Below are 57,671 nucleotides of genomic sequence, written 5' to 3'. Positions count from 1 at the left end.
GTTATTTTGTATTTAGTTAATCATGCAAAATTAGATAAAACTCGTATGTCACCAACCGCTAAAAAGTTATTTTTTAGACAAATGGCCGAGTTTACGGGGACTGAGCGAGAACGTTATGAAATTAACTGTAATCGTCTTTTGCGTTTAACAGATGTACCTATTCCAGAGTGCAAAACGTTGGTTGCAGCAGGGCAGTACGACAGTTTTACTCTGCCTCATGAAAATGCCAATTTTGCTTTGCAATGTCCAGATATGGAATTTGCGCTTATTGCAAACGCTGATCATGTGCCTCAATTACAGCGCCGTAAAGAAACCATGAGTTTGTTCACTTCATTTTTGAAGGGTGAATCTATCCAAAATCTAGATGGTATTATTCCAATGACGCGTGACCAGATGCAAAAGATGGAGCGCCGTGGTGAAGAGCGAGTTCCAGTTTTGCAACCGAACACTCAACTGAGCCATCGTGAATGTAAAACAGAAGTGCCAGTGACGATTGTTGACGTGACTTTCTTTGGGATATATTTAAAAATGGATGATATTTCGCAGCTTGATTTTGTGAATGATCATCCACGTGATTTGGCACTGCATTTAGAAGATGAAGAAGGTCCTTTCTCGATTGAGTGTTTAATCTTTGAAGCTACTGAACAAGGAATACGTGCTTTATTTAAACATGGCAGTTTTGAGCTTGCTGACCGTTTAAGTCGTTTTATCGCTCGCCAAAAGCTAGCCGTATAAAATTTAATTTTTTCATAAGTGGAAGTCTCAAAAATTATGAGACTTCCATTTATTATTTTATTTGAGCGTGAATAATCCAAACTAAGTCGCCTAAATGCTCTTCATGGCTATCTTGAGAAACTTCCCCAAAAAATATTTGTGGCTGTTCAATAGTAACCTGCTCAAATTCTGTATCTTTAAAAAAGTCATTAACTTCTTGTGGACTTTTGAAATGAAAACTAAATGAACTGCGAGACATGAGTTTAAGTAACTTACTACTATTCCAGATAATACTAGCAAGTTTGTTTTTAACTGGTTCAGGGTAGAGGTCTGTTAAATAGTGAAACTTTTTAAAAGTAACACCATAGTGGCCAATCGATTGGATCAATTGTTTTAATAAATTTTTATCAAAATAATTAATTAAACCTTCACTAATCACAACCAGTGGGCGGTTAGGGTCAAATACTTCAAATGCTTGTGCAAAAGCTTCTGTAAATAAATCAACTGATAAGATTTCAGGTGCATTTTTTTCAATTTGCTGTAACGCATTTTGTTTGGTTTGTGCCATATCGGGCAAATCAAGCTCCCGATAGGTAATAGAAGGGTAATGTTGTCTAAACCACCAGCCACGTGGCGACAAGCCACATGCTATTTCAAGCACCTGTAAATCAGGATTTTCTTGAATGAGTTGTTCTAAATGGTGATCAAGCATGGTGTGGCGTTGTTTGAGCGTCGTGCGCATGCTACCGCCCACATATTTCTCTGCCCATGATTCTATCGGGTGAACTAAATATGCCAATGATTTGCCTTTGGTTGTGGCAAGTGCTTCATGAGAGATTCCCATTTGATACCAGATATAACCCGTATAGTGGGCTGTAAAAGAGATGTGGCGGTGTTTTGAAAGTTGTTGTGTCATTCGTCCTGAACTCGATTTATTGTTTTTGTGTGATCTTCATTATTTATAAAAATGAAGAATTTTTACTGCATTGATGTTGAATGAACCTGCATGACGGAGTCCTGTCAATTAGGTTAGCATTTTGGGATGAACTTTCAGTTGGAGTTACTTTTCTTTCGGGAAAAGTAACCAAAACCATTGTCATACGCAAAACCTGTTCACTTTCTGAATCTATCAAATATATTGAAGCAATCAATATCCTTCAGCAGATGAGTAGGTTGCGTATGACTTAACCGCGTATCAGATAGTGAATAGGTTTTTGTAGCCAATTAAAATTTTTACTAACTTAAATCGAATTTTTAAACTCTTCAATGGCTGTTTTGACAGCTTGCCACTCATTTCCAAGCGATAAGGTTTCACCGATCTGAATTTGTGGAATTTGGCCGCGCATGCGTTCTAAACGCTCTTGGTTTGGTAGTTCTAAGTTTGTAATACCTTCGAGCGCTGTACAGGCTGCACTTCGGTCATTACACACCAGTCCCATGTCACACCCAGCCGCTAGAGCAGCCTGAATACGCGCATCTGCCCCCCCTGCGACACAAGCAGCCTGCATGCTTAAGTCATCAGAGAAAAGTACACCATCAAACTTCAAACGCTTGCGTAGAACTTCTTGAATCCAGAAAGGTGAAAAACCTGCTGGATTTGGATCAACTTGATCATAAATCACATGTGCAGGCATGAGCGCATCAAGCTGAGGCATAAGCTTAATGAAGCTTTGCATATCATGGTTATAAATTTCGTCATAGCTACGGCTGTCGATTGCAGCAGCAACATGAGAGTCGGCTTTCACAGAACCGTGGCCTGGGAAATGTTTGCCCGTATTTGCCATTCCAGCTTTTTTCATGCCTTGCATAAATGCGCCTGCAAGTGGGGCAATATCTTCAATATTTTTAGAGAAGCCACGGTCGCCAATCACGTCACTAATTGCATTAAGATCTAAAACTGGTGCAAAACTAAAATCGATGCCGACTGCAAGAACTTCTGTTGCCATTAACCAACCGCACTGTTCAGCCAGCTCAAGTGCTTTTTGAGGTTGAGTTAAATATAAATCCCCAAAACGGCCCATGGCTGGTAATACGGTAAAACCTGATCTTAGTCGTTGAACTCGGCCACCTTCTTGGTCAACAGCAATCAAAATATCTGGGCGAATTTGACGCATATGGTCGGTTAAAGCACGTACTTGTTGTGGAGATTCAATATTTCGTGCAAATAAAATCATGCCACCGACTTGCGGAGCGCGTAATAGTTCAATATCTTCTTGAGTAAGTTCTGTGCCGGCGATGTCCAGCATCAATGCGCCAATCATATTGGTTCCATTTGAATTTTGATTGAAAAACAATAAGCGAATTTTGCAATGTTTTGCTACATTTTGTCAGTACAGAATATGATAAAACTACACGGTATAAACAATTTAGTTGGTTAAGATTTTGAATCTGCTTAGTTCATATCGAAAACAGAGCGTGTAAGATAGGAACACCCAAGGAAGTATTAAAAATTTATGAAACTTCAAACTATAGCTTGTGCAGTAGCGATCGCGACTGGCGGTTTATTCTTCTCTCATACGATGAATGAAGCGAGAGCGGCAACCAATACTGCTGCGGTTTCTCAATCAATCCAGCCAACGCAAGAACAGGCTTTGGTGGCTCGCCAACTGGCAACTTTAGTTGATCGTCAACATTATTTAAATATGCGTCTGGATGCGAACACATCAAATCGTATTCTGGATATGTATTTAGATAGCCTTGATCCAGATCACTCATTATTTCTAGATTCTGAAGTTCAAAATTATAAAAAACTATATGGTTCAAATTTTGGTGCTTCATTAAAAGCGGGGAATTTAACTGGACCGTTTGCAATTCATCAGCAATATCGTGAACGCTTAAAACAATTTTATGAGTTCATGTTAGCTGAGTTAAAACAACAGCAAAATTTAAAGCAGCCTAATAGTTATATTGAAGTTGATCGTGAAAAAGCACCATATTTTAAAACGACTGCTGAGCAACAGAATCATTGGCGAAAAATGTTGGTTTCACAGTTAATCAACTTAACCATTAGCCGTGAAGAAGAGCAGGCGAAGCAAAAAGCGCTTAAAGAGAATCCTTCACTTGCAAATGGGCAAGACTTAACTGGCCCAGAAGATTTAACGCCAGCCCAAACGTTAACTAAACGTTATACGCGTCAGCTTGAAAGAATTAGTCGTGTGAAAAGCGATGACGTCTTGGATAAAACATTAAATGCAATGTTGGCAACTTATGATCCACATAGTAACTATTACCCGCCAATTGATGCGATAGAACTTAATCGCCAAACTACCTTGCAGCTTGAAGGTATTGGTGTGTCGATTCGTCCAGAACGTGGCAACGAAGATTACACCAAAATTGAAACCATTGTAGAAGGTGGCCCTGCAAGTAAGTCTGGTCAAGTGAAATCAGGAGATCGAATCATTGGTGTCGCTCAAGAAGGCGAGAAAATGATTGATGTGATTGGCTGGACAAGTTCTGAAATTGTTGGGCTTATTCGTGGTAAGCGCGGAACGAAAGTCACGCTAAAACTTCTTGGTGCTGGCGCATCAATGAGTCAGGCTCGTAATGTGACTTTAGTACGCGATGTTATTCAAGAAGAAGATGCTGGTGTTCGTTCACGCACAGTTGAAGTGACACGTGATGGTAAAAAGCATGTGTTGGGCGTAATTGAAATTCCATCGTTCTATTTTGACTATCGTTCACGTCGTGCGGGTAAACAATATCGTTCAGTTTCTGAAGATACTGCAAATGCTTTTGAGGCGCTAAAAGCGAAAAAAGTAGAAGGTATTATTATTGACTTACGTAATGACCCGGGTGGCTCATTAGAAGAAGTTGCACGTATGTTGGGGCAGGTGATTAAGTCTGGCCCGGTAGTACAAATTCGTGATGGGAATGGCAACGTAAGTGTGTTTGAAGATAACGATGGCGGTCAGCAAATTTATACAGGTCCACTCGCGGTATTGGTGAACTTGGCATCTGCATCGGCAAGTGAGATTTACTCTGCTGCAATTCAAGATTATGAGCGCGGTATTATTATTGGTAGTACAACCACTGGTAAGGGTACAGCTCAGGTACAACTTGATACTCTGGCATATGGTCAAGCGACTTTAACTCAGCGTAAGTTCTATCGTATTACAGGTGGTAGTACACAAAATAAAGGTGTAGTGCCAGACATTAAACTCGTCGACATCTATAACGAAGAGTTTGGTGAGCGTAAATCGAAGAATGCGTTGAAGTGGGACACAATTCCTACTGCACCATTTAAACGAGAGGGTTCTGTTCAGCCTTATGTGACAAAGTTGTCCCAATTCTCTGAACAACGTGTTGGCAATGACGCTCAGTTTAAATATCTAAATAAACGTACTGCGATTGCTAAGGTGACGAGTGATCAAAAACAAGTAGTACTTGATATTGATAAGCGCCGTGCTGAATTACTTGGCTTAGAGAAACAAACTTTAGATGCAGAAAATGAACGCCGTGCTGCAACGGGTCAAAAGCCTTTTGCAAACTGGGAAAGCTATCAAGCTTCATTAGATGCTCTAGCTGAATCTCGCGCTAAAATGAAAGCATCGCAACGTCCAGCGTTACCAGAAGAGGAAACTTTTGTGACTGAAGCTGCTAATGTACTCATGGATTATGCAAAATTGCAAAATCGCTAAGAGTTACTAGAATTTAAGAAAAAGCATGCTGTCATCAGTGTGCTTTTTTTATTTTTCATGTCAGTAAACTGTCATGCATTTATCATCAAAATGTCAAAAAAACTGCTTAATCTTTAAGCATGAAAATAAATACATTGATGGATGGCGCTATGCAAAGTTCATATGCGACAGCACTATTAAAACAACAGCAACTTCCTGAAAGCTTCCAATTCTTTTTTAAACAAAAGCAGCAGCTATCTAATGCACATTCATTGCATGATTTGGTGCGCCCACGTTTAAAAATTGCGATTGTAACGGAAACTTGGCCACCCGAAATCAATGGTGTGGCACTTTCATTATTGCAGTTATGCCAAGGTTTACAAAAACAGGGGCATAAGATTTTACTGATTCGCCCAGAGCAAAAAGCGAAATGTCATGACTTTACGCCAGAGCAAGAATGTCTGGTGATGTCGCAGGCGATTCCAAAATATCCAACTTTACAATTTGGTTGGCCACAATATTTAAAAGTATCGAAAGCTTTTGAAAAGTTTGTGCCAGATGTTGTGCACATCGTGACTGAAGGGCCGTTAGGTTTAACCGCCATGCAGGCTGCTAAGGCAAAAGCTATTCCTGTTTCGAGCGGCTTTCATTCGCCATTTCAAGACTTTAGTCGTTTCTTCGATTTGGCTTTTTTAGTCAAACCGATTCAAAAATACCTGTGCTGGTTTCACAATAACACTCAAGTGACCTGTGTGCCGAGTAAAGATACTCAAGAAGCATTACGCGGTTTTGGTATTACTTGTCCACTGGTTGTCGTTGGGCGTGGCGTAGATACGACCAGATTTTCACCGAAGCATCGCTCTGAAAATTTGCGAAAACAATGGGATGCTGATGATAATACTCGCGTTATGCTTTATGTGGGGCGTTTGTCTCCCGAAAAAGAAGTGCAAGTGCTCATTGAAAGTTATGCGAACCTAAAAACCATTCAGCCACATAAAACTAAATTAGTTATTGTGGGAGATGGCCCAGATTTTGCTCGTTTAAAGTCACTACCTGAAGCGAAGGGTGTTATCTTTACCGGAAGTCTAAGAGGTCAGGATTTGGCGGCTGCCTATGCGAGTGCAGATGTATTCGTATTTGCGAGTCAAGTTGAAACGTTTGGTAACGTAGTTTTAGAGGCAATGGCAAGCGGTTTACCAGTTATAGCGTATGATTATGCATGTGCACATCAATACTTAACACATGGTGTGAATGGCTGGTTAAGCCCACTTGGACAAAAAAACCACTTTATACAACAAATTTATCAGCTTCCTTCGGTACAACAACTTAGAGAAATGGGCGTACAAGCCTGTCATAAAGTACAGCAAAGCGGTTGGCAACTTCCGGTTCAGCAATTGGAGCAGGCATTTTATCAGGTAGTGAAGGAGCCCTCGTTGGACTTCACCTAAGTATCCTAAGATAGGAGAATGACCATGAAATTTAAGAATGCAAAAATAAAAATACTCGATTTAGATTTGAGAGGCTGTTTATATCTGAACAATTTCTCTCACTCACAGCGTGTTGCCCTTTTTTTCAAAATTATCAGTCGTGTTGGTGATGGTCCATTTTGGTATCTAATGTTGGCAATCGTGTGGGGCATGCAAGGTATCACCTATAGCTTGCAAATTATCTACTTGTTGCTAGGTGGTTCTGTCGGCACAGCAATTTATAAATTTTTAAAACATAAGACAACGCGACCACGTCCTTATCAGGTGCATCAGGTGATTGTGCTTGGTGAAAGACCGCTTGATCACTTTAGTTTTCCATCAGGCCACACACTTCATGCAGTCATGGTGACAATTGTATTGGGTTACATCCAGCCAGTTTTGCTTGCTGCCATGTTCCCATTTATGGTGCTTGTCGCTTTGTCTCGTATGGTACTGGGTCTTCATTATCCAAGTGATGTGATTGTTGGTGCGCTAATTGGTGCAGCGGTCGCGGCTACGATTATTTTTGTGGCGCCATTATTGAACATCGCTTTATAAGCATCGGTAATTTTTATCAGCTTAAGCTATCGATTAAGTTTGTGGATTTGCTAAAGTACACAGTTCGTGATTTAGCAGATTAAACAGATAGGAGCCGCTATGGGCTTACGTTGGACAGATACCATTGATATTGCCATTGAATTGTCAGAAGCACATCCAGAAGTTGATCCGCAATGGATCCGTTTTACCGATTTACATGCATGGGTGTGCGCATTGCCAGACTTCAGTGATGACCCAAATAAATCGACAGAAGGATTGCTAGAAGGCATTCAGATGGCCTGGATAGACGAAGTTCGCTAAAAATAGTAGAAAAATCGCAACTTTTACACATTCAAAGCTGATTATTGCCTATGACATCGGTATAATGCGGCAAATTTTTTTAAAGTTTAAATCTTAAAATAAAGGAGCCACTCATGGCTATTGAACGTACTTTGTCTATCGTAAAACCTGATGCAGTGTCTAAAAACCACATCGGTGAAATTTTTGCTCGTTTTGAAAAAGCGGGTTTAAAAATTGTTGCGACTAAAATGAAACACCTTTCTCAAGCTGATGCTGAAGGTTTCTATGCTGAGCATAAAGAACGTGGTTTCTTTGGTGACTTAGTTGCATTCATGACTTCTGGTCCAGTTGTAGTATCTGTTCTTGAAGGCGAAAATGCAGTTCTTGCACACCGTGAAATCTTAGGCGCTACAAACCCTAAAGAAGCTGCTCCTGGTACGATTCGTGCTGACTTCGCTGTAAGCATCGACGAAAACGCTGCTCACGGTTCTGACTCAGTTGCTTCTGCAGAGCGTGAAATTGCTTACTTCTTTGCTGACAACGAGATCTGCCCACGCACTCGTTAATCGAAAGCATTCAAACCAGATAAGTGGTATACTACTTATCTGGTTTTTTTATTCTCTTAAGAGAATATTGTTTGATTCTTGAACAATATCTTCAGTTTTTTGACATGGTTTAGGTAAATACACATGAGTTCTGCAGTGGTCGTTTCATCTGAAAATCTTGATGGACAGCAGCAATCTTCGTCCACGCCGGTAATCCCTGCTGCCGAAAATAAAGTGAATTTACTCGGCATGTCTCGTCCTGAGTTAGAAAAATTCTTTGAAGATATTGGCGAGAAAAAGTTTCGTGCCGGACAGGTCATGAAATGGATACATCAATACTTTGTTACTGACTTTGCTGAAATGACCAATATTTCAGGCAAACTACGTGCGAAGCTTGAACAGATTTGTGAAATTAAAGCTCCTGAAGTGGTTCACCGTCATTACTCAAAAGATGGTACACGTAAGTGGGTGTTTCGCGTAGGTGAGGGTGCAGGTTCTTTAGTTGAAACTGTATTAATTCCTGCCGAAGATAAGACTGGATTACGTAAAACGCTTTGTATTTCCTCTCAAGTGGGCTGCGCATTAGATTGCTCATTTTGTTCAACAGGTAAACAAGGTTTCCAACGTGATTTAACGCCAGATGAAATTATTGGGCAACTCTGGATGGCAAATTATTCTTATATGGAAGAAGTGCCTGTTGCTGAGCGCGAACGCTCAGTTACCAATGTTGTGATGATGGGCATGGGTGAGCCATTGCTCAACTATGATGCTGTATTAAGCTCAATGCAGATTATGCTTGATGACTTTGCTTATGGCATGTCAAAACGTCGTGTGACTTTATCGACATCAGGTGTTGTACCAAAAATTGATCAACTTGCAAAAGATATTGATGTGGCTTTAGCCATTTCTTTACATGCGCCAAATGATGAATTACGTAACGAATTGGTACCTATTAATAAAAAATATCCATTGGCTCAGTTAATTGCAGCATGTCAGCGTTATATTGCCAAAGATGGTAATGAAAGTACGCGTAAACATGTGACGATTGAATATGTGATGTTAGAAGGCGTGAATGATCAGCCTGAACATGCACAGCAAATGATTAAATTATTAAAAAATTTACCAAGTAAAATTAACTTGATTCCGTTTAACCCGTTCCCGCATGCGCCATATGGTCGCTCAAGCCGAAATCGTATTATCTCGTTCCAAAAAACTTTGTCTGATGCGGGATTTGTGTGTACGATTCGTCAAACACGTGGTGATGATATTGACGCTGCATGTGGGCAGTTAGTAGGTCAAGTGGCTGACAGAACCCGCCGTGCTGAACAGTGGCAGAAAAAAGTCACACAGCGTCAAGAGATTTTGCGTACACAAGGATAAATTGAGGGCAGGCTTTGAGTATTCCAAAGTTAAAAACGGTCTTATGTATGGGGATTGCAGTTGCATTTCTGGTAAGTGGTTGCCAGACAACGCATACGCAAAAAAAAGACCCAGAGAAAGCGGTAAAGGTGCGTACACAACTTGCTGCTGAACATATCCGTTCGGGTGACTTGGACTCAGCAAAGCGAGCTCTTGATCAAGCTTTAAGTGTAGATAGCCGCGATGCTACTGCAAATATGATGATGGGTATTTTGCTACAGCAAGAAGGTAGCAAACCCAATTTAGAAAAAGCAGAACATTATTTTAAAAGAGCAATTTCATCTGAACCGGATAATGCTCAAGCACATAATAATTATGGTACTTATTTATATCAAATGGAGCGTTATAATGATGCGGTTGAGCAATTTCGTATTGCTGGCGCAACATTAGGTTATGACCAACGCTATCAGGCATTAGAAAATCTGGGGCGTATTTATTTAAAATTGGGTGATGTTGCGAATGCTGAAAAAACATTCAAACAAGCACTCCTTGCTAACCGCGACTCTTATATTTCAATGTTAGAGTTAGCGGAAATTTTTTATTTGCAGCAGCAGATCCCGGCTGCTACACAAATGTATGAGCAATATGTTCGTACAGTGGGGCAGAAAAATCAGGGTGCAAGAGCACTTTGGATTGGTGTAAGAGTGGCTCGAGCCAATGCGGATAAAATGGGAATGCAAGTGTTAGTAAACCAGTTACGTGCTTTGTTCCCGGAAAGTCCAGAATATCAACGTTATTTGCAATTACAGTATAGTACTGAGGCCGTATGGAAATAAATCCTAATTCACAGCAGCCAACTGGCTCAAGCTTACCGACTTCTGCTTTAGGAAATATTCAACGTCCTGGCGAGTATTTACGTCAAATTCGAGTTGCTCAGAATAAAGAGTTAGGGCAAGTTTCTTCAGATTTAAATATGCCGGTTAAGACCTTGACCGCTTTAGAGCAAGATGACTATAAATCATTGCCGGAAGCGACTTTCATTAAGGGTTATTACCGTTCATATGCAAAATATTTAAATACGGACGCGACGGCAATAATTCAGCGTTTCGATGAGATTTATGCAAATGATACTGGGCTGTTACCAAATCATGCCTTAAATAATTCGCCAATTAAAATCATGGGTAAACTCCCGGGTTCTAATAGTGATCGTAATAAGAAATGGTTAAAACGCATATTTCTTGCTGTTGTAATTCTTGCTGTTGTGTCATTGCTTGTTATGGGTGTCCAAAAATGGACTTCAAAGAAAGAAGATGCTGATTTACCTAAAGTAAATCAATCGAATGTTGAAGTTTTACCTATGCAAGGGGCTACCACCTCAACAGTGGGTGACCAATTGGTGTTAAACTTTAACCGACCAACTTCTGTTCATATTGTTGATGCAACAGGTAAAGTTTTGGCGACAGGTCGTCAGTCATCAACTTTAAACTTAAATGGTGAGTCTCCATTCCAGATTCGTCTTGATGATGCAACCGCTGTGTCATTAAGTCTAAACCAAGAACAGATTTCATTGTCTCCATATACGGTAAACGGTAAAGCAGAATTCCGTTTATCCCGCTAATACCATGAGTTGAGCGATACAATGATAGAGAACCCAATTAAACGTCGACCAACACGTAAAATCCGTGTTGGTTCGGTGTATGTCGGTGGCGATGCACCTATTAGTGTGCAAAGTATGACAAATACCGAAACTTGCGATGTCGATGCAACCGTTGCTCAAATCGAGCGTTGCGTTGATGCAGGTGCTGATATTATGCGTGTTTCGGTCCCATCTATGGAAGCTGCTGAGGCATTTGGTGCGATCCGTAAACGTGTTTCAGTTCCATTGGTGGCTGATATTCACTTTGACCATAGAATTGCTCTGGCAGTTGCAGACTATGGTGCAGACTGTTTACGTATTAACCCAGGCAATATTGGCTCAGACCAGAAAGTGCGTGAAGTCGTTGCTGCGGCGCGTCATCATGGCATTTCTATGCGTATTGGCGTCAATGCGGGTTCTTTAGAAAAAGATTTACAAAAGAAATATGGCGAACCTACAGGTGAGGCGCTGCTTGAATCAGCACTACGTCATATTGATATTTTAGATCGTCTCAACTTCCATGAATTTAAAGTCAGCGTAAAAGCATCAAATGTGTTTTTAACCATGGATGCTTATCGTTTACTTTCAAAGCAAATTGATAACCCATTACATCTAGGTGTGACTGAAGCTGGTATTTATCGTACAGGTACTGTGAAGTCGGCGATTGCCCTTGGCGGATTGTTGATGGAAGGTATTGGCGATACGATGCGTATTTCGCTTGCCGCCGAACCGGAAGATGAAATCAAGATTGGTTTTGATATCTTAAAATCACTAGGACTTCGTTCTAACGGTATTAACTTTATTGCTTGCCCAAGTTGCTCTCGCCAAGAATTTAATGTTATTCAGGTAATGCAAGCATTGGAAGAGCGTTTAGAAGATATTCGTACTCCAATGGATGTGTCGGTAATTGGCTGTAAAGTAAACGGCCCAGGTGAAGCAAAAGAAGCCGATATCGGGGTCGTTGGGGCTGCGCCTCGCTCATTGGTTTATCGTAATGGTGAAAAAAGCCATTTAATCGATACCGATCAATTGGTTGATGAAATCGAAACTATGGTTCGTCAACGTGTCCAAGAGCTTGAAGAAGCTAAATCTAAAGAAATTATTCGTAGTTCATCATGAGTTCAATCGTCGCAATCAAAGGTTTTAATGACATCTTGCCAACGCAAACAGTAGCGTGGAGACGTCTCGAGCAACATTTAGCATCTTTAATGGATGCTTATGGATATCAACAAATTCGTTTGCCGATCGTTGAACAAACGGGCTTGTTTAAACGTGCTATTGGTGATGCTACCGATATTGTTGAAAAAGAAATGTATACCTTTTTTGACAAAGGTAATCCACCAGAGTCATTAACCTTACGTCCAGAGGGTACTGCAGGTTGTGTTCGTGCTTTGGTTGAACATAATTTGTTGCGCGGTGCTACGCCACGCGTGTGGTATATGGGACCTATGTTCCGTTATGAAAAACCACAAAAAGGACGTTACCGTCAGTTCCACCAATTTGGTGTGGAAACTTTCGGTGTTGCGACTCCTGATATTGAAGCTGAAGTTATCTTGATGACAGCTCGATTATGGAAACGTATGGGCGTTGATCACATGGTTCAACTTGAGTTGAATACTTTGGGTGAAAAAGATGAGCGTACAGAGTATCGTAATGCTTTGGTTGCGTTTTTAAATGAGCATAAAGATGCGTTGGATGAAGATTCACAGCGCCGTTTAACAACGAATCCACTACGTATTTTGGATTCTAAAATTGAATCGACTCAGAAAATTCTGGAAAATGCGCCGAAATTATATGACTTTTTGAAAGAAGATAGTTTAAGTCACTTCCAACAATTACAAGACTATTTGACTGCTGCGGGTGTTAAATTTGTCATTAATCAAAAATTGGTGCGTGGTCTGGATTACTACAATAAAACCGTTTTTGAATGGACAACAACTGCACTTGGTTCGCAAGGTACGGTGTGTGGCGGTGGTCGTTATGATGGTCTTGTTGGTCAGCTAAAAGGTAAGCCAGATCAATCTGTACCTGCTGTTGGCTTTGGTATGGGGATGGAGCGTTTATTGCTTCTGGTTGAGCAAGTTGAACAGGCTCAAGTTATTCGTGATTGTGAAGTCTTCTTGGTTGCAGAACCTGCTTATCAAACTAAGGCTTTGATTTTAGCGGAACAATTACGTGACCAGTTAGAAGCTGAAAATAGCAGTATTCGAATCAAAACAGGTTCACAAGGCAGTATGAAGAGTCAGATGAAAAAAGCTGATCAGGCTGGGGCTGTTTACGCCATGATTTTAGGTGAGCGTGAATGGGAAGCACAGCAACTTGCTATCAAAGAGTTAGCAACAGCTGAGCAGTCTCAAGTTGCGCTGGCTGAGCTTGTACCATTCTTAATCGAAAAATTTACAAAATAAACTGAAACATCTGGAAAAGGACAATCACATGAGTGTAAGTGATGAAGAACAATTCGACAGCTTAAAGTCGTTCGCCAAAAAATATGGTTCTGCCATGATTAGCGGGATTCTCATTGCATTGATTGCCTTTTTTGGGTGGGAATATTGGCAAAAAAGAAATCTTGCGAGCAGCCAGACAGAAACTGCAAAAGTACAGCAGTTAATGGATGAGGCAAATGCAAGTGCTGATAATCCTAATGCTTTAACTTCGGTCACTGCATCGGCAGATAAAATCGTAAAAGATGATATCAATTCTGTTCAGGCGATACAGACTCAGTTTGTATTAGCAAAATTAGCCTATGAAAAACAGGATTATGCTGCTGCTGAAAAAGCATTGAAGAAAGTTGAAAATTCAAAAGTAAAAGATGAAGGTTTGATTCAGGTTGTAAAATTGCGTTTAGCAGATGCACAATTGGCGCAAAACAAATATGATGAAGCACTAAAAACCTTGTCTGGTAACGTCGATCCTGCATTTAAAGCAACAGTAGAAGAGTTACGTGGTGATATCTTTGTTGCTAAGAAAGATGTTGATTCTGCTAAAAAAGCGTATCAGGCAGCATGGGATTCGTTACTGGAACGTAAACAAGAACGACAAATTTTACAAATTAAACTCGAAAGTGTTGGCGTTTTAGTTGAAGATCCACAGATTGAGCGCCCAATTTTGGAAACACAGGTGGAAGAGTCTTAATGAATCAGAAATTCAAACTGCCTTTGGCAATTGCAATCGCATCAGCTGTACTGGTGGGATGTTCTAGCAACAAAGTAAAAGAAGCAAAACCAAATCCACTACCGAAATTGACTGAGTCGAAAAAGACTCTAGTACCCGTGTTTTCGCGCAGTGTTTCTTCTACTGATAAGGCAGATCCATTACGTTTGCAGCTTGACGCAAGTGAGGGCGTGGTCTTTACGCTTGACCCAAAAGGTGAGGTCGCTGCATATCGTGGCAAGGAACGCATTTGGGAGAAAAAAGTCAGCAAATTAGGCTTGAGCTCTGGTGTTGAAGCTGCTGAAGGAATTGTTGTTGTTGGTAATAGTAAAGGTCAACTTTTTGCTTTAGATCAGGCAACAGGTGAACAAAAGTGGACTGCACAGTTATCTGGTGCACTATTAAGTCCTTCTTTAGTTCAGTCTGGACGCGTTATTACCATTGCTAATGATGGTACTGTATTTGCGCATGATGCTGGTTCAGGCCAACAAGTTTGGGCTTATAAATTACCAAATGTCCAATTTAGTTTACGTGGTCAGGCCTCACCGGTGAGTCTTGACCCGCGTACCGTATTAATCGCATCTGCGAATGCGTATGTTTATGCAATTGATACGATTAGTGGTATTCCACGTTTCCAACGCCGTGTTGCAGTAAGTGAAGGCCGTTCTGATATTCAACGTTTGATTGATATCGATGGTGATCCTGCAGTTGCTGGACAGTTTATGGTAACGACTAGTTTCCAAGGACAAGTGACCGTAACTGATCTAGCTTCTCAACGTGTAGTTTGGAGTGAAGACTCAAGTAGCACGAAGCGTCCAGAAGTTTATGACAATAAAGTATTTGTTTCATCAACTGATGGTAAGTTAACTGCTTATGATTTAACGACAGGCGAACAAGTTTGGCAAAATGATAGTTTATTAAACCGTCATTTAAGTAACCCTGTTGTGTTGGGATCGGATCTTATTGTTGGTGATTTAGATGGCGTATTACATCTTGTTGATCCTGCAACAGGTAAGTTGATTGGTCGTTCAAAAACAAGTGGTGAGGTCAATACATTACGTGTTATTGAGAACCAACTTTACGTTTCGACCAGAAAAGGCGATTTAAGTATTTGGCAGAATCGTTAATTTCGTTTGCTTGTGCTAAAATAGCCGCTTAACAAATTACGCTGTTAAAAAAATATCGGGGTGTTTGAATTAAATCAGTTCAAAGCCCCGTCTTTTATTATGGTCATATCTGACCTTAAAATATATCTCCTGTATTGTTTCTAATGCTCATGCCATGAGATATGGCTGGTCTTGAATTAAGGTTATTGTATGAAACCCGTTATTGCGCTCATTGGTCGTCCGAATGTCGGAAAATCAACGTTATTTAACCAGATTACCAAGAGTCGTGATGCACTTGTAGCCGACTTCGCGGGTCTGACTCGTGACCGTAAATATGGTGATGCGACTTATCAAAATAAGTCTTTCATTGTTGTTGATACTGGTGGTATCGGTGAGAGCGAAGGCGGTATCGATAACTACATGGCCGAGCAGTCAAAAACAGCAATCAATGAAGCAGATATTATTATTTTTGTGGTTGATGCTCGTGCCGGATTATTAGCTTCTGATGAGCAAATTGCTCGTGAACTACGTACTTTAGGCAAGAAAATTTATCTTGTTGCGAACAAGGTAGATGGTGTTCATGCTGAAGCAGCTTTAGTTGAGTTCTATAAACTTGGTATGGGTGAACCATTACAAGTTGCCGCTAGCCATGGTCGTGGCGTACAGCAAATGCTGGAAGATGTACTTGCAGAAGTTCCAGAAGATGAAAACCCTGAAGAACATGACAAAGATACTGGCTTACGTTTAGCAATTATTGGTCGTCCTAACGTTGGTAAGTCAACACTGGTCAACCGTCTGCTTGGTGAAGACCGTGTGGTGGCATTTGACCAACCAGGTACAACTCGTGACTCTATTTACATTCCTTTTGAGCGTGAAGGCCGTAAATACACCTTAATTGATACAGCAGGTGTGCGTCGTAAAGGTAAGGTTGATGAAATGATTGAGAAGTTCTCAATTGTTAAAACTTTGCAAGCCATGAAAGATGCACATGTTGTCGTAGTTGTAGTCGATGCGCGTGAAGGTATTGTTGAGCAAGACTTGCATTTAATTGGCTATGCGCTTGAAGCTGGTCGTGCCATGGTTATTGCCATCAACAAATGGGATAACATGTCTGAATATGACCGCAAGCAATGTAAGCTTGATGTTGAGCGTCGTTTTGACTTTATTCCATGGGCAAAAATCCATTTAATTTCTGCTTTACATGGAACTGGGGTAGGTGATTTATATCCTTCTATCCACCGTGCTTATGAGTCTGCGAACTTAAAAGTATCACCAGCTAAATTGACTCAAATTTTGAGTGATGCGACAGAAGCCCATCAACCACCAATGATTAGCGGTCGTCGTATTAAAATGCGTTATGCACATATGGGTGGTCAGAATCCACCGACTATTGTGATTCATGGTAATAAGGTTGATAAGACACCTGCCGATTATCGCCGTTATTTAGAAAACGTGTTCCGTAAAGTGTATAAACTCGAAGGTACACCAGTTCGTATTGACTTTAAAACTTCTGAAAACCCGTTTGAAGGTCGTAAGAGTCAGGTTGATGAACGTACTGCTGCACGTCGCCGTCGTTATATTCAGAAATTTAAGAAAGCAGAGAAAAAATTTAACCGTTAAGTTTTTTATTGTTCAAAAACCCAAAGTTTTCTTTGGGTTTTTTATTACATGGTTTAATAAGTTATTGGTATTTTTTATATTAGCTTTAGTCCCTCATGGGATGGATTTAGAAAGATGAATGATAGGAAAATTGAAGTTTATATAGGAAAGCTCAATGAGTTTTTAAAACAAGAACAACAAAACTTTCCAGACTTCCGTTCATTTAATCATTATAAAAAACAACAAATACAGAGTGTCAGAAATCGACTGATTGCAGAGAAACTCCAACTCACGTCAATGGAATTGGAGTTTGCCAAGCATGAACATGGTAAACCTTATTTATTGAATCACACTTTGCATTTTAATCACTCACATAGCCAACAATACTACGCTTTAGCCATGAGCGAACAAGTTAAAGATATTGGGGTAGATGCTGAGGAACTGGATCGAAATGTACGCTTAGATGCTTTAGCAAAACATGCCTTTCATCCCGATGAATATGAAACATGGCTAAGCTTAGAACAAGATAGAGAATATTGGTTCAAAGTCTGGACCACAAAAGAAGCCGTTTTAAAAGCTTCAGGATTAGGTATACGTTTAGATTTAAATACGTTAAATACTCAGGCACATTCTACCGATCATGGTGGAGTCTGTTCTCACCCACTTAATGGGACATTTGCTTATCAGAATTTTATTGTTGGCAATATGATATTAACCGTGGCATGGCGTTCAGAGTTATCTTGCCGTGGTTTTCAGTTTCCATCTATTCAGCTTCACTCACTTGATCTTTAATAATTTTAATAGCACACATAAAAAAACCGCGTATTACGCGGTTTTTTTATTAAAGGGGAAAGCTAAAATATTAAGCTTGACCTTCAACAGCAGCAGCTTGAGCACGTTGCATATTCGCTTCGAACTCTGCATCAAAGTTGATTGGAGTAAGAAGTAACTGTGGGAAGCTACCTTTAGTTACTAAATCATTTACAGCTTCACGTAAGAACGGGAACAAAATATTTGGGCAGTATGCGCCTAAAATATAAGGTAAACGCTCTTCTTCAATGTTGTCGATCAAGAAAATACCTGATTGAGTTACATCTACAATGAACGCTGTTTCGTTGTCGTTATCGGCTTGTACCACAACTTTTAAAGAAACTTCAAAGTGAGTCGGGTCAATCTTTTCTGCAGCAGAAGAAAGATTGATATTAAGTTCAGGTTGCCATTGTTTAGTAAAAACCTGCGCCCCTGGAACCTCAAAAGAAATATCTTTTGTATAAATACGCTCTAAAGCTAATTGTGGTTGAACTTGTTGTTCTTCGCTCATTGTTTTTTCCTTAATATGGATGCGATGTTAAGCCAATAATTCGTCGAGTTTACCTTCACGCTCTAAAGCATAAAGTTGGTCAAAACCACCGATAAACTGATCGTTAATGAAAATTTGTGGGACAGTACGATGATTTGTGCGTTGCATTAATTCAACACGTACTTCTGGTGCTTCAACAGAAAGATTTACTTCTTTATAAGCAACACCTTTACGCTCAAGTAACTGTTTAGCACGAACACAATACGGGCATACAGAAGTTGAGTAAACAATGACATTTGCAGCCATGATAATTCTCCTTAAGCTTTTGGTTTGCTTTTAACAAGAGGTAAGCCTTGTGCTTTCCAGTTACTGATACCACCATCAAGACGATAGCTATCGTGGTGAGCAACTTTTTGCAAAGCACTTCCAGCAACTTGCCCCAAGTTGCAAATAAATACCAATGGACGGTCACTTGCTTTTAATTCGTCAGCATGACTTGCGATTTGGCTATATGGAATATTGCGACTGCCACTAATGTGACCTTCGCGGAAATCTTTGCTATCGCGTAAGTCAATCAAAAGAGCATTTTTCGCTTTCACTAAAATACCAAGCGACTGTGGAGAAATTTTACGACCATTACGTTGACCTTCAAAAATGAAGAACAACACGATCAAGACTCCGAGCGTACCAAACAAAATGGGGTGATTCCCCATAAACTCTAACCAGCGTTCCACAAGTCACCTAAAAAAATTAAAAAACAAAATTGACCTAGAGTATAGCGTATATAGATGGTGATCAAAATCACCACTTCAAGGGCAAATAGGGCAGAAAATCAGTTTTTTTGCTGCGCTTCTTGAATCTCATCGATTAAACGCAAAAAGCTATCTAGTCGTCGTGGCAAAATTTCACCCGCTTCAACGGCCTGTTTAAGCCCACAATTCTTTTCATGAGTATGTGTGCAATTACGGAATTGGCAAGATCCTAGATGTGCTGCAATGTCAGGAAAGCCCATACGAATTTTTTCTAAATCGAGATGCCAAAGCCCAAACTCACGAATTCCCGGAGAATCAATTAAGGCACCATTTTTCCCGAAGTTGATTAAGCGCGTAGAGGTTGTCGTATGTTGTCCAAGTGCAGAGTTTTCAGAAATAACATTAGTTTTTTGCTCTGCATCTGGAATGAGCACATTAATTAAAGAGCTTTTTCCTACGCCGGATTGCCCTACAAATGCTACGGTTTCACCATCTAAACGCTCAGATAAAGCAGAGATATCTCCCCTTTTAGACTGACAAATCATCACCTCATAACCCAAGGTTTTATATTCTTCTAGTAGAGTAAGAATTGGGTCATTTTCAGTGAGTAAATCAGACTTGTTGAGGACCAAAAGAGCAGGAATGTTTGCATCTGCACAAGCAACTAAATATCGATCGATTAACGTTGGAGCGGGTTCAGGAAGTGGTGAAAATACAATCACAATCAAACTGATATTTGCGGCCACTGGTTTAACTTTGTGATAGCGGTCAGGGCGGGTAAGTAAAGATGTACGTGGGTGAATGGCTGTAATAATGCCTAAACCCGTATTTGGGTCTGCCTGCCATTTAACACGATCACCAGTTACAAGTAACTCAAGATTAGTTCGAGTATGGCAACGCCAAACACTATCGAGCTCGATCGGCTTCCAGAATGGTTCTGGTTCTCCTTCGGCAACTTGTGGTTTTTCTGGGTGATGTTCAGGCACAGAGAGGGCTTGTACTTCAAGTTGACGGCCATAATGTTGTACAACGAGTCCGTCTAGATCCTGTGAAGTATCGATCTCTTCTTGGCGAGTTTTATGCTGTTTTTCAATACGACGTTGCTGTTGTTCAGTTAAACGACGCTTACGAATTAAAGCCATTCATATCCCAAAAAAACCATTGTTTGAAGACCGCAAAAATAGCATGAAGCAGCTATAGAATTACAGCGCGGAAGCAAGAAATTTGCTACTATTGATGTTTTTACGGCATTTTAGAACGTACATTCATGAGCAGTACTTTAAATACACGATTAATTTGGATTGATCTGGAAATGACCGGATTAGATACCGATAATGACCAAATTATTGAAATCGCAACAATTATTACAGATGATCATTTAAATGTACTTGCCGAAGGTCCAGTTTTGGCTATTCATCAACCTGATCGTATTTTAAATGCAATGGATGAATGGAACACTCGTCAACATGGGCAGTCTGGTCTGATTGAACGAGTTCGTCGCAGTAAATTAACAGCCCGTGATGCTGAGTTACAAACTTTAGAATTCCTAAAAAAATGGGTGAATCCAAAAGTTTCACCAATGTGCGGTAACTCAATCTGTCAGGATCGCCGTTTCTTACACCGTCTTATGCCTGAACTTGAGCAGTATTTCCACTACCGTAATCTTGATGTATCTACGGTAAAAGAGCTTTCAAAACGCTGGCGCCCTGAAATTATGAGTGGCCTGAAAAAGAATGCATCTCATTTGGCAATGGATGATATTCGTGACTCAATTTCAGAGTTGAAATATTACCGCGAATATTTCTTTATTATGAATACTGATGGTAAAGATTGATTACATTGTAGACCAGATATGAAAGGAGGCTTATGCCTCCTTTTTTATTGTATAAAGGACATTGTTACAATAATGTCAATTGCTTAATTTGGCTTTCATATTCATTTTGCTTAAAATGATGTTTTAAATTTTTATTATAAAAAGAGAGCATTTATGCAAAGTAATAACCCGATACTGACGCGTGTTGAAACGGTCAGTGACTATAGTCAACCGATGACTGTGCAAGGTGCGATTCAAAAATCTGTTATGTTGACGGTCATTGCAGCTGCGGTGGGTGTCGCTTTATTTTTCTATGCAGCCTTTACTGCAAATGTTGGTATTGCTTACGCGGCTTCAATTGTGGGTGCAATTGGTGGCTTGGTTTTAGCTTTAATTACAACGTTTAAGCCAACGACTGCGCCAACATTGGCAATTCCGTATGCCTTATTTGAAGGGGCTTTTTTAGGTGGTATTTCGTTTACTTTTCAGTTGAAATACCCAGGTGTTCCACTTCAGGCTTTATTAGCAACCTTTGTCACCACTTTGGTGATGTTTGGTTTATATAAATTCCAAATTATCCGCGCAACTGAAAAGTTTAAGTCAGTTGTAATCTCTGCATCTTTGGCAATCTTTATTGTATTTATCGTGCAGATGGTCATGCGTTTAGCTTTTGGTTCAAGCGTTCCTTATATTTTTGAAAGTAACTGGTTAGGTATTGGTTTTGCTGCATTTGTCGCTGTCATTGCTTCACTTAACCTGATTTTAGATTTTGATTTAATTGAAACTAATGCAGCTTATCGTGCACCAAAATTCATGGAATGGTTGTGTGGTATCGCATTACTTGCAACTTTAGTATGGATGTATATTTCTTTCTTACGTTTACTAGGCTTACTGTCTGACGACTAAGATTGAATTCATCTAGAAGTCGCTCCTTATCAGGAGCGATTTTTTTTCGTGCGATTTTTGAAAAAAGATGCATTATGCAATTTCGAAAACCGCCGAATATTGGCATTATGCTTGAAATTGTTTTGAGTGAGATCGGCATGACACAAGGACTTTTAGCAGGTAAGCGCTTTTTGATTGCAGGCGTTGCTAGTAAATTATCAATTGCTTTTGGTATTGCCCAAGCATTACACCGTGAAGGTGCAGAGCTTGCGTTTACTTATCCAAACGAAAAATTAAAAAAACGTGTGGATGAATTTGCTGAGCAATTCGGTTCTAAGCTTGTGTTTCCATGTGATGTTGCTGTTGATGCTGAAATTGATAATGCATTTGCAGAACTTGCAAAACATTGGGATGGTGTAGACGGTGTTGTACACTCAATTGGCTTCGCACCTGCACATACACTTGATGGTGATTTTACTGACGTGACTGACCGTGAAGGTTTTAAAGTTGCTCATGACATCAGTGCATACAGCTTTGTTGCAATGGCACGTGCTGCAAAACCTCTATTACAAGCTCGCCAAGGTTGTTTATTAACTTTGACTTACCAAGGTTCTGAGCGCGTTATGCCTAACTATAACGTTATGGGTATGGCAAAAGCGTCTTTAGAAGCTGGTGTTCGCTATTTAGCATCAAGCCTTGGCGTTGATGGTATCCGTGTAAACGCGATTTCTGCGGGTCCAATCCGTACTTTGGCTGCTTCTGGTATTAAATCTTTCCGTAAAATGTTAGATGCTAATGAAAAAGTTGCACCATTAAAACGTAACGTAACCATTGAAGAAGTAGGTAACGCAGCATTATTCCTATGCTCACCTTGGGCTTCAGGTATTACTGGTGAAATTCTATATGTAGATGCTGGTTTCAATACTGTAGGTATGAGCCAATCTATGATGGATGATGAATAAGTTTCGAAATTTATTCAGGCATAAAAAAAGCCGTAGTTGAAGGACTACGGCTTTTTTTATGGGCGCAAGTTATTGCGGTAGTTCTTTTACAGGTGAACCACCTAGAGCTTGCATGAGAGTGACATAAGCGTTGTATTGGCTTTGCTTGGTTTCAACGAGACTTAATCGTGCAGTACGTGTGGTTTGCTGAGCATCGAGAAGTGTTTTTAATGCGACAGCACCATAACGGTAACGAACTTCGGTTAGACGTTCAGTTTTTTCTGCAAGTTCAACATTACGCTCTTGTAACGCTACTTGTTTGTCGAGTTCGGTACGACTCGATAAAGCATTTTCTACATCAGCAAAAGCCTGATAAAGCGTTTGACGATATTGAATAATCGCTTTTTCATAATCCAGATTGCTAATCGCGATATCTTTTTTCATATCGTTATATTGCAAAAACGGTAAGCTCAAACTCGCCCCAAGCGTGAGGGCAGGGTTACGTAATAACTCCGTTAACGATGTGCTGCTTGAGCCTAGACTGCTGGTTAAGCTAATCGACGGGTAGTAGCTCGCCTTAGTAGCATCTTTAGTTGCTAATGCTTTTCTTAAGCGTAGCTCACTTGCTTGCAAATCAGGACGGCGCGATAAAATATCGGCAGGTAAACCAGCACCAATTGCAGGTAGAGCAGTGCGTGGTAAACGCTTTGGCTCTTGAATGTTCAATTGTTGCAATGGCTCATGTAATAGCACTGCAATAGCCGTACGTGTTTCAACCAATTGTTGTTCAATCTGGCTTAAACTCGCTTTCTGGCTTTGTACCGATTGTTCTGCTTGAGTCAGATCTACACCTGAAACAGCGCCGGCTTTATATTGAATCTGCACCAAGTCATAAAGCTTTTGAGAGGTTGCTAGACTTTGCTGTGCGGTTGTATAACGCTCATTTAAATAACCCAGTTGCCAATAAAGTTTGGCAGTAGTTGCAATTAAACTTTGCCCAGTAGCTTGTAAATCTTGTTCTGTCGCTAAAGCTTCCCATTTACTTGCTTCGGTTTGGCGTGCAAGCTTGCCAAACAAATCAAGCTCATAGCTTACTCCCGCACTCATGGAAAGACCATTAGCACTGTCATCTCCCGAATTTAAATCGAAAGAATGTCCAGTAGAAACACTAGAGCTAGTTCGCAAGCCTTGCTTATTAGCGGTTAAATCAGCTTGTAGACGGGCTTGCTTTAAAGCAATACCTGCAACTGCTAAATCACTGTTACGCTCTAATACATTGCTTACAAGCTGATTGAGCTGTGCGTCGTTAAAGAGTGTCCACCAACGGTCAGAATATTGATCGGTAGACATGGTTTTTGTTTTTGCTGTGTCATACTGAAAACTACCCGGAACTTGTACTGCAGGTGTTTCATAAGGTGTTTTTACTACAGCTGCACATCCTACAAGAGAACCTGTGAGAAGAAGTGCTGTGCTGAGTTTAGTCATAGAGAAAGACATGCAATTTTCCTTATTCTCGTGATAGTGCGGCAACAGGGTCAAGTTTCGCGGCATTCTTGGCAGGCAAGAAACCAAATACGACACCAATCAGTGTTGAACAGACAAATGCGGCAATAATAGAAGTGCTTGAATAAGCTACACTAAAGTTACCGCCAGCAAATTTATTAATAAGTTGTCCAAGTCCAAGCGACAATAAGACGCCAAGCACACCACCAATTAAACATACTAAAATTGCTTCAATCAGGAATTGCTGCAAAATATCACTTTGACGCGCACCTACGGCCATACGTACGCCAATTTCCTGAGTACGTTCAGTCACCGAAACCAACATAATATTCATTACCCCGATACCACCAACGACCAATGAAATTACGGCAATTGCTGAAACCAGAAGGGTCATCGTGCTGGTTGTTTTCTCAATAGTCTGACGGATACTGTCACTGTTCATGGTGAAAATATCTTGTGCACCATGGCGCTGGGTTAATAAATTCACAATCGCATTTTCTGCGGCAGCAGTTGAATATTTGTCATTAATACGAACCACGATATTACGTACATTAGATTGTCCTAACATACGGCTCATTACGGTTGTATAAGGCATATAGACATTTAGCGTGTCATCTGAACCCATGCCGCTTGTTTGTGGCTCAACCACACCAATAATACGAGCAGGTACACTACCAAGTAACACTACTTGACCGATTGGGTTGGTACCGTCACTAAAGAACTGCTTTTGAGTATTGGTATCAATGACCACATCCTGTGAGCGATCACGGACACTACGTTGATCAAAAGTTTGTCCATCTTTAAAGACCAAACCTTTCACATCGAAATAATCATTACTCACACCATTAATGGTCGCGTTCGCTTCATTTTGTTGATAACGCATGGTTTTGGATGTGCTGACGATTGGGCTGACTGCACTAACATACGGTTGAGTCATTAACGCATCAGCATCGGCAGGTACCAAGGTTTTAAAACTTGCAGTTTTAGAGTTGTCACCAAAACCACGGCCCTGAAATACCGTAATCGTATTTGTTCCCAGACTGCTAATATTGCTTAAAATTTGCTGTTGAGAGCCTTTACCTAATGCGACAACCGTAACAACCGATGCAATACCAATGATGATCCCCAGCATGGTTAAAAAAGTACGCATGCGGTGGGCATTCATAGACAGTAAAGCCATTTGAAAGGCTTCAGATAAACGGTCTAAAGTAGAACGCCATGCAGAAATACTTTTACCTTTCTTCTGTTTACCTTGCAAAGCAGGCGCTGCATCAGGATCAGATTTGATTGGTTCAGCTGCTTGATCTGGAACATTAGGGCGGTCACTAATAATTTCTCCGTCACTAATCTCGATAATGCGAGTCGCATTTTTTGCAACTTGCATATCGTGGGTGACTAAAATAATAGTGTGACCTGCGGCATTGAGTTCACGCAAAATACGCATCACCTCAACACCACTATGAGAGTCAAGCGCCCCTGTTGGTTCATCTGCCAGAATAACGTCACCGCCATTCATCAGCGCACGGGCAATAGAAACACGTTGCTGCTGACCACCAGAAAGTTGGCTTGGTCTATTGAGGGTTTTAGTACCTAAACCTAATTCGGTCAGTAAAGCCGTTGCGCGTTGTTTACGTTCAGAAGGGGTAACACCTGCATAAACAGCTGGAACTTCTACGTTACCTTCAGCAGATAAATCACCTAATAAATGGTAGCGCTGGAAAATAAAACCAAAATATTCACGGCGTAGTCGAGCGAGTTGATCTGGCTCAAGTTTACCTGTTTCTTGTCCATTAACCTTGTAACTACCACTCGTAGGTCGGTCTAAACACCCCAAAATATTCATGAGGGTCGATTTACCAGAACCAGATTGACCGACAATGGCAACCAGTTCGCCTTCGTAAATGGTCAGGTCAATACCTTTTAAAATTTGTATCGTGCTTTCGCCAGCAGGGAATTCCCGGACTAGATTGCTGACTTCAAGCAAAGCTTGTTTTGTCATGCTTACATTCCCATTGGGCCACTACGGCGACGGTTATTACTACTATTTGCTGATGCAGCAGAAGTATCTGCACTATCGGCAATCACAACTTGATCACCTTGTTTTAAGCCCGCAAGAACTTGCGCATTTACACGGTTGTTAATACCCACCAAAATCTGAGTCGGTTTAGTTGTGCCATCGGCTTGTAATACACGTACAACACTTAACGTTAATTTACCTTGCTCAACTAGTTGTTTTTGTTCAGCAGTTAAATTTAAACGTTCTAAACGAACACCACTACCTGAATTTTTTCTTTCTGCATTTGGAGCTGAAGCAGCTTTATCTGTAGATTGACCAGATTTTCTTTGGCCTGAAAATTGTTTAGAACTCAGTGCTGATGAAGGAACAAGTAGGGCATTTTTAGCTGAATCTAATACGATATAAACTTGTGCTGTCATATCAATACGCAATTTACCATCAGTATTTGGCACATCGAATAAGGCATTGTAGTAAACAGCCGAACTGGTTGTTGAGCTTGTTGTACTTGTTGATTCGCTAGAAATTGAGTCAGGAGCAGGCTCAATTTGACGTAAAGTTGCGTAGCGTTTAGTTTCATCACCTAAGGTTGTAAAGTAAACTTGTTGTCCTTTTTCAACTTTCATAATGTCAGCTTCACTGACTTGTGCCTTAATCGTCATGTTTTGTAATTTTGCAATTTTGACGATTGTTGGTGCGCTTTGGTTTGCGTTTACGGTTTGGCCTTCTTCAGTCACAATCGCGACAACCGTTCCATCAGTTGGAGCAACAATACGTGTGTAACCAATGTTGGTTTGTGCCGTAGATTTTGTCACTTTTGCAGATTCAATCTGTGCATCTAATGCTTTAATTTGCGCCTGAGCTGTTTTATAGCTTGCCTCAGCCGATTCTAAATCTGCACGAGGCGTTGCATCTTGCGCATACATTTGTTGCTGACGGCGGTATTCAAGTTGTTTTTCGTTTAAAGAAGCAACTTGTTGAAGGCGCTGCGCTTCTAAATTTTTAATATTCGCATCAGAAGTTTTTAAACTATTTTCTTGGGTGGTTGAGTCAATTTGTGCGATAAGTTGACCTTGTTTCACTTGATCGCCCAACTGTACATACATCTTTTTGACCTGACCAGATACCTGTGCACCCACACTAATCAGTTTGGTTGCATCAAGTGTACCTGTTGCAAGGACATTATTTTCAATATCTCCGCGTGTTACCTCAGCTGTAATATATTGAGGCTGCTGCTCTTTAGGCTTTAAAAATTTCCAAGCTAATACAGCAATAACTGCTATACAGAGGATAATAATAACAAGTTTGATTGGCTTTATTTTTGGCATGGTGAGAGGTCGAAAAGTTTAAAATTTAATTTAGTATAAAAGCGAAATGAGGATAAAACGTGAATTTTTATTATATTTCAAGAATGAAGAAAAATGATTCCGCCGAATTATTGTATAAATAGCGTTTTACCACATAATTCAGCAATGGCCTGCTGCATCAAATGTTGGGCATTTTCATTCGACATTCCTTTAATTGCCGCATCAACTTGCAATAGAAGGGTAGACCAGCCTAAAAACTGTTGAGGATTTAATCTTCTTAAAGCTTGTTGATATAAACCAACCTTTGTTTTCCAGATACCAAGTTGTAATGCATTATGAGGCTGCTCAAATAATTGCATCAATAAACGCATTTCTTTACTTAAAGTCCATAAAATTAGACTTTCTGGTTCGCCAGCAGCAATTAAATATTGAAAAATTTTAATGGATTGAGCGAGATTACCTTCTAATAGCGCGTCGCTTAAATCGTAAGTGGTATAACGAGATTGATCTTGTAGACAAGCATATAACTGTTCAATTTGAATCAGTTGTTGGTCTGGAAAAGTATCTCTTACACGCATCAAGCTATTCTTAGCTGCGAGCAAATTATGTTCATGATGCTGCATGAGCCATTGCCAGGCATCATTATCGAGTTGAATTTCAAGTTTCTCTGCTTCGGCAGATAAAATTCTTTGGCGGTCTTGCGGATAGTTTGCCGTTAGGGCAACAACAACACCATTTGCTTCCACAACTTGGAAAAAAGCAGACTTTAAGCTACTACTATCTTGCTTAGGTAAAACAATTAAAAGCAGGTTAGTTTCATTATGTTGAATATAGCTTTTAAGCTGTTTTAGTCCATTTGCGTCAGGCTTTATATTGCCATGCACTTCAATGGCAAGCTGCTGAGAAAATAAAGATAAGCTGTTAAGAGCGTTAAAAACATTCTTCCAGTCGCTCACGCTACTAATATCATAGCGCTGTCTTTCAACTTCTTGTTGTTGCCAACTTTTACGAAAAGCATCTAATAAATTTTGTTCCAGTAAAGGTTCTTGGCCATGTAAAATCCACGCACCCCGTGCTTCCGGAATGCGTTTTAAGGCTTGTAAATAGTCAATTTTCATTGCTGGTAAAAATAAAGATTAAGGCTGAGCTTTTGGTAAACGGTTTGCTGAAATCTGACGAGTAATTTGCTGTGCAATGTCATCGATCACAATACGTTGCAAATAAGATTCTTGCTGATTTTCGGTGTTAACCGTTGCAAGATCATATTGGTAACTACGAGATGCAGTTAATGAACGTGGTTCAGTAATTTTATTACCCTGACGGTCTTCAATCTGGAAGGTTACGGTTAAGCGTAATAATACTTCCGTTAGTTTTCCATTTAAAAGCTGACGACGTGGTGTGTACTCTAAAACACGGAGTACGTAGGCATCATTATCATTGCTGAATTGAACACCATTTGCAGCTAAATAAACTTTTAACTGGGTTTCTAAATCATCAGTTTTAGCTGGTAACTCAAGGCTTAATTTTTTATAAACAAGCGGAGTTGCAGTCGGGTTGGTTCCTTTTAAATGAAATCCACACCCGACTAAGCCTGCACTAAGGCCTAAGGTCAAAACAACAGCGGCTAAACGTTTGGCAAAGTGCATGCTTGATCCTCTCATTAATAACTTTAATTAAACCACGAGGTTAACTAATTTATTTGGAACCACAATTTCTTTCTTTGTTGGTCCTGTTAAGAATTGTTGAACTTCTGGAAGAGCTTTAGCTTGAGCTAATAGATCTTCTTTAGAAATATCAACCGAAACTTCAAGTTTACCGCGAAGTTTACCGTTAACCTGTACAACAATCGTTTGTGTATTACGAGTTAATGCAGAAGCATCGACTTCAGGGAATGTCGCTTCTGTTACATCTGTACCAAACTGAGCCAATAATGTTTGACTTAAATGTGGTGCAAATGGAGCAAGTAAAGTTAACAGTGTGGTGATCGCTTCACGTTCTACAGCAACGTCATTATCATCTTTTGCTTCAAACTTGTTGCTCGCATTTAACAATTCCATCAAAGCAGCAATCGCAGTATTGAATGCATGACGACGTTCGATATCATCACTTACTTTTTGAATAGTTTCGTGTGTTTTGCGACGTAAATCTTGAGCGTCTTTAGACAAGTTAGCTGCATCAATCGTAGAAGCTTGGTTGCCCTTTTCAAGGAAGCTCGCTACAAGGCGCCACACACGTTTTAAGAAACGGTTTGCACCTTCAACACCTGCATCAGACCATTCTAAAGATTGATCTGGTGGAGCAGCGAACATCATAAATACACGTGCTGTATCTGCGCCGTATTGATCAATAATCGCTTGTGGGTCGATACCGTTGTTTTTCGACTTAGACATTTTTTCTTGTCCGCCGATCACAACTTCTTGACCGTCACCTGAATATTTTGCAGAAAGAATACGACCTTTTTCATCGCGTTCTAATTCGATATCAGCAGGGTTAAACCAAGTCTTCTTACCATTTTCTGCTTCACGATAGAATGTATCCGCAAGCACCATGCCTTGAGTTAACAAGTTGGTAAATGGTTCATTACCTTGTACTACACCTTCATCACGCATTAATTTGTGGAAGAAACGTGCATAAAGTAAGTGAAGAATCGCGTGTTCAACACCACCAATATATTGGTTTACAGGAAGCCAGTTTTGAGCAGCTTCAGGTTTCACCATTCCGCCAGTGAAGTCTGGAGACGCATAGCGTGCGTAGTACCAAGATGACTCTACAAATGTATCCAATGTATCTGTTTCACGGCGTGCATCGCCACCACAACAAGGACATTTCGTTTCATAGAATTCAGGCATTTTATTAAGCGGGTTACCTGAACCATCTGGAACAACGTCAGTTGGTAATACAACTGGAAGCTGGTCTTCTGGAACTGTGACTTGACCACAAGTATCACAGTTAATCATTGGAATTGGACAACCCCAGTAACGTTGACGAGAAACACCCCAGTCACGTAAACGGAATTGAACTTTAGAATTTGCTAAACCTTGTGGTTCTAATTTTGCAAGGAATGCATCAAATGCAGCTTGGAATTCTAAACCATCAAACTCACCAGAGTTAACAAGTTTACCTTCTTTAGAACCGTACCATTCTTGCCACTCAATTGCAGAGTAGTCTGCATCGTCACCGCCTTTGGCATCAATTACTTGCTTAATAGGCAAGTTGAACTTGTTGGCAAATTCGAAGTCACGTTCGTCATGCGCTGGTACAGCCATCACTGCGCCAGAACCGTAAGACATTAATACGTAGTTTGCGATCCAGACAGGAAGCTCTTCACCAGTTACAGGATGCTTTACAAACAAACCTGTCGCCATGCCTTTTTTCTCGGCTGTTGCCAAGTCCGCTTCTGCAACTGAACCCATGCGGCACTCTTCAATGAATGCAGCCAATTCAGGGCTCTTTTCAGCCGCTTTAAGCGCAAGAGGGTGTTCTGCTGCAACGGCAACATATGTCACGCCCATAAGCGTGTCAGCACGTGTTGTATAAACAGTTAAGCCATCAGCATAAATTTCGGTATTGGCAGATGGGAAAGTAATTTCCATGCCTGTAGAGCGACCAATCCAGTTACGTTGCATGGTCAACACTTGTTGAGGCCAGCCGTCTTGTAGGGTGTCTAGGTCGTCTAATAATTCTTGTGCATAGTCAGTAATACGGAAGTAGTACATTGGAATATCGCGTTTTTCAACCAATGCACCAGAACGCCATCCGCGACCATTTTCAACTTGTTCGTTTGCTAAAACAGTTTGGTCAACTGGATCCCAGTTTACTGTTGAAAGTTTACGGTAGATCAGGCCTTTTTTATAAAGCTGAACAAATAACCATTGTTCCCAGTGATAATACTCTGGTGTACAAGTTGCAAATTCACGATCCCAATCTACAGATAGACCTAATTTTTTTAATTGGTCACGCATGTACGCAATGTTTTCAAATGTCCATTTTGCCGGAGCAACTTTATGGGCAATTGCTGCGTTTTCCGCAGGTAAACCGAATGCATCCCAACCCATAGGTTGTAATACAGTTTCACCTTTTAAACGGTAAAAACGGCTAATCACATCGCCAATTGTATAGTTACGCACATGCCCCATATGCAGCTTGCCGCTTGGGTAAGGAAACATCGACAGGATGTAACGATGTTTACCTTCGACAGTGTCGGCAACTTTAAAGACTTTACGATTTTCCCAATCTTGTTGAACTGATGGTTCAATCGTGTTTGCTTGATATTCGGGGTCAATGTGAGAAATAGTCATAGACGTAAGCTATACAACAAAAATTGATATTAAAGATTGTTGCACAGCATAGCGCAAAATCGACAAAAATGCAGTTTTGGGATGGATTTATTTTCCGTTAAAAATTAAACAAGAATAAACCTGAAAAAAGCGGGGTAGTCATAAAAAAAGAAAAGTGGAAAAATCAAATAAGATGAAAAAATAGTCAGTTAAAAAATAATCATAGAAAAGTGTTTCTTTAATCTTGACTTTAGTGAATTAAACAACAAAAATGCTTCCTTTAGTTTTATATGCGATTATTTGATCACCCTTCGAATAACCGTCATGTTTTGTAATAGACATTCTCTCTAGCCGAGAGATTGATTTTACTTAAAGTATGTATATCCAGACATGCTTTATTAATGTTAAAAAAGCTTATACGGCTGAAAAACAGAAATTTTTCTATTGCAACGAAAACTAGACAATATGTGTGCTATAACAGTGCAGACAATTCAATGAATGAAACACTATTTGTGCCTTCCATAAATAGTGATAAAGATTTTTAGGGTGAATCACGTTGGAACTTTTATCTGGTGGTGAAATGCTCGTTCGTGCTCTTGCGGACGAAGGCGTTGAACATGTTTTTGGTTATCCAGGCGGCGCTGTATTACATATTTATGATGCGCTATTTCAACAAGACAAAATTAATCATTACCTCGTACGTCATGAACAAGCTGCTGGTCATATGGCAGATGCTTACTCGCGTGCTACAGGTAAGACTGGCGTAGTACTGGTCACTTCTGGACCTGGCGCAACTAATACTGTGACTCCAATTGCAACAGCTTATATGGACTCAATCCCAATGGTGATTTTGTCTGGCCAGGTTGCATCACATCTTATTGGTGAAGACGCTTTCCAAGAAACTGATATGGTAGGTATTTCACGTCCTATCGTGAAACACAGCTTCCAAGTTCGTCATGCAAGCGAAATTCCTGCAATTATCAAAAAAGCATTTTATATCGCAGCAAGTGGTCGCCCTGGTCCAGTTGTAGTCGATATTCCTAAAGATGCAACAAATCCTGCAGAAAAATTTGCATACGAATATCCTGAAAAAGTGAAGATGCGTTCTTATCAGCCACCTTCACGTGGTCATTCTGGCCAAATTCGTAAAGCAATTGATGAGCTTTTAAGTGCAAAACGCCCTGTAATTTATACGGGTGGTGGTGTTGTTCAAGGTAATGCATCAGCATTATTGACTGAACTCGCACATTTACTAGGTTATCCAGTAACTAACACACTTATGGGCCTTGGTGGCTTCCCTGGTGATGATCCACAATTCGTGGGTATGTTAGGTATGCACGGTACTTATGAAGCAAATATGGCGATGCATAATGCTGACGTCATTCTTGCAATTGGTGCGCGTTTTGATGACCGAGTAACCAATAACCCAGCAAAATTCTGTGTGAATGCTAAAGTTATTCATATTGATATTGATCCGGCGAGCATTTCAAAAACAATTATGGCGCACATTCCAATTGTAGGGGCAGTTGAGCCTGTACTTCAGGAAATGTTGACGCAATTGAAACAATTAAATGTGTCTAAGCCAAACCCTGAAGCAATTGCTGCGTGGTGGGATCAAATTAATGAATGGCGTAAAGTTCATGGTTTAAAGTTTGAAACCCCGACCGATGGCACAATGAAGCCACAGCAAGTTGTTGAAGCTTTATATAAAGTCACTAACGGTGACGCCATCATCACTTCAGATGTGGGCCAACACCAAATGTTTGGTGCGTTGTATTACAAATACAAACGTCCACGTCAATGGATTAACTCAGGCGGATTGGGCACCATGGGCGTAGGTTTACCTTATGCAATGGCTGCGAAGCTCGCTTTCCCAGATCAACAAGTTGTTTGTATTACTGGTGAAGCTTCAATTCAAATGTGTATTCAAGAGCTTTCAACGTGTAAGCAATATGGCATGAATGTGAAGATCTTGTGCTTGAATAACCGTGCTTTAGGTATGGTGAAGCAGTGGCAAGATATGAACTATGAGGGCCGTCACTCAAGCTCATACGTTGAATCATTGCCTGATTTTGGCAAGTTAATGGAAGCTTATGGTCACGTTGGTATCCAGATTGATCATGCTAATGAACTAGAGTCGAAGCTTGCTGAAGCAATGGCGATTAATGATAAATGTGTATTCATTAATGTCATGGTTGATCGCACGGAACATGTTTATCCAATGCTGATCGCAGGTCAGTCTATGAAGGATATGTGGTTAGGTAAAGGGGAGCGTACATAATGAGACATATTATTTCTGTACTCGTTGAAAACGAAGCTGGTGCGCTTTCTCGCCTTGTTGGTTTATTTAGCCAACGTGGATATAACATTGAAACACTGAATGTTGCGCCAACCGAAGACCCAACTTTGTCACGCTTAACATTAACAACTTATGGTGATGACCATAAGATTGAACAGATTACAAAGCAGCTCAATAAACTTGTTGAAGTTGTAAAAGTAGTTGATTTATCAGAAGGTTCACACATTGAGCGTGAACTGATGCTGATTAAAGTAAAAGCGTTAGGTGCTTCACGTGCTGAAATTAAGCGAACGGCGGATATTTTCCGTGCGCAGATTGTAGACGTGACACCAACTACCTATACCATTCAAATAGCAGGGACAACTGAAAAATTAGATGGTTTTATCGATGCGCTTGCAGAAAACACTATTCTAGAAGTCGTTCGTTCAGGTGTATCTGGTATCGCCCGTGGCGAAAAAGTATTAGCCATTTAATTTTTTAAAAAGTATTTTAGCGGAGAACACAAATGCAAATTTTTTACGATAAAGACTGTGACTTATCAATCATCCAAGGCAAGAAAGTAGCGATTATTGGTTACGGTTCTCAAGGTCATGCTCATGCACTTAACCTTAAAGACTCAGGCGTAGACGTAACTGTAGGTTTACGTGCAGATTCAGCTTCTTGGAAGAAAGCTGAAAATGCAGGTCTTAAAGTTGCAGAAGTTCCTGCTGCTGTTAAGCAAGCTGACCTCGTAATGATTTTGACTCCAGATGAATTCCAATCACAACTTTACCGTGACGTGATTGAGCCAAACATCAAAGAAGGCGCGACTCTTGCATTTGCTCATGGTTTCTCTGTTCTTTACAACCAAGTTGTTCCACGTAAAGATTTAGACGTAATCATGGTTGCTCCAAAAGCACCTGGTCACACTGTACGTTCAGAGTTCCAACGTGGTTCAGGTGTTCCTGACCTAATCGCAATTCACCAAGATGCTTCTGGTAATGCACGTAACGTTGCTCTTTCTTATGCTTCTGGCGTAGGCGGCGGCCGTACAGGTATTATCGAAACTTCATTCCGTGAAGAAACTGAAACTGACTTATTCGGTGAGCAAGCAGTTCTTTGTGGTGGTGCGGTTGAATTAGTGAAAATGGGCTTCGAAACTTTAGTTGAAGCTGGTTATGCACCAGAAATGGCTTACTTCGAATGTTTACACGAACTTAAATTGATCGTTGACTTAATGTTCGAGGGTGGTATCGCTGACATGAACTACTCAGTATCTAACAATGCTGAGTACGGCGAATATGTAACTGGTGTTGAAGTAATCAACGAACAATCTCGTGAAGCAATGCGTAATGCATTGAAACGTATTCAATCTGGTGAGTACGCTAAGATGTTCATTCAAGAAGGTGCGTTAAACTACCCATCTATGACTGCTCGTCGTCGTCAAAATGCTGCACATGGTATTGAAGTAACTGGTAATAAGTTGCGTGCAATGATGCCATGGATTCAAGCAAACAAAATCGTAGACAAAGAAAAGAACTAATTTTCTTTATCTAACGCTTTAAAAGAACCCTGCTTTAAGCAGGGTTCTTTATTTATACTATTTTATTTGAATGCGAAAATTGCGATTAGGTCAACTTGACTAGATTAAATAAATTCTATATTTTTCATATAATTGGCTGCTTAATTTTTATTTACTTTATTGATTTATAAAGTAAAAAATACTTGACCAAAAGATAGATAATGTTATTGTTTATAACTGACTGAATAAGTCAAATTTACTAAAATTTCTTTAACATGTTTAATTGTATTTTGGGCAATGAGTTGAACAAAATAAAAAAAAGTATTGAATAATCATGGAAGTCCAATATGGGTCATGTTGATTACGATAGCACATTGATCGTCGGCTCTTTTATTGCAGCTGGCTTCATTTGTTATATTGTAATTTCCATGGAGCAGCTAATATTCAAGCAAGTCTATAAGAAATTTGAGTCCTTAATTTTATTTATTAATGGATTGCTACTCGCCTTAGCAATTAGCATCGTCCATATTGTTGGTATACAAGCTTATCATCTGTTTGATACTGCTCACTCTAATATTCCTTTAATTGCAATTTCTTATGCCATTAGTGCATTGTTATCTTGCATTGCGATGTGGTTGACTTCGCGTTTTACGCTCCCTTTATTTAGACTCATTTTGAGCTCGATTATTATGGGAATCGGAATTTCAGCTTCATATTACATTAGCATGTTGGGCTGGAATATTAATGTTTATAAAAAAGATTACACTTCGTTTTTACTTTTATTTTCTGTATTAATTGCAATGAGTGGTTCAGGGCTAGCGTTTTTACTCGCCTATAAATTAAAAGACACTGAACGATATCGCTTAACTTTAAAAATCGCATTTTCGGTTATGATGACCTTAAGTATTATGGGGATGCACTACACAGCGCTTATTGCGACGAATATTACTGATAAATTTATTAGCCAATATCAGGCTGAGCATGACTTATTATTATTTACAATTATTCTAGTCACCTGTTTGGTACTCGTAGCAAGTTTTATTGTTGCAATGTTAGAGCAACGCCTTACTCAACAGAATTTAGAGCTGCGTAAGGCAAATAAAGAATTAGCTAACCTATCTATACAAGACAATTTAACCAAATTACCTAACCGCCTTTATTTAGTGGATTATGCTGAAGTATTACTTTCAGATCATCGATACAAAGACCAGAAAATTGCTTTCTTATATATTGATTTAGACCGATTTAAATCGGTGAATGATGCATTTGGACATCATGTGGGTGATCAATTACTTATTCAGATGGCGAACCGCTTACATTGGCAACTCAATGAGAAGTGCAAACTACTTAGAATTGGCGGTGATGAGTTTTTACTTATTGCTGAAAATACAAATGCCGATGAAGCAGTTATTTTGGCTGAGAAAGTTTTACAGCTGATTCAAGAGAGTTATCAGATTTCTGGTAAAGAAATTAATATCTCTGCAAGCTTAGGAGTGGCACTATTTCCTGAGCATGGACAAAATGTTCAGGACTTACTCATGAACGCTGATGCCGCGATGCTCATGTCTAAAGAACAAGGCCGAAATACTTACACCATCTTTAGTTATTCAACCCACCAACAAGAAACGAGAAGTCAGTCAAAACTGATCAATGATCTTTATAAGGCCGTAGAAGAAAAGCAGTTCATCCTATATTACCAACCAAAATTTAATACGAATCTTGAGGTCTGTGGTGTTGAAGCATTAATCCGTTGGAATCATCCAGCTTTAGGAATACTCACACCGCATATGTTTATAGAAGGTGCAGAAAAAACGGGTTTGATCATTCCAATGGGATATTGGGCACTTGAGCAAGCTTGCCTGCAAATTCAAGAGTGGGAACGCAGTAACACCCCATTTTATCCAGTCGCAGTGAATTTATCGGCCTTACAGTTTGAAAATAAAAAATTATTTAGTACGCTCGAAGCATTGTTAAAAAAATATCAAATTCAACCCCATCACTTAATTGTTGAGATTACTGAATCAACAGCAATGCGGCATATTGATTTAAGTATTCGAGCTTGTGAGCGACTACGTGATATGGGCATTCGAGTCGCAATTGATGATTTTGGAACAGGCCATTCAAGCTTTTTATATTTAAAAGATTTACCTGTAGATGAATTGAAAATTGATCGTGGTTTTATCGTTGACTTAAAACCAGGCTCAAAAGAAGAAGTTATATTAGAAAGTATAATACATTTAGCTAAAAAGTTAGGTTTAACCGTAACAGCGGAAGGGGTGGAAACTCAACAGCAAGTTGAAATTTTAACCCGTTTAGGTTGTCAGCAATTTCAGGGGTATTTATTAGGAATGCCTGTTCACGTCGATCAACTGATTGAATCTCAAGGTGCTCACTTCGCTTAATCTTTTCTATATCGATTTTTAAACCTAATATTTCCTTTTAATTTTATCTTTAAAGAACAATTAATTAAAATAAATTTATCTTCTAAAAAACACCTATATATTTGTAGTAGTGAATAGTATTAGCTTCTCAGTTAGTTGAGTATTTTACATATAATAATTTATGAATATATACTGCAAGTATAAAGTATTACTAACAAATTGATGTTTATATTTTATAGAATATAAGGAGTAAAAAGAATTATTATAAAATATTGTGAAGTTTATATAATAATTGGAATTAATGAGGATGAAGCTAAATAGAAATATTAATTTTTAAGGTTTGGATAAATTTTGGGTGGAGTTGGAGATTAGACTCCACCGAATTAAAAAATACTTTTTATCTTTATTAAAATATAACTATTTAATTAATTTATAAATTAAATAGTTGCATACTCTCGAACTGTTTCTAATTCAATAATTTTGTTTATATAAGACCACGTTTGTTCTGGATTAATCTTTCCTTTATTTATAGTGCCATCAATAATGATTCCATCTACAATGTTAAGAAAGAGCCCTGTTAGGATTTTTGTGTTTTCTACTTCTAACTCTGAAAGAGCTGAGAAAACTAATGAGTAAATCCACTCCCGATACTCATTAATTTGATGCTTAATAGAAGGGTACAATTGCATGACTTCTATTGTCGCTTTTTTAAATAAGCAGCCATTAAAGTCATCTGTATTAATCCAATCGATATACCAATTAAATATCTTTTTTAATTTAATCAATGGGTTGTTGGTATTTTTTATTTTTTCCAATATTGAATATTGGATCTCTAAATTTCTTTTATAAAGACATTCTTCAATTAAGGCTTCTTTAGAAGAAAAGTATTTATAAAAAGTCATTTTTGCAACATTTGACTCAGCAATAATGCGATCAACACCAATAGAAGTATAGCTTTTTTGGTTAAAGAGGGATGTTGCTGTTGTTATAATAGTTTCTCTTTTTGTCATCGGGTTCCCCGTTGCGGATATTTTTTGATTAACTTTGCTATTGTAAAGTGTATAAGCTTAAATAAAACTTATTTTATAGTATTTAAAAAATTATATTTATTCAATAGCTTGGTTGATTTAAAAAACAACATATTATATATTTAATTGGTAATAGTTTACTTTTTTAAATATTATTAATTAATCCGTTGATTTGTTGAGATAATACACATACTATCAACTTGTTAAGTATGGGTGTGCGGAATTTATTTTAGCAATTGAATGCAAAATTGTAATAAAGAGAGAGCCTATAACTTAACTATAAGAAAAACTTTTTACAGAGAATCATTATGTTAAAAAAATTTGAAGATTTTAATAATCCAAGAGAAAAAGCATTGCAGGGGATGAAAAATAGTATTCCTGCAAAACAATGGGATGAAAATTTACAATTTCTTAAACAGTTAAGAAAAACGATTGCAGAGTTACCAGTTTGCAACCATCCTGCTATTGAACTGTTAAACGGTGGATATCTTGATAAACAACGTTTGACTCTTATTCATTTAGAATATCGTCATGCGATTGTACAAATTTTTACTGATGCTTTATTAAAGGCTCAATTTTTAACAAAACAATTGGAACCTAAACTCCACTCTGGAGCGAAGATGTATCCACGGGTATTATTAAGTTTAAATATACTTGATGAGTTTGGTTTTCGCCCTGGTTTAGACAAAGATAATTACTATCTGGGTAATCCTGAATATGCTCATTATCCTTTATATGAAGATTTACTAAATGATTATGGTTTAACGGAACTTGACCGTCGCAATTATAAACCATCAAAAATCGCTAATCAGGTTAGATCATTTTTAGAATCTTCTTATGATAGTTATATTAACGTCGTGGCATTATTAGCTGTTGCAGAGGAGGAAGTCATTCTTTTTAGTCCTCCATTACGTCAAGCAACTAAATTCGTAAATATCGATGTTGAAGGTGGTGGTTATTACCATGTACATGGGGTATCTACGGATGAAACATCTGAGGCTGCTGATGACGATCATGAAGATGACTTGTGGTTTGCATTAGCACAAGCAATTACAAAAGATGATTATGAAAGCTTAACCAAGCTATGTATTGATTACTGTGCTTTATGGAATGAGTTCTGGGATGCACAAATTGCCGATGTTCAATTCATTGAAGAAAAGAAATTGGCGTAAAGATTCTATTAAGTCTTAATCAAGCCCATCTTAAACAGGTGGGCTTTTTTAATTGTAAAATTTCTAAGGAGCTAAACTACATTCTCAAAAAAGATCTAAAAAGTTTGTGAATAACTCATGGCTTATCAACAATCATTAAACAGTTCTATAAATCTGCTACAATTACGCCAATTTTTATTTTGATCGACTTTAGGTCTTTGGCACTGCAATCTCCGCAGTAGGTGTATTTCATGAGTTTTAAAGATGAGTTAGCGGCACAGGTTGCTCAACGCCGCACATTTGCCATCATTTCCCACCCCGATGCCGGTAAAACGACCATGACAGAGAAATTACTGTTATGGGGTAAAGCAATTCAGGTTGCAGGGATGGTAAAAAGCCGTAAATCTGACCGCGCAGCTACATCTGACTGGATGGAAATGGAAAAAGAGCGTGGAATTTCTATTACCACTTCTGTTATGCAGTTTCCTTATAAAGGTCACACCATTAACTTACTTGATACACCGGGGCATGAAGACTTCTCTGAAGATACTTATCGTACCCTAACTGCAGTTGACTCTGCATTAATGGTGATTGATGGTGCAAAAGGTGTCGAAGAACGTACCATCAAATTGATGGAAGTTTGTCGTATGCGTGACACTCCGATCATTTCATTTGTAAACAAGATGGACCGTGAGATTCGTGAACCACTTGAGTTACTGGATGAAATTGAGAATGTCCTCAATATTCGCTGTGTACCAATTACATGGCCATTAGGGATGGGGCGTGATTTTGCGGGTGTATACAACATTCTTGAAAACAAATTGTATGTCTACAAAGCAGGTTTTGGTTCAACTATTACAGATATTGAAGTACGCGATGGCTATGACCATGCAGATATCCGTGAAAAAGTAGGTGAGCTGGCTTGGGCGTCTTTTGAAGAGTCACTTGAGCTCGTACAAATGGCGAATGAGCCTTTGGACCGCGAATTATTTTTACAAGGTAAACAAACTCCAGTTCTATTTGGTACAGCATTAGGTAACTTTGGTGTTGACCACGTGTTAGACGCATTTATGAATTGGGCACCAGAACCTAAAGCGCATCCAACACAAGAGCGTGTTGTCGATGCTAAAGAAGAAGGTTTTTCTGGTTTCGTCTTTAAGATTCAAGCAAACATGGATCCGAAACACCGTGACCGTATTGCCTTTATGCGTATTTGCTCAGGTAAATATGAAAAAGGTTTGAAAATGAATCACGTACGTATTGGTAAAGATGTTCGTATTAGTGATGCATTGACATTCCTTGCGGGTGAACGTGAACATCTAGAAGAAGCGTGGCCAGGTGATATTATTGGTTTGCATAACCATGGCACAATTCAAATTGGTGATACTTTCACAAGTGGTGAAGATCTACATTTCACAGGTATTCCTCACTTCGCACCAGAGATGTTCCGTCGTGTGCGTTTGAAAGATCCATTAAAGTCAAAACAATTGCAAAAAGGTTTGAAAGAGTTGTCTGAAGAAGGCGCAACTCAGGTATTTATGCCACAAATTAGCAATGATTTGATTGTGGGTGCAGTGGGTGTGCTTCAGTTTGACGTTGTTGCTTACCGTCTGAAAGAAGAATATAAAGTTGACTGCGTGTATGAGCCTGTAAGTGTTAATACGGTTCGTTGGATTCATTGTGATGATGACAAGATTCTCAATGAATTTAAGAAAAAAGCACATGATCAGCTTTCTATCGATGGTGGTGGTCACTTAACTTATCTTGCACCAAGTCGTGTGAACTTGCAGATTATGCAAGAGCGTTGGCCTGATATTCAGTTCCGTAACACGCGTGAACACTAATCTTTAAGATTTGACAGACAGCTTCGAACAGAAGCTGTTTTGTTTTGAAAAATAAGAAAGGATGATGAAATGAATTTGAATAGAAAGACAGTTATTGCACTTTTAGTTGCGGTAATCATATTACTTTTAGCTATTTGCCTTTTTGTCTGGAAAAGCTTTCAACCTTCATCATCTTCTCAAATGAAATCAGCTTCTAACCAAAATCAAAATATAGAGAAAGCTGAAGTACTCCCATTTCTAAACTTGCAACAAGTAAAAGCTGATTATGCTTTGCCATTTTGTGAGAAGAAAAATTGTATTGATGTCGATATTCAAACGATAAAGACTCAAGATGCATGGCTAAATGAATGGATCGCGAAAAGTCAGGCTAAGGTAATTCAAGATCAAATTGATTTGAAAAAAGACTTAAGTTTGCAGCAAGCCATTAATGCCTATGTTAAAAAGTCTGATGAATGGCAAGATAAATATTCAAAGAATCGGGCTTATGAATTGCATCTTCATACCCGTATTGCATCGCAGCGTAACCAATATGTTTTATTGCAATTAGGACTTGATACCAAGCAAGAAGAGCTCACGATTAAAGACCGTTATTACTTTTTTGTGGCTGACCGAAAACTGCATAAGAGCTTAACTTTATTAGATGTTTTGAAAAAAGATCAACAAACTACTGTGCATCAAATGGTGCAGGTGGCATATCAAGACTGGTTAAAAAAGCAGACTGCTGACATAAAGAAAGAAGCACCAAAAACTTTATATTGGGGGCAGGCAGATTGGTTCTTTGATGGTGAAGGGGTTGGCTTACATTATCAGGCAAACCAGATTACTAAAGAAGCTCCACAGCTCGATATTTATTTATCTAAAGAACAGACCAAAAAAATATTACAACCCGAGGTTTATGAACAAATGTTTTAAGATAGTAGCAGAATTTGCAACCTCTATTTATATGCGCTAATTTCTTAGAAAGGCACAGCGTAATCTCCTTAGAATAAAAGGCAAAATATGATGTTATCTTCTAAAGCTTCACTGCGATTAACTTTGCTTGCTTCTGCTATATTTCTGGCAGCATGCCAACCTAAAGCTGATCCTAAGGATTCTCAAGAGCAGCAGAAATCAACTGTTCAAGAACAAAAGCCAGTAGAGTTGACTTTGAAGGGTGAAACAACTCCTAGTAAGGTGGTTTTACCTGATTGTGATGGTAAAACTTGTCCAGAATTTACGGTAGAGCGCTTACAGAGTAATTTTCCTTTTATTGACAAAATTATAGATCAACAAATCTTAAGTACATTAAATCAAATTTTAGAAATTGCTGAACCTGATGCTAAGGGCACGCAAGCGGAACAAAAAGCAGAAACTTCAGCAGTTGCGGGTGCAGAGCAAAAAAATAGCTTTGATGCACAGGTGCAGCGCTATGCAAATTCATTTATTGATCTAGATAATGAGTTAAAAGCTTTAAGTAGTAATCATCAGATTAATCTTTTAGTTAAACCTAAGATTTTGCAGGCTCAAGGTAAAGTTGTAACTGTAGTGCTTAACAGTAGTAGTTATTTAGGTGGGGCTCATGGCTCTGCTGCACAGCATTATTATAATTTTGATTTAAAAGAGCAAAAGCAAATTAAGCTTGAAGATTTATTACGTCCTCAGCAAAAAGCAACTTTAGAGAAGTTAGCGCATGAAGCCTTTAAGACATGGGTGACGGACTCTAAATTGGCTGATAATGTTGCTGACTATGAACAAGCATGGCCATTTAAATTATCTAATAACTTCTTGTTGGGTGAGCAAGGTTTAATCCTTCAATACGGTGAGTATGAAATTGGCCCATACGTGGTTGGGCTCCCTCGATTAGTCATTCCTTATGACCAATTGCAAGATGTATTGAAAGAAGAGTATTTGCCACAGCCTAAAGCCAAACCAGCTTCGGCACCAGTTGCAAAAAGTGCTGGCTAATGCATTTGTTTGATACCCATACCCATTTCGATGTTGCCGATTTTGATGAAGATCGGCAGCAGCTAGCACTCGAGGCTAAAAAAGTGGGTGTAGATGCTTTGGTTTTAATTGGCTTTCTACAGTCACGTTTTGATGAGTTGGTGCAGACTAATCATCAGTTAAAAAGTTGGGAAAATGTGCCTACTTCTTATTTAGCACCAGGCTTACACCCGTTTTATATTGAACAGCATCAACCAGAGCATCTTTCTCATCTTGAACAAATCTTGCAGCAAGAAAACTGCGTGGCTGTAGGTGAAATTGGCTTAGATACTTTCTTGAAAGAACATAAGCAGCCAGATGTATATGCAAAGCAAAAACAATATTTTGCAGCTCAGTTAGAGCTTGCAACCCAATACCAAAAACCAGTGTTACTCCACATTCGAAAAGCGCACGGTGATGTGCTTGCTATATTAAAAGCTCAAAAATTTAAATTTGGCGGAATTGCTCATGCCTTTAGTGGTGGAGTAGAAGAGGCAAAGGGTCTTATTAAGCTTGGTTTTAAAATTGGTGTGACGGGGCAGATTACCAATCCAAATGCAAAAAAACTTCATACGGTTGTGCAGGCTATAGGTGCAGAGCACTTGGTGATTGAAACAGATTGTCCAGATATGACACCGCTTTGCTGTCAAACCTCAACAGAACAGCGGACTCGTAATACCCCTGTTAATTTGCCCTATGTTTTACAAAGTCTGGCTGAAAATTTAAATATGCCAGAGCCAGATTTGGCTAAGTTGCTGTGGAAAAACTCTCTTACTGCATTGAAATTATCGTAATAAAAATCAAAGATTAGAAATAGTAACTAAAACAAAACACAGCGATTAAAAAAGAAGCTTAAAGTAAGAAAACAACATGTAAAAACGTGAAAAATAACATTGCCAGACGTGGGAGGATAACCCAATGGCTAAGTATAGCAATATCAATAGTTTTAATGCTTTACAGACGCTAACAGTAGGTTCCAGCAATTATCAGATTTTTAGCTTAGCCCAAGCAGAGAAAACGCTAGGGGATATTGCCAAACTGCCGAAATCTTTAAAAGTATTATTGGAAAACTTATTACGGTTTGAAGATCAGCATAGCGTTAAAACGGAACACATCCATGCTTTAGCAGAATGGCTAAAAAACCGCACCTCAGATCAAGAAATTCAATATCGACCTGCAAGGGTTTTAATGCAAGATTTTACGGGTGTGCCTGCAGTGGTTGATTTAGCTGCAATGCGAGCAGCGATGGCGCAAGCGGGTGGTGACCCTGAAAAAATTAATCCATTATCTCCTGTAGACTTAGTCATTGACCACTCTGTCATGGTTGATTATTTTGCCGATGATCAGGCGTTTGAAGAAAACGTACAAATCGAGATGCAGCGTAATGGTGAGCGATATCAATTTTTACGTTGGGGACAGTCTGCATTTAATAACTTTAGTGTAGTGCCACCGGGTACGGGGATTTGCCATCAGGTCAATTTAGAATATTTGGCTCAAGCGGTGTGGCTAGGTGAAGATAATGGACAAACCTTTGCTTTCCCTGACACCTTAGTGGGTACAGACTCACATACCACCATGATTAATGGTTTAGGTGTTTTAGGTTGGGGTGTGGGCGGAATTGAGGCCGAAGCGGCTATGTTGGGCCAACCGATTTCGATGCTTATTCCTGAGGTCATTGGTTTTAAACTCACAGGAAAATTACCAGAAGGGATTACGGCAACTGATTTGGTGCTGACCATTACTCAAATGCTTCGTCAGAAAGGGGTAGTGGGTAAATTTGTAGAGTTCTATGGAGATGGTTTAGCCGATTTACCACTGGCTGACCGAGCGACCATTGCCAACATGGCACCAGAGTATGGTGCGACTTGTGGTTTCTTCCCGATTGATGAAGTGACTTTGGGTTATTTGAAATTAACTGGCCGTCAAAGTGATCGTATTGAACTAGTCGAAGCGTATAGCAAAGCGCAAGGTTTATGGCGTAATGCGGGTGATGAACCTGTTTTCACCGATACTTTAAGCCTTGATATGAGTACGGTTCAGGCAAGTCTAGCAGGACCAAAACGTCCACAAGATCGAGTGCTTTTATCAGAGGTGCCGAAAACCTTTAATGCCCTTATGGAGTTAACTTTAAAACCAGCCAAAGAAGCTAAAGAGCGTTTAGAAAATGAAGGCGGTGGCGGCACTGCTGTCGAGGCAAAAAAAGCAAATATCCAACATGAAAGTCCTTCTTGCGTGATTGAAGGAAAAACTTATCCATTAAATCATGGTGATGTTGTTATTTCGGCAATTACCTCTTGTACCAATACTTCTAACCCAAGTGTAATGCTAGCAGCAGGTTTACTTGCTAAAAAAGCGATTGAAAAAGGTTTGCAGCGTAAACCGTGGGTGAAAAGCTCTCTTGCACCAGGTTCTAAAGTCGTGACTGACTATTTGCTGGCTGCTGGACTTACGCCGTATTTAGATGAGTTGGGCTATAACTTGGTGGGATATGGTTGTACAACTTGTATTGGTAACTCAGGTCCACTACCGGAGCCAGTGGAAGATGCAATTCAATGCCATGATTTAAATGTTGCATCAGTACTTTCTGGTAACCGTAACTTTGAAGGACGCGTACATCCATTAGTTAAAACAAACTGGCTTGCTTCGCCACCTTTGGTAGTGGCATATGGTTTAGTTGGTAATATTCGTACCGATTTGACTACGCAACCTATTGGGCAAGGTAAAGATGGACAACCTGTCTATTTAAAAGATATCTGGCCAAGTCAGGCAGAAATTGATGCTGTCTTACAGAAAGTAAATACAGAGATGTTCCATAAAGAATATGCTGCGGTGTTTGATGGTGATGAAAGCTGGCAATCCATTCAGATTCCGAAAAGTAAAACTTATGAATGGGCGGATGATTCGACTTATATCCGCCATCCGCCATTCTTTGAAGGAATTGGTGAGCCACCAAAACCAATTAAAAATATTGAACAGGCGCGTATTTTGGCAGTGCTTGGTGACTCGGTAACGACTGACCATATTTCACCGGCTGGTAATATCAAAAAAGACAGCCCAGCAGGTCGATACTTACAAGAGCAAGGTGTTGAGCCAAAAGACTTTAACTCCTATGGTTCTCGACGCGGTAATCATGAAGTCATGATGCGAGGTACTTTTGCCAACATTCGTATTAAGAACGAAATGCTTGGTGGTGAAGAGGGTGGTAATACCATTCATGTGCCAAGTGGTGAAAAGCTCGCTATTTATGATGCAGCAATGCGTTACCAACAAGAACATACACCGCTTGTGATTATTGCTGGTAAAGAATACGGAACGGGTTCTTCACGTGACTGGGCTGCTAAAGGAACGAACTTGTTAGGTGTAAAAGCTGTCATTGCTGAAAGTTTTGAGCGTATTCACCGTTCAAACTTGGTAGGTATGGGCGTGTTGCCATTACAGTTTATTGATGGACAAACTCGACAATCTCTCAACTTAACTGGTCATGAGGTGATATCAATTCGAGGTTTGTCTGATGGCGTTCAGCCTCATCAAATTCTTGAAGTTGATGTCAAAGGACCAAATGGAGTAGCGAGCCATTTTAATGTGTTATGTCGAATTGATACGTTAAATGAGGTCGAGTACTTTAAGGCGGGTGGTATTTTGCATTATGTACTTCGGAATTTGATTGCTGGTTAGTTAAAAAAGAAACCCCGTAAAATATGGGGTTTCTTTTTATGAAAATCTAACTAAATTTAAATAATTTCTTCCAGCTAAATGATGACGTCAGTACCCAAACATCGAATGGATTAAAATATAGTGAATCTACATCAAAAAAATCGCTAGATGCTTTTAGGGAAAGCTTTAGTGGTTCTGATTCTTCATCAGCCGAAAAAGTTTGATTTTCTAATAACTCTGGGTTTTCTATAAGAAGATATAACAAGAAGTTATTCAAAATATAGGATGCTTGATCTACCTTTAGGTTTATACATCCATCTGGTTTGCCGAATTGCTGCATTCCACAAGAGTAGAGTAAATTATCATCAGAAATAATAGGGATAAAGGCTTTAAATAGATCTAATATATTTTCAGCGTTATAGCTAAGCCAATCGCTTTTAAGGTGTGTAAGACCCGAAGTCTCAACTTTAATTGCTAAGCCACCTGCTTTCATGAGGGTCTGACCTAATAACAGAGCTTGTTGTGCTAACTCTATTGATCCTCCATCACAAACAACATAAATAACCATATTATGTTGTTCAATTTTTTTTAATTCGCTTTCAGAAAAACGACCTAGACTAAATGATCTAAAAACCTCACTGACATTCGGATCATTTTCATATTCTTCAACTTCAGCGTAATATTCGTTTGTTAAAGATTTAATAATTGAGCCCGCATAAATATATCCAGTTTCATTAACAAGTAGGGCATGTAATAGAGCTTGATGATTTTCCCAAATACCAGGAATACATAAGATAATTTTTTGATTAAATTCTTGATTCATTATTAATAAGTTCTAAGGAGCTTTTCCCACTCATAATATCGTAAAAGATATGCGATACCAATTGATTGAGGTAAAATACCTCCCGTGTTTTATATCCCCAAAGAGTAGCAATGACCGATCTCCAACAAGATGAATATGACCGCCGTTTTGCAGGTGTAGCCAAAGTTTATGGTGATTCATCGTTCCAGCACTATGAAAAAAGTCATGTGATGGTGATTGGTATTGGTGGTGTCGGCAGTTGGGCGGTAGAAGCTTTAGCGCGTACAGGTATTGGTGAGATTACATTAGTCGATATGGATGTGGTTGCAGCATCAAATGTAAACCGTCAGCTACCTGCGATGACATCAACTTTGGGCTGTGAAAAAGTTGAAATTATGGCGGAACGTTGCCGCCAAATTAACCCACGTATTAAAGTTAATATTATTGATGACTTTTTAACGCCTGAAAATGTCACAGAGCTTTTAAACCCTGTACCAGACATTGTTTTGGACTGCATCGATGACGTTAAAGCAAAATTGGCTTTGATGCTTCATTGTCGTTTTAATAAAATTCCTTTGATTGTTTCAGGCGGAGCAGGTGGTAAGATCGATCCCCTTAAAATCCGCGTAGCTGATTTATCAAAAACAGAACAAGATCCAATGTTAGCGAAGCTCCGTAGCCAGCTTCGTGCTCGAGGTATTTGTAAAAAGCCAAAAGAGAAATTTGGTATTACCTGTATTTATTCAATCGATAATCCATTTTCTAGTGCAGATATTTGCCCATCGGCGGGATTACGTTGTGGTGGCTATGGTTCAGCGGTAGTGGTGACTTCAAGCTTTGCTATGATTGCTGTGGCTGAAGTTTTGAAAAAGCTTGATTTAAAGAAAGCCTAATTTAAATATTGAAAAGGCATGTGCTTATGTAAGTGCATGCCTTTTTATTTTTGAGAGAAACTATTATTTAATCATACAGCTCTATGTTGTCTTGTTTGGGTTGTGTGGGTAACTGCTGATCATAAAATTTAAAGCACCATAAAATTAGAACAACAACGGTGAAAATGACAAACCCTTTTAAATACTTCATGAATAATTCAATCAATTGAATGGTCTTGATAAAATTCTAGCGAAGGCTATCTATCTAATCTAATATATAAAATAGACCTAATAATCTAATTTTGAGATGGTTATGCTCACATTAAAACAATTCCAATATTTTATAAAAATTGTTGAAGAAGGGAGCTTTACCGCTGCTTCAGAGAAATTATTCATTGCTCAGTCTGCTTTAAGTCGGCAAATGAAGCTATTAGAGGAAGAAATTGATTTTCAGTTATTTGATCGTACTGATAAGAAAGTAAAACTCACGGCGGCAGGAGAGGTCTTCTATAAAAAAATTAAAGATAATATGCATTATTTAAATGAGATCATTGGAGTTTCTAAGAATATTGCAGAAGGAAAAAATCGTCAGATTAAAATTGCTCATTCGAGCAGTATTATTATGGATGATAAAAAGGTTCAGATATTAAAAGAAATTAGCTTAACGCAAAAAATTAACTTTGAGATAAACACGTTGTCATCTGAGCATCAAATTTTGGCTTTACTGAATGGGGAGATTGATATTGGTTTAATTAGACCGCCAGTTCGGCATACACTAGATGACGTCAATGTTATTAAATTATATGAAGAACCTTTAATGGTGGCCGTGCAGATTGATCATGCTAAATTTGCAAATAAAGAGAAGGTCGAAGTCAAAGATTTAAAAGAAGAATACTTTGTTTCTACACCCCATTCTAAAAGAGGTGGATTAAGCTATTTGGTCTCAAATCTATGTTTAGCCGCAGGATTTACCCCACAAAAAGCTCCAATTCAGTCGCGTAAGATTTCACAGTTACAACTTGTAGCTGCAAATGTTGGTGTAAGTATTGTGCCTAAAGAATTTCAGCAGATCTTGCCTGCTCAGGTAAAACTATTGCCTTTAACCGATCAGCTATCACTTTCGGAAGTAGTTTTGGTTTATAGAAAAGATCATGATGAAATAATTCAACATTGTGCCGAACGCATTCATCAAATTTTTCAATTTTAGGAAATTGATTAGGCAGCTAATCTATAATAAGTATAAGTAACATTATCGTCTTTATAGACATCATAACTACTTTGTTTGAAGTCAGAAACCCACTCACTTCCAGTATATCCGGCGATGTGTCCATAAACGTGGTTGCGGGTTCTGTGAATGATGTAAATGTCACCTTCTTGAGGTTCGTCGAAGGCTGGATCAATTTGTTTATAGCCAATCTTTTTGAGAGTATCGCCCCAATCTGAAGCTGCGATTGGATGGTTTTCAACATTAGCACCAGCAGATTCGAGTGCAAGACGGATACTACGTGCGCATCTAGCTTTACTGCGTCTAGAAGTAACGCTTTCTAATTTTTCTACAAACTTTTCTACATCGATCGGTGGGTTGGTTGAAGTTTGAGTTTGATGATTATTGGGTTTCATGGTGAAAGGATAAGGGAGGCTTGGTGCGCTGTGCGATACAACAATGGCTGCCTGATTTGAATCCTGATACATGTAATTATCAGCTACTTGTCCGTCATAAATAATCATCGTGAAATCTCTACCGTGCTACCCATATCCATATTAAAAAAATCACCACCTACCTGTGGCGTTCAGAGATACTAATAGGCGTATCTTAAAAGTTTTGTGTATGTTATGTAATAACGTATCTTTTTTCCAGAGGTGTCTGCCTTGGAGCGAAAATCTACTTAGTAAAAGAGGTGGTCAAAAATAGTGAAATTTAAATTATTGATATCATTGTAAATAAATAACTAATCAGAGCTTAAATTTGAATATTTTGTTCCAACATTTGCGAATATACTCAAAATCTAAGTCTCTGATTTAAAATGCCACATTTTCTTACAATTTAAGAAGTCGTTGTCAACTTAAACCTGCTGCTCTTTTACATACTCTTCAGTGCGAATCATAGCTGCTCGCATGTTCTGAATTGCATTTTCAACATCAGCTAAAGTTTTTGCGTTTCCGCCACTTAGCGCCTGACGCCATTTACGAGCACCCGGTAAGTTTTGGAATAAACCTAAAATATGACGTGTAATGATTGAAAGGGGGGCACCTTCAGCCATGCGTTGCTCAATATAAGGCAGCATTTGTTCCATAATATCGAATCGATCTGGTGCTTCTAAATTCCAAAGTTGGCCGAGCTCAGCAAGTAGGTAAGGGTTATGGTAGGCTTCACGGCCAATCATGACACCATCAACATGTTGTAAATGAGCTTGAGTTTCGGCAAAAGTTTTAATTCCGCCGTTAATTTCAATGGTTAGGTGCGGACGTTCTTGCTTTAAGCGGTATACATCTTCGTAGCGTAAAGGAGGAACTTCTCGATTTTCTTTTGGAGACAAACCTTTCAAAATAGCAATACGGGCATGCACAACAAAATAAGTACAACCTGTTGCAGCGACAGTATCTACGAAATGTAGCATTTCTTCGTAAGACTGCATGTCATCGATACCAATACGGTGTTTGACTGTTACAGGAATCTTTACTGCTTTTTGCATGCTGTGAATGCACTCAGCAACCAAGTCTGGCTCTGCCATTAAACATGCGCCGATTTTATTGTTCTGTACGCGGTCACTTGGGCAGCCTACATTCAGGTTGACTTCGTCGTAGCCCCAGTCTTCAGCCATTTTTGTGCAAGTGGCAAGCTCTTGTGGGTTTGAACCACCAAGTTGTAATACGATTGGGTGTTCTTGAGGGTTATAGTCTAAATGACGTTTTGCATCGCCAAATAAAATCGCGCCTGTAGTCACCATTTCGGTGTATAGCACAACGTTTGGGTTAAACAAGCGTGCAAAGAATCGGTAGTCCTTTGTAGTCCAGTCCATCATAGGTGCGACAGAAATACGAGGTTGTAACGATTGAAGTGATTGCATAGCCAATAGACCCAAAAGTCGCTAAATTAATGAAAGGGCAGCATTATACGGGGTTTAGCCTTGAATCGACAGTGGCATTTAACCGAGTAATTTATAACCACCCTTATGTTGAATATAGGGAGATGATTTATAACAATTTACTTTATGAGTGAGCGAGCTGCTTTTTTTGTAAGAAAGCATCAATGACACTAAATAAAATACAAAGCAGAACAAGAGCTACACCTGCAACACATGTCATAGTCCACCCGCCATGATTCCAAGCAAAAATCCCTAAGGCAGAGCCACCAGCTCCTCCAATAAAATAAGTTGTCATATAGATGGCATTAATACGAGATTTAGCATCTGGACGTAAACGGAAAATAATGCTCTGGTTGCTGGTATGAACGAGCGCGAGTGCTAATTGAATTAAAGCAAAGCCAATAACATAACTAGGAAGGAGGGTTTGTCCGAAATAGAAACAAAGCCAGCTCACCAAAAACAGTCCACAACCCATCCACGTAAGTAACCTTGTGTAGCCTTGGTCGGCATATTTACCAATATAGCGTGTTGATAATGCCCCAAAGATACCGACTAGTGGGACTAGTCCGATAAATAGATCGGGCAAATGGTGTGCCGAAGTCAAAAGTAAGGCGATGGTGGAATACAAAATACTTACTGCGGCAAAGGCGAAAGCACCTGTAAGCGCTCTTAATAATAGTCGCTTTTCCTCTTTTAAGAGTTGAGCCATGGAAACAAATATTTGTCCATAGTTCATTTTCATACGCAAGACATAAGGCAAGCGGCTTTTTAAAGTAAATGCCAACAGAAGCATTAATACGCCGCTGACGACATACACTACTTTCCAGTGAAAAAGGTTGGAAAATAAGCCAGCTAGACTGGTAGAGAGTAAAATCCCGACCAATAAGCCACTCATTAAAAAACCAATGATCTCGCCAGTTTTTTCGGGTTTTACGGTCATTGTGGCAAGTGGGATGAGGACTTGGGCAGCAACAGAAAACAATCCCGCTAAAATTGTACCAATCCACAACATGGGTAAGTTTACGGCAAAAGCAGATGTAAATAGACCAACTGCGCAAAGTACCATCAAAAACGGAATAGCTTTGGCTTTATTGACAATATCACCCAATGGGACAATAAAGAGTAAACCGAGGGCATAAGACACCTGAGCAAATGTCACTGTTAAAGCGGCTTGTGCTTGAGTTACAGCAAACTCTTGCTGAATAGAGTGAATTAGAGGCTGACAATAATAATTCACACCTGCACATAAACCGCATGCTGCTGCCATCAACCAAAGCAAAGGTTTATTTTGACTGATATCTTCAGGGGTAGACATGACGTTCTCTCAGTTTTATTGGGTGTATGCCGTTGCTTCAACTTCAATAAGCATGTGTTCTAGTGCAAGGCGCGGCACAGGAATAAGTGTACAGGCAGGAAAAGGATGATTTTTCCATAAATTTTGCATAATTTTAATCAGAATTTGATGTTTTTCGACCGAGTGGTCAACAACTAAAACTCTCAATACAGCAATATTGCTAAGCTCTGCATTGGCCGCTTTTAAAGCATGTTGAATATTATCAAAAACTTGATTCGCTTGTTCTTCAAAACTTGGGCTTAATTCACCTTGGGAATTTTCGCCTCCTTGACCTGCTACATGAATAATATTCTTAAAGCTTTCCACTACAGCAACATGACTATAAGCGTTTGGCGTTGGGTCATATAAAGTTGATGGATTTATGATTTTAAAAATTTCTTGACTCATTGGAACTCAACCGTTTATTAAAATTTAGATGAGTATCCAACCTCAACTTAAGTTGAGGTCAAGAGAATTTAATGTTTTAGTCTTTTCTTTCTAAGTGTAATCATCATGACGCCGACAATATTAAGAAGGCAGCCGACCCATTGCCACATATTGAGATGTTCATTTAAAAAAGCAACGGCAAGCAAAATCGTTAAAACTGGTCCAATTGAAGCAATCATTGCAGATTGAGAGGCACCTAATCGTTCAATACTTTGCATGAGCATAACGGTAGGTAACACGGTAACTAAAAAGCCTAAGCCAATGCCATACCAAATTACACTAGAAGGGAGTTGTAATAGGAGTTGAATTGGATGAGGTGTGCTTAATGCGTAATGAGTTAATGTGCCGATACAGGCCACGGTTAAGGCTAACCCTGTGAAATTCCAAGAGCCAAATTTCTTAATGAGAGGTGGCGTCAGCAACAAATAGCCAGCGAAAGCCACGGCACTTGCAAATACGAAACTTGTCCCTAACCAGAAGTTGCCCTGAATTGGTGCGTTGTTGTGCTCCTGAAGCATAACCAGCACGGTTCCACCATAACTAAGAAAAATGGCAAAGAAACTTTTTACATCTAATTTTTGTTTGTAGAGTAAGCTTGATACGATGACTGTAAGCGTGGGATATAAAAATAGAATAATTCGTTCTAAAGAGGCACTAATAAACATAAGGCCCATGAAATCGAGCCAACTTGCAAAGTAGTAGCCTAATAGACCGGCAAAAATTAAAATTAGCCAATCCTTCTTTTTTATGCCCTGATTATGATGCCTGTTAAACCAGCAAATTAATAGAAAGAACGGTAAAGCGCTTAACATGCGTAAAGCCATCAGGACCGTACCGTCTACTAATGGAGAAAGGGCATAAGTCTGTTTAATAAAGATTGCTTTTGTACTGAATAGAAACGCAGAGCAAAGAGCAAAAAAAGACCCGATTTGAAACGAAGATAAAGAAATTTTCATATACAGGACTGTATAAGAGAGACTATTGTCTGCAAAAAAAGAAAAATCTTCCTATGTTACACCTCTAAACTAATATCGTGAATCATCAGTTCAAAATATGGGTATTTATTAAATAAATAGTGGGTGGTATTTTAAAAAAGTTCAATTAGAATCCAAATTCTGTACAAAGAATACACATGGGGGAAACATTGCAGCTTGCAATGTTTTTGACAATGAGAAATTAGCTTGAGGAACGCTCATGCAGATCGGAATCCCAACCGAAACTGTCGTCGGTGAAAATCGTGTAGCTGCTACGCCAGAGACAGTAAAGAAGTTGATTAGCGCTGGTCATAGCGTTGTGATTGAACGTGGTGCTGGTGTAAAGGCTGCGTACATTGACAGTGCTTATGAACAGGTCGGTGCAACCATTACGGATGATGCCTATACGGGTAGTCAAATTATTTTGAAAGTTCGCGCACCACAGGGCGGGGAAATTCAGAAACTTGCAGCAAATACTGCTGTTGTAGCAATGTTTGATCCTTATCGTAATACCGAGCTAGATCAGTTTGCGAATCAACAAGTGTCTGCTTTTGCTTTAGAACTGCTTCCTCGTACGCTTTCTCGTGCACAAAACATGGATGTGTTGTCTTCTCAAGCAAACTTAGCTGGTTATAAGTCAGTTTTACTTGCTGCTGCTGAATATCAACGCATGTTCCCAATGCTTATGACTGCTGCGGGTACTGTAAAGCCTGCGCGTGTTGTGATCATGGGGGTTGGGGTTGCTGGTCTACAGGCGATTGCAACTGCAAAACGTTTAGGTGCAATTGTTGAAGCGACAGACTTACGTCCTACAGCTAAAGATCAAGTTGAGTCTTTAGGTGGTAAGTGGTTAGACGTCCCAATGTCTGAAGAAGAGCAACAACGTGCAGCAGATGCCGCTAAAAATGGTTATGGATGGATGCCGGGTGAGCAATACATCAAAGACCAAGCTGCGATTGTAGATAAAGCTGTTTCTAATGCTGATATCGTGATTACTACTGCATTGTTACCAGGTCGTGATGCGCCGCGTCTGATTAAAGCTGAAACTGTTGCCAAGATGAAACCGGGCTCTGTCATTTTAGATATGGCTGTTGAAACTGGTGGTAACGTTGAAGGCTCTAAAGTTGGTGAGACTGTGTTTACAGAAAATGGCGTGAAAATTTTGGGTATTCCAAATATTCCGGCAACTGTAGCAACAGAAGCTTCTGCATTGTATGCGCGTAACGTTTTTAATTTCGTAGAGACCTTATTCGACAAAGAGAAAAACTTTGTGATTAATCAGGAAGACGAAATCCAAAAAGCCCTATTGGTCACTCATGGCGGTCAAGTACTGCTTAAGCGTGGTTAAGGAGATTTCTCATGGTTGAAACTATTACAATTTTCGTCCTTGCCATCTTCGTAGGTTATTACGTGGTTTGGGGTGTTACGCCAGCTTTGCATACACCACTTATGGCGGTAACTAATGCTTTGTCATCTATTATTGTGGTAGGTGCGATGTTGCAAACTGTAGGTCTGCCAGTTTTAGGTGTAGATGCTAACGTTGCATTTCAAAGTGTGAATGTGGTGAGCGTACTCGGTGCGATTGCAGTATTTTTGGCAAGCATTAATATTTTCGGTGGCTTTGCAGTAACTGCACGCATGCTGGAAATGTTCAAGCCTAAGCAAAAGAAATAAGAGGGCTTTGACATGGAATTTATTCAAGCAAATGCAAACTGGTTGTACCTTGTTGGCGCAATCCTCTTTATCTTGACGCTTCGTGGCTTATCTGGCCCTAAAACAGCAATTCAAGGTAACCGTTACGGTATGATCGCAATGGCGATTGCGGTTGTAACAACCTTCTTTGTTGCGAATAACCCAGTCATCTGGATGATCGTTGGGGCAATGGTGTTAGGTGCAATCGTGGGTATTGCGCGTGCACGTACAGTGCCAATGACGCAAATGCCAGAAACTGTTGCGCTTATGCACTCATTAGTGGGTTTGGCTGCTGTTCTCATTGCGATTGCTGCAATTTTACATAACAACCAACTTACTGAACTATTCGCTCAAAATGAGGCGGCTTTAACAGCAGCTGGCGTGCAGCATGCACACATGAGTAAGGTTCATTTATTTGAATTGTTTGTTGGTTGTTTCGTTGGTGCGATTACCTTTACCGCATCTGTGTTTGCCTACGGTAAATTGGCTGCGAAAAAATGGGCTAAAACAATTTCTGGTGCATGGGTTAAACCTGTTCAAGCACTTATCTTTGTTGCGATGTTGGCTTGTGGTTTCTACTTCTTTACAACTGGCAACATGACTGCTTTCTGGGCAATGACAGCACTTGCACTTGCATTTGGTTGGGTTTGGATTGCACCGGTGGGTGGTGGTGATATGCCTGTAGTGGTATCGCTTCTTAACTCATTCTCTGGTTGGGCAGCGGCAGGTATTGGTTTTACTCTTGAAAACAACATGTTGATCGTTGCAGGTTCGCTTGTAGGTTCATCTGGTGCGATTCTGTCGTACATCATGTGTAAAGCA

General features: G+C 39.4%; 53 protein-coding genes (2 of these 53 only partly in view). 33 read left to right on the top strand and 20 right to left on the bottom strand.

The genetic code is table 11. The features are described 5' to 3' along the window. Nucleotides 1-735, top strand: the 3' portion of a protein-coding gene (locus tag ACTJJG_RS04925; protein WP_017482034.1) for an alpha/beta fold hydrolase. The gene continues 579 nt to the left of window position 1, outside the view; 735 of the gene's 1,314 nt are visible here — the last part of the coding sequence; the start codon falls outside the window, past its left edge; the stop codon is at nt 733-735. A 52-nt stretch (nt 736-787) separates the two neighbouring features. Here ACTJJG_RS04925 and ACTJJG_RS04920 read toward each other — a convergent pair whose 3' ends face one another. Then, complete coding sequence (locus tag ACTJJG_RS04920) at nt 788-1,630, bottom strand: class I SAM-dependent methyltransferase (protein ID WP_017385729.1); 843 nt, start codon at nt 1,628-1,630, stop codon at nt 788-790. Between the two features lie 325 nt (nt 1,631-1,955). Beyond that, entirely contained in the window at nt 1,956-2,975 is a 1,020-nt protein-coding gene (gene nagZ, locus ACTJJG_RS04915) for a beta-N-acetylhexosaminidase (RefSeq protein WP_017482035.1), read from the bottom strand. Between the two features lie 192 nt (nt 2,976-3,167). Here nagZ and ACTJJG_RS04910 point away from each other — a divergent pair, with 192 nt between their 5' ends. The 14 genes from ACTJJG_RS04910 (at nt 3,168) to ACTJJG_RS04845 (ending at nt 17,823) form a co-directional block, all read left to right on the top strand. Continuing rightward, nucleotides 3,168-5,351, top strand: coding sequence for a carboxy terminal-processing peptidase (locus ACTJJG_RS04910; RefSeq protein WP_017482036.1), 2,184 nt, complete (start codon nt 3,168-3,170; stop codon nt 5,349-5,351). Nucleotides 5,352-5,488: 137 nt separating this feature from the next. Then, nucleotides 5,489-6,778 carry a glycosyltransferase family 4 protein gene (locus tag ACTJJG_RS04905; RefSeq protein WP_080777103.1) on the top strand — a complete coding sequence of 430 codons (1,290 nt, stop codon included), beginning with the start codon at nt 5,489-5,491 and terminating at the stop codon, nt 6,776-6,778. Nucleotides 6,779-6,802: 24 nt separating this feature from the next. Beyond that, a complete protein-coding gene (locus ACTJJG_RS04900; RefSeq protein WP_017482038.1) occupies nt 6,803-7,354 on the top strand; it encodes a phosphatase PAP2 family protein in 552 nt (183 codons plus the stop codon). Between the two features lie 99 nt (nt 7,355-7,453). Then, the gene (gene iscX, locus ACTJJG_RS04895) at nt 7,454-7,654 is read left to right on the top strand and encodes a Fe-S cluster assembly protein IscX (protein WP_004698764.1); all 201 of its coding nucleotides are present in this window, start codon (nt 7,454-7,456) and stop codon (nt 7,652-7,654) included. Between the two features lie 113 nt (nt 7,655-7,767). After that, on the top strand, nt 7,768-8,199 hold the full coding sequence (gene ndk / locus ACTJJG_RS04890; RefSeq protein WP_000963851.1) for a nucleoside-diphosphate kinase: 432 nt from the start codon (nt 7,768-7,770) through the stop codon (nt 8,197-8,199). 123 nt (nt 8,200-8,322) lie between these two features. Next, nucleotides 8,323-9,558, top strand: a complete 1,236-nt coding sequence (rlmN, locus tag ACTJJG_RS04885) for a 23S rRNA (adenine(2503)-C(2))-methyltransferase RlmN (RefSeq protein WP_002115097.1) — start codon at nt 8,323-8,325, stop codon at nt 9,556-9,558. Nucleotides 9,559-9,572: 14 nt separating this feature from the next. Continuing rightward, nucleotides 9,573-10,373: a type IV pilus biogenesis/stability protein PilW gene (gene pilW, locus ACTJJG_RS04880; protein WP_002114699.1), complete on the top strand. Its 801-nt coding sequence runs from the start codon at nt 9,573-9,575 to the stop codon at nt 10,371-10,373. After that, nucleotides 10,364-11,155, top strand: coding sequence for a helix-turn-helix domain-containing protein (locus ACTJJG_RS04875; RefSeq protein WP_017402542.1), 792 nt, complete (start codon nt 10,364-10,366; stop codon nt 11,153-11,155). Before pilW ends, ACTJJG_RS04875 begins: the two co-directional genes overlap by 10 nt. Before the next feature lie 21 nt (nt 11,156-11,176). After that, nucleotides 11,177-12,292, top strand: a complete 1,116-nt coding sequence (gene ispG / locus ACTJJG_RS04870; RefSeq protein ID WP_002115078.1) for a flavodoxin-dependent (E)-4-hydroxy-3-methylbut-2-enyl-diphosphate synthase — start codon at nt 11,177-11,179, stop codon at nt 12,290-12,292. Beyond that, the gene (gene hisS / locus ACTJJG_RS04865; protein WP_017482039.1) at nt 12,289-13,581 is read left to right on the top strand and encodes a histidine--tRNA ligase; all 1,293 of its coding nucleotides are present in this window, start codon (nt 12,289-12,291) and stop codon (nt 13,579-13,581) included. The genes ispG and hisS overlap by 4 nt, the downstream gene beginning before the upstream one ends. A gap of 28 nt (nt 13,582-13,609) precedes the next feature. After that, on the top strand, nt 13,610-14,308 hold the full coding sequence (locus ACTJJG_RS04860; RefSeq protein ID WP_005066180.1) for a YfgM family protein: 699 nt from the start codon (nt 13,610-13,612) through the stop codon (nt 14,306-14,308). Next, nucleotides 14,308-15,453, top strand: coding sequence for an outer membrane protein assembly factor BamB (gene bamB, locus ACTJJG_RS04855; RefSeq protein WP_005066182.1), 1,146 nt, complete (start codon nt 14,308-14,310; stop codon nt 15,451-15,453). Before ACTJJG_RS04860 ends, bamB begins: the two co-directional genes overlap by 1 nt. 189 nt (nt 15,454-15,642) lie before the next feature. Next, complete coding sequence (der, locus tag ACTJJG_RS04850; protein ID WP_005066184.1) at nt 15,643-17,052, top strand: ribosome biogenesis GTPase Der; 1,410 nt, start codon at nt 15,643-15,645, stop codon at nt 17,050-17,052. Nucleotides 17,053-17,166: 114 nt separating this feature from the next. Further along, on the top strand, nt 17,167-17,823 hold the full coding sequence (locus tag ACTJJG_RS04845; RefSeq protein ID WP_017482040.1) for a 4'-phosphopantetheinyl transferase family protein: 657 nt from the start codon (nt 17,167-17,169) through the stop codon (nt 17,821-17,823). A 70-nt stretch (nt 17,824-17,893) separates the two neighbouring features. On the opposite strand, the gene secB is transcribed toward ACTJJG_RS04845, so the two are convergent. From secB to rsgA, 4 genes are all read right to left on the bottom strand, one after another. After that, a complete protein-coding gene (gene secB, locus ACTJJG_RS04840) occupies nt 17,894-18,352 on the bottom strand; it encodes a protein-export chaperone SecB (RefSeq protein WP_002115005.1) in 459 nt (152 codons plus the stop codon). Nucleotides 18,353-18,379: 27 nt separating this feature from the next. Further along, nucleotides 18,380-18,637, bottom strand: coding sequence for a glutaredoxin 3 (gene grxC, locus ACTJJG_RS04835; RefSeq protein WP_002114715.1), 258 nt, complete (start codon nt 18,635-18,637; stop codon nt 18,380-18,382). 11 nt (nt 18,638-18,648) lie between these two features. Beyond that, nucleotides 18,649-19,065 (bottom strand): rhodanese-like domain-containing protein, encoded by a 417-nt coding sequence (locus ACTJJG_RS04830; RefSeq protein ID WP_000443006.1) that lies wholly within the window; start codon nt 19,063-19,065, stop codon nt 18,649-18,651. 98 nt (nt 19,066-19,163) lie between these two features. After that, nucleotides 19,164-20,225: a ribosome small subunit-dependent GTPase A gene (rsgA, locus tag ACTJJG_RS04825; RefSeq protein WP_069120373.1), complete on the bottom strand. Its 1,062-nt coding sequence runs from the start codon at nt 20,223-20,225 to the stop codon at nt 19,164-19,166. 125 nt (nt 20,226-20,350) lie between these two features. On the opposite strand from rsgA, the gene orn reads away from it, so the two are divergent. From orn to ACTJJG_RS04810, 3 genes are all read left to right on the top strand, one after another. Continuing rightward, a complete protein-coding gene (gene orn / locus ACTJJG_RS04820; RefSeq protein WP_000099436.1) occupies nt 20,351-20,917 on the top strand; it encodes an oligoribonuclease in 567 nt (188 codons plus the stop codon). 153 nt (nt 20,918-21,070) lie between these two features. After that, nucleotides 21,071-21,802: a Bax inhibitor-1/YccA family protein gene (locus ACTJJG_RS04815; protein ID WP_004794670.1), complete on the top strand. Its 732-nt coding sequence runs from the start codon at nt 21,071-21,073 to the stop codon at nt 21,800-21,802. Between the two features lie 137 nt (nt 21,803-21,939). Next, entirely contained in the window at nt 21,940-22,743 is an 804-nt protein-coding gene (locus ACTJJG_RS04810; RefSeq protein ID WP_031944198.1) for an enoyl-ACP reductase FabI, read from the top strand. A 69-nt stretch (nt 22,744-22,812) separates the two neighbouring features. On the opposite strand, the gene ACTJJG_RS04805 is transcribed toward ACTJJG_RS04810, so the two are convergent. The 6 genes from ACTJJG_RS04805 to leuS all read right to left on the bottom strand — a co-directional run bounded on the left by ACTJJG_RS04805 (nt 22,813) and on the right by leuS (nt 31,844). Then, a complete protein-coding gene (locus tag ACTJJG_RS04805; protein ID WP_081318690.1) occupies nt 22,813-24,207 on the bottom strand; it encodes an efflux transporter outer membrane subunit in 1,395 nt (464 codons plus the stop codon). A 22-nt stretch (nt 24,208-24,229) separates the two neighbouring features. Then, on the bottom strand, nt 24,230-26,224 hold the full coding sequence (locus ACTJJG_RS04800) for a MacB family efflux pump subunit (protein ID WP_002114873.1): 1,995 nt from the start codon (nt 26,222-26,224) through the stop codon (nt 24,230-24,232). 2 nt (nt 26,225-26,226) lie between these two features. Next, entirely contained in the window at nt 26,227-27,567 is a 1,341-nt protein-coding gene (locus tag ACTJJG_RS04795; protein ID WP_069120369.1) for a MacA family efflux pump subunit, read from the bottom strand. Nucleotides 27,568-27,674: 107 nt separating this feature from the next. Next, nucleotides 27,675-28,664 carry a DNA polymerase III subunit delta gene (gene holA / locus ACTJJG_RS04790; protein WP_017398822.1) on the bottom strand — a complete coding sequence of 330 codons (990 nt, stop codon included), beginning with the start codon at nt 28,662-28,664 and terminating at the stop codon, nt 27,675-27,677. Nucleotides 28,665-28,682: 18 nt separating this feature from the next. Continuing rightward, on the bottom strand, nt 28,683-29,192 hold the full coding sequence (locus ACTJJG_RS04785) for an LPS-assembly lipoprotein LptE (RefSeq protein ID WP_002115142.1): 510 nt from the start codon (nt 29,190-29,192) through the stop codon (nt 28,683-28,685). A gap of 27 nt (nt 29,193-29,219) precedes the next feature. Beyond that, nucleotides 29,220-31,844 (bottom strand): leucine--tRNA ligase, encoded by a 2,625-nt coding sequence (leuS, locus tag ACTJJG_RS04780; protein WP_372552485.1) that lies wholly within the window; start codon nt 31,842-31,844, stop codon nt 29,220-29,222. Between the two features lie 535 nt (nt 31,845-32,379). Between leuS and ACTJJG_RS04775 the strand changes: the two genes are divergently transcribed. The 4 genes from ACTJJG_RS04775 (at nt 32,380) to ACTJJG_RS04760 (ending at nt 38,025) form a co-directional block, all read left to right on the top strand. Continuing rightward, nucleotides 32,380-34,104, top strand: coding sequence for an acetolactate synthase 3 large subunit (locus tag ACTJJG_RS04775; protein WP_017482044.1), 1,725 nt, complete (start codon nt 32,380-32,382; stop codon nt 34,102-34,104). Further along, nucleotides 34,104-34,595 carry an acetolactate synthase small subunit gene (ilvN, locus tag ACTJJG_RS04770; protein ID WP_002114824.1) on the top strand — a complete coding sequence of 164 codons (492 nt, stop codon included), beginning with the start codon at nt 34,104-34,106 and terminating at the stop codon, nt 34,593-34,595. Before ACTJJG_RS04775 ends, ilvN begins: the two co-directional genes overlap by 1 nt. Before the next feature lie 32 nt (nt 34,596-34,627). Next, nucleotides 34,628-35,644, top strand: coding sequence for a ketol-acid reductoisomerase (ilvC, locus tag ACTJJG_RS04765; RefSeq protein WP_002115094.1), 1,017 nt, complete (start codon nt 34,628-34,630; stop codon nt 35,642-35,644). A gap of 326 nt (nt 35,645-35,970) precedes the next feature. Next, the gene (locus ACTJJG_RS04760) at nt 35,971-38,025 is read left to right on the top strand and encodes a bifunctional diguanylate cyclase/phosphodiesterase (RefSeq protein ID WP_005066201.1); all 2,055 of its coding nucleotides are present in this window, start codon (nt 35,971-35,973) and stop codon (nt 38,023-38,025) included. A gap of 416 nt (nt 38,026-38,441) precedes the next feature. Here ACTJJG_RS04760 and ACTJJG_RS04755 read toward each other — a convergent pair whose 3' ends face one another. After that, entirely contained in the window at nt 38,442-39,014 is a 573-nt protein-coding gene (locus tag ACTJJG_RS04755; protein WP_002117307.1) for a TetR/AcrR family transcriptional regulator, read from the bottom strand. Between the two features lie 326 nt (nt 39,015-39,340). Between ACTJJG_RS04755 and ACTJJG_RS04750 the strand changes: the two genes are divergently transcribed. The 6 genes from ACTJJG_RS04750 (at nt 39,341) to acnA (ending at nt 47,664) form a co-directional block, all read left to right on the top strand. Further along, nucleotides 39,341-40,204, top strand: a complete 864-nt coding sequence (locus ACTJJG_RS04750) for a hypothetical protein (protein ID WP_017482047.1) — start codon at nt 39,341-39,343, stop codon at nt 40,202-40,204. Between the two features lie 230 nt (nt 40,205-40,434). Further along, entirely contained in the window at nt 40,435-42,027 is a 1,593-nt protein-coding gene (locus ACTJJG_RS04745) for a peptide chain release factor 3 (protein WP_016142208.1), read from the top strand. Nucleotides 42,028-42,096: 69 nt separating this feature from the next. Continuing rightward, nucleotides 42,097-42,939 (top strand): hypothetical protein, encoded by an 843-nt coding sequence (locus ACTJJG_RS04740; RefSeq protein ID WP_002117238.1) that lies wholly within the window; start codon nt 42,097-42,099, stop codon nt 42,937-42,939. Between the two features lie 90 nt (nt 42,940-43,029). Then, complete coding sequence (locus ACTJJG_RS04735; protein WP_017482048.1) at nt 43,030-43,971, top strand: RsiV family protein; 942 nt, start codon at nt 43,030-43,032, stop codon at nt 43,969-43,971. Continuing rightward, on the top strand, nt 43,971-44,783 hold the full coding sequence (locus ACTJJG_RS04730) for a TatD family hydrolase (RefSeq protein WP_372552486.1): 813 nt from the start codon (nt 43,971-43,973) through the stop codon (nt 44,781-44,783). Before ACTJJG_RS04735 ends, ACTJJG_RS04730 begins: the two co-directional genes overlap by 1 nt. Before the next feature lie 124 nt (nt 44,784-44,907). Beyond that, nucleotides 44,908-47,664 carry an aconitate hydratase AcnA gene (gene acnA, locus ACTJJG_RS04725; protein ID WP_032056189.1) on the top strand — a complete coding sequence of 919 codons (2,757 nt, stop codon included), beginning with the start codon at nt 44,908-44,910 and terminating at the stop codon, nt 47,662-47,664. Between the two features lie 46 nt (nt 47,665-47,710). Here the strand turns inward: acnA and ACTJJG_RS04720 are convergent, their stop codons facing one another. Then, entirely contained in the window at nt 47,711-48,466 is a 756-nt protein-coding gene (locus ACTJJG_RS04720) for a DUF4261 domain-containing protein (protein ID WP_032056187.1), read from the bottom strand. 110 nt (nt 48,467-48,576) lie between these two features. Between ACTJJG_RS04720 and ACTJJG_RS04715 the strand changes: the two genes are divergently transcribed. Further along, nucleotides 48,577-49,338 carry a tRNA threonylcarbamoyladenosine dehydratase gene (locus ACTJJG_RS04715; RefSeq protein WP_017482052.1) on the top strand — a complete coding sequence of 254 codons (762 nt, stop codon included), beginning with the start codon at nt 48,577-48,579 and terminating at the stop codon, nt 49,336-49,338. A gap of 67 nt (nt 49,339-49,405) precedes the next feature. On the opposite strand, the gene ACTJJG_RS04710 is transcribed toward ACTJJG_RS04715, so the two are convergent. Beyond that, entirely contained in the window at nt 49,406-49,528 is a 123-nt protein-coding gene (locus ACTJJG_RS04710) for a hypothetical protein (RefSeq protein ID WP_080612973.1), read from the bottom strand. A gap of 96 nt (nt 49,529-49,624) precedes the next feature. Here ACTJJG_RS04710 and ACTJJG_RS04705 point away from each other — a divergent pair, with 96 nt between their 5' ends. Further along, on the top strand, nt 49,625-50,524 hold the full coding sequence (locus ACTJJG_RS04705; RefSeq protein ID WP_080612974.1) for a LysR family transcriptional regulator: 900 nt from the start codon (nt 49,625-49,627) through the stop codon (nt 50,522-50,524). Between the two features lie 8 nt (nt 50,525-50,532). Here the strand turns inward: ACTJJG_RS04705 and ACTJJG_RS04700 are convergent, their stop codons facing one another. The 5 genes from ACTJJG_RS04700 to ACTJJG_RS04680 all read right to left on the bottom strand — a co-directional run bounded on the left by ACTJJG_RS04700 (nt 50,533) and on the right by ACTJJG_RS04680 (nt 55,139). Continuing rightward, on the bottom strand, nt 50,533-51,045 hold the full coding sequence (locus ACTJJG_RS04700) for a hypothetical protein (protein ID WP_017482054.1): 513 nt from the start codon (nt 51,043-51,045) through the stop codon (nt 50,533-50,535). Between the two features lie 335 nt (nt 51,046-51,380). Beyond that, nucleotides 51,381-52,385, bottom strand: coding sequence for a tRNA dihydrouridine(20/20a) synthase DusA (gene dusA / locus ACTJJG_RS04695; RefSeq protein ID WP_069120360.1), 1,005 nt, complete (start codon nt 52,383-52,385; stop codon nt 51,381-51,383). A 142-nt stretch (nt 52,386-52,527) separates the two neighbouring features. Further along, on the bottom strand, nt 52,528-53,718 hold the full coding sequence (locus tag ACTJJG_RS04690; protein WP_372552487.1) for an MFS transporter: 1,191 nt from the start codon (nt 53,716-53,718) through the stop codon (nt 52,528-52,530). Between the two features lie 15 nt (nt 53,719-53,733). After that, a complete protein-coding gene (locus tag ACTJJG_RS04685; protein ID WP_017482398.1) occupies nt 53,734-54,144 on the bottom strand; it encodes a RidA family protein in 411 nt (136 codons plus the stop codon). Nucleotides 54,145-54,212: 68 nt separating this feature from the next. Next, the gene (locus ACTJJG_RS04680; protein WP_017387604.1) at nt 54,213-55,139 is read right to left on the bottom strand and encodes a DMT family transporter; all 927 of its coding nucleotides are present in this window, start codon (nt 55,137-55,139) and stop codon (nt 54,213-54,215) included. 238 nt (nt 55,140-55,377) lie between these two features. On the opposite strand from ACTJJG_RS04680, the gene ACTJJG_RS04675 reads away from it, so the two are divergent. The 3 genes in view from ACTJJG_RS04675 to ACTJJG_RS04665 are tightly spaced (at most 12 nt apart) and all read left to right on the top strand, a layout consistent with a single transcriptional unit that may run on beyond the window. Next, nucleotides 55,378-56,505, top strand: coding sequence for a Re/Si-specific NAD(P)(+) transhydrogenase subunit alpha (locus ACTJJG_RS04675; RefSeq protein ID WP_032057532.1), 1,128 nt, complete (start codon nt 55,378-55,380; stop codon nt 56,503-56,505). Nucleotides 56,506-56,516: 11 nt separating this feature from the next. Beyond that, nucleotides 56,517-56,831, top strand: coding sequence for a proton-translocating transhydrogenase family protein (locus ACTJJG_RS04670; protein WP_000230434.1), 315 nt, complete (start codon nt 56,517-56,519; stop codon nt 56,829-56,831). 12 nt (nt 56,832-56,843) lie between these two features. Then, on the top strand, nt 56,844-57,671 hold the 5' portion of the coding sequence (locus ACTJJG_RS04665; protein ID WP_017387605.1) for an NAD(P)(+) transhydrogenase (Re/Si-specific) subunit beta. Its footprint extends 627 nt past the window's final position; 828 of the gene's 1,455 nt are visible here — the first part of the coding sequence; the start codon lies at nt 56,844-56,846; the stop codon falls past the right edge of the window.

Origin of the sequence: Acinetobacter sp. 22512 (assembly GCF_052044755.1) — a bacterium.
Classification (GTDB): domain Bacteria; phylum Pseudomonadota; class Gammaproteobacteria; order Pseudomonadales; family Moraxellaceae; genus Acinetobacter; species Acinetobacter pittii.
The sequence above is the reverse complement of the archived record's forward strand: the minus strand, read 5'-3'. Positions and strand labels throughout refer to the sequence as shown.

Coding starts and splice junctions, on each gene's coding strand:
- ACTJJG_RS04920 (WP_017385729.1), bottom strand. CDS start 1,630: ATGACACAACAACTTTCAAAACACCGCCACATCTCTTTTACAGCCCAC.
- nagZ (WP_017482035.1), bottom strand. CDS start 2,975: ATGATTGGCGCATTGATGCTGGACATCGCCGGCACAGAACTTACTCAA.
- ACTJJG_RS04910 (WP_017482036.1), top strand. CDS start 3,168: ATGAAACTTCAAACTATAGCTTGTGCAGTAGCGATCGCGACTGGCGGT.
- ACTJJG_RS04905 (WP_080777103.1), top strand. CDS start 5,489: ATGGATGGCGCTATGCAAAGTTCATATGCGACAGCACTATTAAAACAA.
- ACTJJG_RS04900 (WP_017482038.1), top strand. CDS start 6,803: ATGAAATTTAAGAATGCAAAAATAAAAATACTCGATTTAGATTTGAGA.
- iscX (WP_004698764.1), top strand. CDS start 7,454: ATGGGCTTACGTTGGACAGATACCATTGATATTGCCATTGAATTGTCA.
- ndk (WP_000963851.1), top strand. CDS start 7,768: ATGGCTATTGAACGTACTTTGTCTATCGTAAAACCTGATGCAGTGTCT.
- rlmN (WP_002115097.1), top strand. CDS start 8,323: ATGAGTTCTGCAGTGGTCGTTTCATCTGAAAATCTTGATGGACAGCAG.
- ACTJJG_RS04875 (WP_017402542.1), top strand. CDS start 10,364: ATGGAAATAAATCCTAATTCACAGCAGCCAACTGGCTCAAGCTTACCG.
- ispG (WP_002115078.1), top strand. CDS start 11,177: ATGATAGAGAACCCAATTAAACGTCGACCAACACGTAAAATCCGTGTT.
- hisS (WP_017482039.1), top strand. CDS start 12,289: ATGAGTTCAATCGTCGCAATCAAAGGTTTTAATGACATCTTGCCAACG.
- ACTJJG_RS04860 (WP_005066180.1), top strand. CDS start 13,610: ATGAGTGTAAGTGATGAAGAACAATTCGACAGCTTAAAGTCGTTCGCC.
- bamB (WP_005066182.1), top strand. CDS start 14,308: ATGAATCAGAAATTCAAACTGCCTTTGGCAATTGCAATCGCATCAGCT.
- der (WP_005066184.1), top strand. CDS start 15,643: ATGAAACCCGTTATTGCGCTCATTGGTCGTCCGAATGTCGGAAAATCA.
- ACTJJG_RS04845 (WP_017482040.1), top strand. CDS start 17,167: ATGAATGATAGGAAAATTGAAGTTTATATAGGAAAGCTCAATGAGTTT.
- secB (WP_002115005.1), bottom strand. CDS start 18,352: ATGAGCGAAGAACAACAAGTTCAACCACAATTAGCTTTAGAGCGTATT.
- grxC (WP_002114715.1), bottom strand. CDS start 18,637: ATGGCTGCAAATGTCATTGTTTACTCAACTTCTGTATGCCCGTATTGT.
- rsgA (WP_069120373.1), bottom strand. CDS start 20,225: ATGGCTTTAATTCGTAAGCGTCGTTTAACTGAACAACAGCAACGTCGT.
- orn (WP_000099436.1), top strand. CDS start 20,351: ATGAGCAGTACTTTAAATACACGATTAATTTGGATTGATCTGGAAATG.
- ACTJJG_RS04815 (WP_004794670.1), top strand. CDS start 21,071: ATGCAAAGTAATAACCCGATACTGACGCGTGTTGAAACGGTCAGTGAC.
- ACTJJG_RS04810 (WP_031944198.1), top strand. CDS start 21,940: ATGACACAAGGACTTTTAGCAGGTAAGCGCTTTTTGATTGCAGGCGTT.
- ACTJJG_RS04805 (WP_081318690.1), bottom strand. CDS start 24,207: ATGACTAAACTCAGCACAGCACTTCTTCTCACAGGTTCTCTTGTAGGA.
- ACTJJG_RS04800 (WP_002114873.1), bottom strand. CDS start 26,224: ATGACAAAACAAGCTTTGCTTGAAGTCAGCAATCTAGTCCGGGAATTC.
- ACTJJG_RS04795 (WP_069120369.1), bottom strand. CDS start 27,567: ATGCCAAAAATAAAGCCAATCAAACTTGTTATTATTATCCTCTGTATA.
- holA (WP_017398822.1), bottom strand. CDS start 28,664: ATGAAAATTGACTATTTACAAGCCTTAAAACGCATTCCGGAAGCACGG.
- ACTJJG_RS04785 (WP_002115142.1), bottom strand. CDS start 29,192: ATGCACTTTGCCAAACGTTTAGCCGCTGTTGTTTTGACCTTAGGCCTT.
- leuS (WP_372552485.1), bottom strand. CDS start 31,844: ATGACTATTTCTCACATTGACCCCGAATATCAAGCAAACACGATTGAA.
- ilvN (WP_002114824.1), top strand. CDS start 34,104: ATGAGACATATTATTTCTGTACTCGTTGAAAACGAAGCTGGTGCGCTT.
- ilvC (WP_002115094.1), top strand. CDS start 34,628: ATGCAAATTTTTTACGATAAAGACTGTGACTTATCAATCATCCAAGGC.
- ACTJJG_RS04760 (WP_005066201.1), top strand. CDS start 35,971: ATGGGTCATGTTGATTACGATAGCACATTGATCGTCGGCTCTTTTATT.
- ACTJJG_RS04755 (WP_002117307.1), bottom strand. CDS start 39,014: ATGACAAAAAGAGAAACTATTATAACAACAGCAACATCCCTCTTTAAC.
- ACTJJG_RS04750 (WP_017482047.1), top strand. CDS start 39,341: ATGTTAAAAAAATTTGAAGATTTTAATAATCCAAGAGAAAAAGCATTG.
- ACTJJG_RS04745 (WP_016142208.1), top strand. CDS start 40,435: ATGAGTTTTAAAGATGAGTTAGCGGCACAGGTTGCTCAACGCCGCACA.
- ACTJJG_RS04740 (WP_002117238.1), top strand. CDS start 42,097: ATGAATTTGAATAGAAAGACAGTTATTGCACTTTTAGTTGCGGTAATC.
- ACTJJG_RS04735 (WP_017482048.1), top strand. CDS start 43,030: ATGTTATCTTCTAAAGCTTCACTGCGATTAACTTTGCTTGCTTCTGCT.
- ACTJJG_RS04730 (WP_372552486.1), top strand. CDS start 43,971: ATGCATTTGTTTGATACCCATACCCATTTCGATGTTGCCGATTTTGAT.
- acnA (WP_032056189.1), top strand. CDS start 44,908: ATGGCTAAGTATAGCAATATCAATAGTTTTAATGCTTTACAGACGCTA.
- ACTJJG_RS04720 (WP_032056187.1), bottom strand. CDS start 48,466: ATGAATCAAGAATTTAATCAAAAAATTATCTTATGTATTCCTGGTATT.
- ACTJJG_RS04715 (WP_017482052.1), top strand. CDS start 48,577: ATGACCGATCTCCAACAAGATGAATATGACCGCCGTTTTGCAGGTGTA.
- ACTJJG_RS04710 (WP_080612973.1), bottom strand. CDS start 49,528: ATGAAGTATTTAAAAGGGTTTGTCATTTTCACCGTTGTTGTTCTAATT.
- ACTJJG_RS04705 (WP_080612974.1), top strand. CDS start 49,625: ATGGTTATGCTCACATTAAAACAATTCCAATATTTTATAAAAATTGTT.
- ACTJJG_RS04700 (WP_017482054.1), bottom strand. CDS start 51,045: ATGATTATTTATGACGGACAAGTAGCTGATAATTACATGTATCAGGAT.
- dusA (WP_069120360.1), bottom strand. CDS start 52,385: ATGCAATCACTTCAATCGTTACAACCTCGTATTTCTGTCGCACCTATG.
- ACTJJG_RS04690 (WP_372552487.1), bottom strand. CDS start 53,718: ATGTCTACCCCTGAAGATATCAGTCAAAATAAACCTTTGCTTTGGTTG.
- ACTJJG_RS04685 (WP_017482398.1), bottom strand. CDS start 54,144: ATGAGTCAAGAAATTTTTAAAATCATAAATCCATCAACTTTATATGAC.
- ACTJJG_RS04680 (WP_017387604.1), bottom strand. CDS start 55,139: ATGAAAATTTCTTTATCTTCGTTTCAAATCGGGTCTTTTTTTGCTCTT.
- ACTJJG_RS04675 (WP_032057532.1), top strand. CDS start 55,378: ATGCAGATCGGAATCCCAACCGAAACTGTCGTCGGTGAAAATCGTGTA.
- ACTJJG_RS04670 (WP_000230434.1), top strand. CDS start 56,517: ATGGTTGAAACTATTACAATTTTCGTCCTTGCCATCTTCGTAGGTTAT.